The 41,810-nt window shown below is 42.8% G+C and carries 41 protein-coding genes, 1 tRNA gene and 4 pseudogenes; 16 read left to right on the top strand and 30 right to left on the bottom strand.

All coding sequences use genetic code 11. The annotated features are described in order from the left end of the window. Positions 1–122: 122 nt before the first annotated feature. The 6 genes from fecE to BM329_RS09760 all read right to left on the bottom strand — a co-directional run bounded on the left by fecE (position 123) and on the right by BM329_RS09760 (position 7,934). Positions 123–893 (bottom strand): Fe(3+) dicitrate ABC transporter ATP-binding protein FecE, encoded by a 771-nt coding sequence (fecE, locus tag BM329_RS09785; RefSeq protein ID WP_092552334.1) that lies wholly within the window; start codon positions 891–893, stop codon positions 123–125. Beyond that, positions 894–1,850 carry a Fe(3+) dicitrate ABC transporter permease subunit FecD gene (gene fecD, locus BM329_RS09780; protein WP_092552331.1) on the bottom strand — a complete coding sequence of 319 codons (957 nt, stop codon included), beginning with the start codon at positions 1,848–1,850 and terminating at the stop codon, positions 894–896. Then, positions 1,847–2,857 (bottom strand): iron-dicitrate ABC transporter permease FecC, encoded by a 1,011-nt coding sequence (gene fecC, locus BM329_RS09775; RefSeq protein WP_092552328.1) that lies wholly within the window; start codon positions 2,855–2,857, stop codon positions 1,847–1,849. Before fecC ends, fecD begins: the two co-directional genes overlap by 4 nt. Positions 2,858–2,863: 6 nt before the next feature. Then, positions 2,864–3,757 (bottom strand): Fe(3+) dicitrate ABC transporter substrate-binding protein FecB, encoded by an 894-nt coding sequence (locus BM329_RS09770; RefSeq protein WP_092552336.1) that lies wholly within the window; start codon positions 3,755–3,757, stop codon positions 2,864–2,866. 125 nt (positions 3,758–3,882) lie between these two features. Then, the gene (fecA, locus tag BM329_RS09765) at positions 3,883–6,210 is read right to left on the bottom strand and encodes a TonB-dependent Fe(3+) dicitrate receptor FecA (RefSeq protein ID WP_092552325.1); all 2,328 of its coding nucleotides are present in this window, start codon (positions 6,208–6,210) and stop codon (positions 3,883–3,885) included. Between the two features lie 449 nt (positions 6,211–6,659). Further along, positions 6,660–7,934 (bottom strand): bifunctional O-acetylhomoserine aminocarboxypropyltransferase/cysteine synthase, encoded by a 1,275-nt coding sequence (locus BM329_RS09760; RefSeq protein WP_092552322.1) that lies wholly within the window; start codon positions 7,932–7,934, stop codon positions 6,660–6,662. A 711-nt stretch (positions 7,935–8,645) separates the two neighbouring features. Between BM329_RS09760 and BM329_RS09755 the strand changes: the two are divergent. Both BM329_RS09755 and BM329_RS09750 read left to right on the top strand, forming a co-directional pair. Continuing rightward, positions 8,646–8,885 (top strand): annotated as a pseudogene (locus BM329_RS09755) (aspartate racemase/maleate isomerase family protein); the annotation flags it as partial. 91 nt (positions 8,886–8,976) lie between these two features. After that, the gene (locus BM329_RS09750) at positions 8,977–9,447 is read left to right on the top strand and encodes a MarR family winged helix-turn-helix transcriptional regulator (RefSeq protein WP_092552319.1); all 471 of its coding nucleotides are present in this window, start codon (positions 8,977–8,979) and stop codon (positions 9,445–9,447) included. Between the two features lie 182 nt (positions 9,448–9,629). On the opposite strand, the gene BM329_RS09745 is transcribed toward BM329_RS09750, so the two are convergent. The 3 genes from BM329_RS09745 to BM329_RS09735 are packed head-to-tail and all read right to left on the bottom strand — an operon-like array spanning position 9,630 to position 12,921. Beyond that, on the bottom strand, positions 9,630–10,766 hold the full coding sequence (locus tag BM329_RS09745; protein ID WP_092552316.1) for a DUF4056 domain-containing protein: 1,137 nt from the start codon (positions 10,764–10,766) through the stop codon (positions 9,630–9,632). Beyond that, positions 10,763–11,914 carry a BamA/TamA family outer membrane protein gene (locus BM329_RS09740; protein ID WP_092552313.1) on the bottom strand — a complete coding sequence of 384 codons (1,152 nt, stop codon included), beginning with the start codon at positions 11,912–11,914 and terminating at the stop codon, positions 10,763–10,765. Before BM329_RS09740 ends, BM329_RS09745 begins: the two co-directional genes overlap by 4 nt. Next, a complete protein-coding gene (locus tag BM329_RS09735; protein ID WP_092552310.1) occupies positions 11,914–12,921 on the bottom strand; it encodes a hypothetical protein in 1,008 nt (335 codons plus the stop codon). The genes BM329_RS09740 and BM329_RS09735 overlap by 1 nt, the downstream gene beginning before the upstream one ends. A 342-nt stretch (positions 12,922–13,263) precedes the next feature. On the opposite strand from BM329_RS09735, the gene BM329_RS09730 reads away from it, so the two are divergent. Next, complete coding sequence (locus tag BM329_RS09730) at positions 13,264–13,827, top strand: YqgE/AlgH family protein (protein WP_092552306.1); 564 nt, start codon at positions 13,264–13,266, stop codon at positions 13,825–13,827. After that, the gene (gene ruvX, locus BM329_RS09725) at positions 13,827–14,249 is read left to right on the top strand and encodes a Holliday junction resolvase RuvX (protein WP_092552304.1); all 423 of its coding nucleotides are present in this window, start codon (positions 13,827–13,829) and stop codon (positions 14,247–14,249) included. The genes BM329_RS09730 and ruvX overlap by 1 nt, the downstream gene beginning before the upstream one ends. A gap of 104 nt (positions 14,250–14,353) precedes the next feature. On the opposite strand, the gene BM329_RS09720 is transcribed toward ruvX, so the two are convergent. Then, positions 14,354–15,355 carry a type IV pilus twitching motility protein PilT gene (locus BM329_RS09720; RefSeq protein WP_092552301.1) on the bottom strand — a complete coding sequence of 334 codons (1,002 nt, stop codon included), beginning with the start codon at positions 15,353–15,355 and terminating at the stop codon, positions 14,354–14,356. Between the two features lie 22 nt (positions 15,356–15,377). Here BM329_RS09720 and BM329_RS09715 point away from each other — a divergent pair, with 22 nt between their 5' ends. Genes BM329_RS09715 through hemW form a run of 5 tightly spaced genes read left to right on the top strand, consistent with a single transcriptional unit; the run spans position 15,378 to position 19,329 of the window. Continuing rightward, complete coding sequence (locus BM329_RS09715) at positions 15,378–16,073, top strand: YggS family pyridoxal phosphate-dependent enzyme (protein ID WP_092552298.1); 696 nt, start codon at positions 15,378–15,380, stop codon at positions 16,071–16,073. Positions 16,074–16,126: 53 nt separating this feature from the next. After that, positions 16,127–16,948: a pyrroline-5-carboxylate reductase gene (gene proC / locus BM329_RS09710; protein WP_092552295.1), complete on the top strand. Its 822-nt coding sequence runs from the start codon at positions 16,127–16,129 to the stop codon at positions 16,946–16,948. 32 nt (positions 16,949–16,980) lie between these two features. After that, positions 16,981–17,580 carry a YggT family protein gene (locus BM329_RS09705; protein ID WP_092552292.1) on the top strand — a complete coding sequence of 200 codons (600 nt, stop codon included), beginning with the start codon at positions 16,981–16,983 and terminating at the stop codon, positions 17,578–17,580. Between the two features lie 38 nt (positions 17,581–17,618). Further along, positions 17,619–18,206: an RdgB/HAM1 family non-canonical purine NTP pyrophosphatase gene (gene rdgB, locus BM329_RS09700; protein ID WP_092552289.1), complete on the top strand. Its 588-nt coding sequence runs from the start codon at positions 17,619–17,621 to the stop codon at positions 18,204–18,206. After that, entirely contained in the window at positions 18,199–19,329 is a 1,131-nt protein-coding gene (hemW, locus tag BM329_RS09695; protein ID WP_092552286.1) for a radical SAM family heme chaperone HemW, read from the top strand. The genes rdgB and hemW overlap by 8 nt, the downstream gene beginning before the upstream one ends. Before the next feature lie 96 nt (positions 19,330–19,425). Here hemW and BM329_RS09690 read toward each other — a convergent pair whose 3' ends face one another. Beyond that, positions 19,426–19,977, bottom strand: a complete 552-nt coding sequence (locus BM329_RS09690) for a LeuD/DmdB family oxidoreductase small subunit (RefSeq protein ID WP_092552283.1) — start codon at positions 19,975–19,977, stop codon at positions 19,426–19,428. After that, positions 19,974–21,272 (bottom strand): 3-isopropylmalate dehydratase large subunit, encoded by a 1,299-nt coding sequence (locus BM329_RS09685; RefSeq protein WP_092552280.1) that lies wholly within the window; start codon positions 21,270–21,272, stop codon positions 19,974–19,976. The genes BM329_RS09690 and BM329_RS09685 overlap by 4 nt, the downstream gene beginning before the upstream one ends. Before the next feature lie 253 nt (positions 21,273–21,525). Here BM329_RS09685 and BM329_RS09680 point away from each other — a divergent pair, with 253 nt between their 5' ends. Next, positions 21,526–22,443: a LysR family transcriptional regulator gene (locus BM329_RS09680; RefSeq protein ID WP_092552277.1), complete on the top strand. Its 918-nt coding sequence runs from the start codon at positions 21,526–21,528 to the stop codon at positions 22,441–22,443. Positions 22,444–22,486: 43 nt separating this feature from the next. Here BM329_RS09680 and BM329_RS09675 read toward each other — a convergent pair whose 3' ends face one another. From BM329_RS09675 to trmB, 7 genes are all read right to left on the bottom strand, one after another. Further along, complete coding sequence (locus tag BM329_RS09675; RefSeq protein ID WP_092552273.1) at positions 22,487–23,266, bottom strand: L-threonylcarbamoyladenylate synthase; 780 nt, start codon at positions 23,264–23,266, stop codon at positions 22,487–22,489. Positions 23,267–23,306: 40 nt separating this feature from the next. Then, positions 23,307–23,549: a YbhB/YbcL family Raf kinase inhibitor-like protein gene (locus BM329_RS09670; protein ID WP_092552270.1), complete on the bottom strand. Its 243-nt coding sequence runs from the start codon at positions 23,547–23,549 to the stop codon at positions 23,307–23,309. Between the two features lie 199 nt (positions 23,550–23,748). Beyond that, positions 23,749–24,693: a siderophore ABC transporter substrate-binding protein gene (locus BM329_RS09665; protein ID WP_092552267.1), complete on the bottom strand. Its 945-nt coding sequence runs from the start codon at positions 24,691–24,693 to the stop codon at positions 23,749–23,751. A gap of 123 nt (positions 24,694–24,816) precedes the next feature. Continuing rightward, a complete protein-coding gene (locus tag BM329_RS09660; protein WP_245759051.1) occupies positions 24,817–25,683 on the bottom strand; it encodes a DUF2884 family protein in 867 nt (288 codons plus the stop codon). Further along, complete coding sequence (gene glsB / locus BM329_RS09655) at positions 25,634–26,560, bottom strand: glutaminase B (RefSeq protein WP_422643792.1); 927 nt, start codon at positions 26,558–26,560, stop codon at positions 25,634–25,636. Before glsB ends, BM329_RS09660 begins: the two co-directional genes overlap by 50 nt. Before the next feature lie 201 nt (positions 26,561–26,761). Then, complete coding sequence (locus BM329_RS09650; RefSeq protein WP_092552258.1) at positions 26,762–27,088, bottom strand: YggL family protein; 327 nt, start codon at positions 27,086–27,088, stop codon at positions 26,762–26,764. Further along, positions 27,088–27,807, bottom strand: coding sequence for a tRNA (guanosine(46)-N7)-methyltransferase TrmB (trmB, locus tag BM329_RS09645; RefSeq protein WP_092552255.1), 720 nt, complete (start codon positions 27,805–27,807; stop codon positions 27,088–27,090). Before trmB ends, BM329_RS09650 begins: the two co-directional genes overlap by 1 nt. 253 nt (positions 27,808–28,060) lie before the next feature. On the opposite strand from trmB, the gene mutY reads away from it, so the two are divergent. From mutY to BM329_RS09625, 4 genes are all read left to right on the top strand, one after another. Continuing rightward, positions 28,061–29,101, top strand: coding sequence for an A/G-specific adenine glycosylase (mutY, locus tag BM329_RS09640; RefSeq protein ID WP_092552253.1), 1,041 nt, complete (start codon positions 28,061–28,063; stop codon positions 29,099–29,101). Between the two features lie 28 nt (positions 29,102–29,129). Then, positions 29,130–29,402, top strand: a complete 273-nt coding sequence (locus BM329_RS09635) for an oxidative damage protection protein (protein WP_092552250.1) — start codon at positions 29,130–29,132, stop codon at positions 29,400–29,402. A gap of 84 nt (positions 29,403–29,486) precedes the next feature. Further along, the gene (gene mltC / locus BM329_RS09630) at positions 29,487–30,560 is read left to right on the top strand and encodes a membrane-bound lytic murein transglycosylase MltC (RefSeq protein ID WP_092552247.1); all 1,074 of its coding nucleotides are present in this window, start codon (positions 29,487–29,489) and stop codon (positions 30,558–30,560) included. 168 nt (positions 30,561–30,728) lie between these two features. Next, positions 30,729–30,804 (top strand) — tRNA-Phe (locus BM329_RS09625). A 218-nt stretch (positions 30,805–31,022) separates the two neighbouring features. On the opposite strand, the gene BM329_RS09620 is transcribed toward BM329_RS09625, so the two are convergent. The 11 genes and pseudogenes from BM329_RS09620 to BM329_RS09570 form a co-directional block, all read right to left on the bottom strand. Continuing rightward, positions 31,023–32,093, bottom strand: a complete 1,071-nt coding sequence (locus BM329_RS09620; RefSeq protein WP_092552243.1) for a tyrosine-type recombinase/integrase — start codon at positions 32,091–32,093, stop codon at positions 31,023–31,025. A 27-nt stretch (positions 32,094–32,120) separates the two neighbouring features. Beyond that, positions 32,121–33,761 (bottom strand): TraI domain-containing protein, encoded by a 1,641-nt coding sequence (locus BM329_RS09615; protein ID WP_041982146.1) that lies wholly within the window; start codon positions 33,759–33,761, stop codon positions 32,121–32,123. Further along, positions 33,748–35,233: pseudogene (locus BM329_RS09610) on the bottom strand (UvrD-helicase domain-containing protein). The gene BM329_RS09615 and the pseudogene BM329_RS09610 overlap by 14 nt, the downstream one beginning before the upstream one ends. Positions 35,234–35,243: 10 nt before the next feature. Continuing rightward, a complete protein-coding gene (locus BM329_RS09605; protein WP_092552240.1) occupies positions 35,244–35,510 on the bottom strand; it encodes a hypothetical protein in 267 nt (88 codons plus the stop codon). 122 nt (positions 35,511–35,632) lie between these two features. Next, positions 35,633–35,830: a TA system toxin CbtA family protein gene (locus tag BM329_RS09600; protein WP_041982139.1), complete on the bottom strand. Its 198-nt coding sequence runs from the start codon at positions 35,828–35,830 to the stop codon at positions 35,633–35,635. Positions 35,831–35,838: 8 nt separating this feature from the next. After that, positions 35,839–36,813: an ArdC family protein gene (locus BM329_RS09595; protein WP_041982138.1), complete on the bottom strand. Its 975-nt coding sequence runs from the start codon at positions 36,811–36,813 to the stop codon at positions 35,839–35,841. Positions 36,814–37,102: 289 nt separating this feature from the next. Next, on the bottom strand, positions 37,103–37,333 hold the full coding sequence (locus tag BM329_RS09590; protein ID WP_041982137.1) for a hypothetical protein: 231 nt from the start codon (positions 37,331–37,333) through the stop codon (positions 37,103–37,105). Positions 37,334–37,340: 7 nt separating this feature from the next. Further along, on the bottom strand, positions 37,341–37,718 hold the full coding sequence (locus BM329_RS09585) for a hypothetical protein (protein ID WP_041982136.1): 378 nt from the start codon (positions 37,716–37,718) through the stop codon (positions 37,341–37,343). A gap of 209 nt (positions 37,719–37,927) precedes the next feature. Continuing rightward, positions 37,928–38,245, bottom strand: a complete 318-nt coding sequence (locus BM329_RS09580; RefSeq protein ID WP_041982135.1) for a hypothetical protein — start codon at positions 38,243–38,245, stop codon at positions 37,928–37,930. Between the two features lie 459 nt (positions 38,246–38,704). After that, positions 38,705–39,304, bottom strand: a complete 600-nt coding sequence (locus BM329_RS09575; RefSeq protein WP_041982134.1) for an SGNH/GDSL hydrolase family protein — start codon at positions 39,302–39,304, stop codon at positions 38,705–38,707. After that, positions 39,301–40,224 (bottom strand): integrase domain-containing protein, encoded by a 924-nt coding sequence (locus BM329_RS09570; RefSeq protein WP_092552237.1) that lies wholly within the window; start codon positions 40,222–40,224, stop codon positions 39,301–39,303. The genes BM329_RS09575 and BM329_RS09570 overlap by 4 nt, the downstream gene beginning before the upstream one ends. Before the next feature lie 1,064 nt (positions 40,225–41,288). Between BM329_RS09570 and BM329_RS09560 the strand changes: the two are divergent. Together BM329_RS09560 and BM329_RS09555 are read left to right on the top strand one after the other, a co-directional pair. Beyond that, positions 41,289–41,417: pseudogene (locus tag BM329_RS09560) on the top strand (IS200/IS605 family transposase); the annotation flags it as partial. Positions 41,418–41,520: 103 nt separating this feature from the next. Continuing rightward, a pseudogene (locus BM329_RS09555) lies at positions 41,521–41,810 on the top strand (IS1-like element transposase); the annotation flags it as partial.

Raw genomic sequence — 41,810 nt, 5'->3', positions numbered from 1 at the left:
TCGTCTCTGCTTATGGAAGCTGCGTCAGTCTCGATACTATCGAGCAACGGCTAACGAAATAAGAAGCATCGCCCGATAGGGCGGTGAGAAGTCACCCATAATCAGATTGCTTCCCCAGAAGATCAACCAACCACCACGCACATTGGCCTGCCCGACACCGGCTCTGGGTGAATTTCAGCTTCTACGCTAAACACGGTTCTGAGTAGTTCTGGTTGTATGACCACTTCCGGCGTTCCCTGTGCCATCACTTTGCCGTCCGCCAGCACCACCAAATGATCACACCAGCGGCTGGCCTGATTAAGATCATGCAGAACTGCCACAACCGTTTTCCCCTGCGTTTTTAGTTCGCCCATAAGTCTCATTAACTCAACCTGATGGTTGATATCAAGATAAGTGGTAGGCTCATCCAATAACACCACAGGTGTATCCTGCGCCAGCATCATCGCCAGAAACGCCCGCTGGCGCTGACCGCCAGAGAGATCGGTTAACCGCCATTGTGCCATATGTTCCATATCGGTTTTTTCCATCGCAACTTCCACTCGCATTTTATCCTCTACAGAGAGACGTCCCCATAGTGACAGCCACGGGCTGCGGCCATAAGAGACCAGCTCCCGAACGGTAATGCCTTCCGGTGTCAGATGATGTTGAGGCAATAAAGCAATGCAGCGTGAGAGTTGGCGGGATGAAAACGTTGTAATAGGTTGATTGTTAAGCAGTATAGTCCCGGGTTTCGTCGCTAACTGCCGAGAAATACACTTCAATAGCGTCGATTTACCACAACCGTTAGGGCCTAAAAGTGCGGTGATTTTTCCAGGCGGCAGGACGAGTGACAGTGCATCCAGAACAGGGCGGTTATTATACCCGATGGTCAGATTATCTATATGTAATTTCATTTAACGCATTCTCACAAGCAGCCATACAAACCACGGTGCGCCAATGATTGCGGTCAGCACACCTGCCGGCAATTCCAGAGGCGGATGAATTGTTCGTGCCAGTAAATCCGCGACGACCAGCAGCAACGCACCTGTCAGCGCGGAAACGGGCAGTAGCCAGTGGTGACGTCCGCCCGTGATTTTTCGCACCATATGAGGAACCACCAGACTAATAAAACTGATAGGGCCACATACGGCGACGCCGGTCGCCGCGAGTGCTACCGCCAGTATCAGCCCCCAAAGCTGCACGCGCGGAACCGCAATGCCGAGCGTTCCGGCTCGCGCATCGCCTAGCGCCAGCAGATCGAGGTCGCGACAAAAACACAGGCTCAGCGGAATTAAGACAGCCAGCAGTGGTACTGCCACCGCAACAAAAGTCCACCCCCGCCCCCATAAACTGCCCGTCAGCCACAACAGAGCGTTGTTTACATCCTGCGGACGGGAAAGCATCAGGTAATCGGTTATACTTGCCCAGCAGGCGGAAAGGGCTACACCCGTCAACGCAAAACGCATGGGAAACGAGGTATTCACCAACGCACGTAGCAGCACCAGCGCGGCCATACCGCCGGCAGATGCCAGCAACGGTAGCCAGATAACCGACAGCGAAGGCAGCAGAAGCAGCGCGCCGACCGTCGCCAGACTGGCGGCGTGGTTTACACCGAGAATATCCGGCGAAGCCAGTGGATTGCGTACGATGCCCTGCACCAGTACGCCAGAAACAGCGAGCGCCGAGCCAACAAACAGCGCCAGCAAAAGCCGTGGCAGGCGATACAACATCAGTAAGTAATCGTGTTCACTGCCACTGCGCCAGTCCGTCAGGAGCGCGTGCCACGGCAGTGGGGTAGCCCCCATCCTGAGCGACAATAGGGAACAGAACGCCAGCACCAGGGTGATACAGATTAGAAACACGATTTTCATCCGCGTTTCCTCACCAGCCAGACAAAGCAGGGTGCACCGAGCAGTGCCAGCACTGCGCCCGCAGGCAGCTCACCGGGGAAGGCCAGAGCACGGGCGAGTATATCGGCCAGTAGCATCAGCGTCGCGCCCAACAGCATACTCATAGGCAGTACGTTGCGCTGGTTGTAGCCAATCCAGAACCGTGCCAGATGCGGTATCAACAGACCAATAAATGCGATGGGACCAGCAACGCTGACGCAGGCACCCACCAGCAAAAGCACCAGCGCATTAATCCCCAGTCGCAGACGCGGCAGGTTTACGCCAAGTGTGTGGGCGGTGCTGTCGCTGACGTTAAGCAGATTAAGCTGGTTGGCCAGCAGCAGTACGATGGGCGTTGTCAGCACGACTATCGGGAAAAGTTGCCAGAACTCCTGCCAGCGTGCATGTGAGACACCGCCTGCCAGCCAGTAAAGAGTGCCATACGCATGATCTTCTGCCAGCAGCAGCGTGATGCGGGTCAGCGCCATGCAGAGCGCTGAAAGCGCGATACCGGCGAGGATCAGCTTGTTGCGATCCTGTTCTTGCCGGAAACCGCCACCCGCCGCCATCACCAGCAGCCAGCTTACGCCACCACCACAGGCGGCAATAAATGCGATGGAAAAACCCTCGATCAGTGATGGGCTGAGTGCACTGGTCAGCGACATAGCCAGCGCTGCACCGCTATTGATGCCAAGCAAAGAAGGCGAGGACAACGGGTTATGGGTGAGGGTTTGCAGCAACGCCCCCGAGAGTGCCAGACTTGCACCAATGGCAAGGGCGAGCAGGGTTCTCGGCAGACGCAAGTTTTGCACCAGTGCTTCGGGCAATGCTTCGGGCAATGTTGGCCTGTGCCCCGGCACCAGCGCGTGCAGCGCATCAAACGCAGAAATAGGAAGGGCTGAGTAGCAAAACAGACTCAGCCAGAAAATAGCAATAAGCGCCGCAGCAGGGATCCCCCACAACAGCGCCGGGTGTTGAATACGCTTCATTTCGTATCAGTAATGCATCTGATGGTGAAAGATCTTTACTGTATCGCTGGCAATGCGCTCTGCCGCGAAAATCCCACGCATCCGCGCCCAGGCATTGCTGTTGACCACCGCGACTTGCTGTTTTTGCGCGGCCGTAAGAATTTGCCACAGCGTGTCCTGCTGCCAGCGTTTCACAATGCTCTCCTGACGATAATGTGCCACCAGTAGCCATGACGGGTTGATCGACAACAGTTGCTCAAGGTTTATTGACGGCATCGATGTCTGACCGGCGGGCGTGGGAACCTTCAGTCCGAGCGCTGTCAGCACTTCGCCGGTATATGTTCCGCTGGTGTGCAGATTGAATTGTTGTTCACGTGACGTGCCGAATGCCACACTTGTACCTTCAGGCAGCAGGCTCGCCCACTTTGCCATCCGCTCGCTGTGCAGTTTGAGTCGCGTCTGCATTTCCGCGATTTTTCCTACTACTTCGCCAATAATTGCTGCCGATTGCAGGTTTTCTTTGTATGTTTCATTGCGTGATTTGAGCAACAGAACCGGGGCAATTTCCTGCAATGTGGTATAGATACCTGCATGACGGCTGCTGTCGGCGATAATCAGATCAGGTTTCAGGGCGCTGATGGCTTCAAGGCTAGGCTGCGCGCGCGTTCCGACCGATTGCCAGGATTTCAAATGGGCGCGCACATCCGCCAGAATGCGATTCGGATCGTTGTCGTCAGCGATCCCCACCGGACTGAGGTCCACCGCCGCCAACGCATCGGCGAACGACAGTTCCAGCACCACGATGCGTTGCGGTGTTTTATTGAGTGTAAAAGTGCCATGCTCATCCTGAACAGTAGCAGCAAGGGACTGGCTTGCGAACACAAACAGACTTGCGAAAAAAATGCGAATAAAAGGCAAAATATTCACTCCACAATGTTTTCAATACACAATGTTTTCAAATACACAAGGTTTTCGATACACACAGATCCTGTAGACCAGATGACATTGCGCTTACCCGGCGCTGCAAAAGCGCCGGGCATTAACAATTAAAACTTCACGGAACCCTGCATATACAGCGTGCGGGGCTGTCCGGCATAGATACCTTTGTTGTTGTCGTCATAAGAGCGGGTATAGTACTCACGGTCGAAGATGTTCTTCACACCGAACGCCAGATTCAGATTGGCCATTTCCGGTCCGAAGTCATACGATACGCGCGCACCCCACAGCATATAGTCAGGAATACGGCCAGTGCTGCCATCGGCGCTCTCTGTAACGGTATTGGCGTTATCCGCAAACTGGCTGGATTGGAAATCACTGTTCAGGTTGAACGTCCAGTTGCCCGGTTTGTAGTCCACCCCAAAAGTACCTTTGTGTTTTGGTGAGAACGGTACCTGATTTCCGTAGGTGTCGCCACTTTCGCGGATCTCTGCATTTACATACGCATAGCTTGCATAGGCGGAGAGGTTTTTCAGCGTTGGCATCAGATCGCCAAGATCGTACCGCATCTGGGTTTCCAGCCCGGTGTGACGGGTTTTACCACGTGCGGTCACCGTGTCGTTGGTCTGGTTGGAGCTGTACTGATTATTGAAGTTAATCAGGAACAGCCCCATTTCCGCAGTCAGAGCGCCGTCGTCGTATCGGGTGCCGACTTCCCAGGTTCGCGCTTTTTCTGGTTCCACACTGCCGCTTTTCACAGCCTTGCCAATTTGGCTGTACTGGACGGTGCCAAAGGAGCCTTCTGTGTTGGCATAAATATTCCAGTTGCCAGTCACGTGATAGAGCACATTCAGCGCGGGGAGCGGCGCGTTATATCTCACTTCATTATGCTTATGCTTCAGGTTGTTGTTCTGGTATGAATCGATATGTTCGAAACGCATACCGGGTGTGATAGTCCAGTTGCCGATATCGATTTTATCATCAATATACCAGGCGTGAGCCTCGGTAACTGAACGCGTATCGCGGTCGTACGGGCTGGACGTTGAGGGCAACTGACCACTGGTTGTTGCAGTGTAGTAACGCATTTCATGAGTTGATTCATTAACATAGCGATAACCTATTCCCACTTCATGCGCGGATGAGCCCATCATAAAGCTCTGGCTGTAGCGAGGCTCAATACCACGCACCCAGTAGTAGCGTGGGGAAAGGGTGATGCGTTTTCCCTGCTCCAGATAGCCGCTGCGCAACGTGCGGGTGTAGAAGCCCTGAATATTGAATTTGTGCTGATTGCCCGGCTGATATTGATAGCCGAGGCTTGCAAGCTGACGACGGCCCCAGAAGCGGTCATACGGGCGGGTGGATTGCCAGCGATCGGCATCGTAATTCGCACGTGACAGACCGCCAGGCATATCGGCTTCGCCATCATAGTATTGAAGCAGACTATTAAAAGTATGCACGTCGTTGGGCGCATATTTGCTTTTCAGCATAACATCATCAATGCGGGTGGCGCTGTGCTCGCGCCAGTCGCTGCCACGGGATCCAGAGTAAAGCAACGCTGAGCCAAAACCGTTATCCATCGTACCGCCCACCATCAGGTTGTGCGTCTCCTTCGGATTGTCTTGTGAAGAAACCTGACTCAACTGGCCTTCGACGCCGGCTTCAATGCCAAATCCCTGCGGGATAGCGCGGGTGACAAAGTTAACCACCCCTCCCACACTTTGCGGCCCGTAACGCACCGCGCCGCCACCGCGCACCACGTCTACTGCGTTCATGTTGCCCAGAGATAAGGGGGCAAGCGAGAGCTGCGGCTGACCATAAGGCGCAAATGGAACCGGAATACCATCCATTAATACAGTTGAGCGGCTGGCAAGGCGTGGATTGAGTCCACGAATACCGAAGCTCATCGCCAGATCGTGACTGCCAGTACCATTGTTTTCCGGCGCGCTGACACCCGGAATACGATTTAACACGTCACGCATGGTAGTGGCACCCGTTTTGGAGAAATCTTCACGGTTGATCACATCACGTGCGCCGGCATGTTCGTACACATCGTTTTCACGTGCGTTACCCAGCCAGTCGCCCACCACGACGAGCGTATCCGCTTGGGAGATCGGAGCTGTTTCCAGCGTCCAGCTATTATTACCAAGCGACTTGAGCTGTAATTTGCTACCAGCGAGCAGCGCCTTCAGGCCCGTTTCCACGTCGTAGTCGCCGTACAGCCCGTTGCTCTGTTTACCGCGCGTCAGGCTGGCATCCACCGACAACGTGATCCCGCTGCGCGCTGCATACTGATTGAGTGCTTTGTCCAGATCGCCGGCTGCGATGTCATACTGTGCAGCGAATGCAGACAGGGAGCTTAGGCCAACCAGCGGTAGCAGGCTCAGGCGAATAGCCGTAATCAAAGGTGTTGTTTTATGAAAAACGCATAAAGGGGTCATACCATCTCCATCATCATTTTTTGTATCCATATATGAAGTCGAATGAGCAGGGTGTAGTGGCAGTATGCTCAGACATGGCTAAATGTATTATAAGTTAATTATCACGCAGCCATATTAATATGAGAATGGTTATCATTACAATAAAATAAAAATGAAAGAGAGTCGTTATGGATATATATACCCAATGGATTTCAAGATGCAGCACGACGGCAAGGGAATGACCCCCCAGGAGCATAGATAACTATGTGACAGGGGTGAGTGAGCGCAGCCAACAAAGCTGCAACTTGAAAGACGACGGGTATACACAATGGATTTCAAGTTGCATCGCGACGGCAAGAGAGCAAATCCCCGGGAGCATAGATAACTATGTGACCGGGGTAAGTGAGTGCGGCCAACAAAGCCGAGACTTGAAATTTATTGGGTAAGTTGTTAATTAAGTTATTATAACTCTATTTTGCTGCATCCAATGCCTGTGCAAGATCAGCAATAATATCATCGCTGTGCTCAAGCCCAATGGATAGGCGGATTAAATCCTGTGATACACCAGCATCTGCCATTTCTTTATCGCTTAGCTGACTGTGGGTGGTTGATGCTGGGTGACATGCCAGAGATTTAGCATCACCGATATTGACCAGTCGTACAATTAATTGCAGGGCATCAATAAAGCGTATACCTGATTCTTTTCCTCCCTTGATACCAAAGGACAAAATAGAAGCTGGCTTTCCGCCCATATAACGAACAGCCAAACTATGTTCTGGGTGTGTAGATAACCCTGCATATTTAACCCATGATACCTGAGGGTGTTGTTCTAAATATTGGGCAGTTTTCAAGGCATTTTCTGTATGTCGCTCCATGCGAAGTGCCAGTGTTTCGAGACCCTGCAAGATCAAGAAAGCATTAAAAGGAGACAATGCTGCACCCATGCTACGCAGTGGTCCAACACGGCAACGGGCAATAAAGGCCGCTGCACCAAAGTGTTCGGTGTAGTTTATTCCGTGATATGAAGCATCCGGCGTGTTTAAAATCGTAAAGCGATCTTTATGTTCCGCCCAAGGGAATTTACCTGAATCAACAATCATCCCGCCAATAGAAGTACCATGACCGCCGATATATTTAGTCAGGGAGTGGATGATAATATCTGCGCCATGTTCAAACGGACGGCATAGGTAAGGCGTTGCAACGGTGTTATCGACAATAAGAGGAAGACCGTGGCGATGGGCGACTTCCGCCATTGCTTGAATATCAACAATATTTCCACTGGGGTTTGTGATTGATTCGCAAAATACTGCCTTGGTTTTTTCATCGATCATCGCTTCAATGGCTTCAATATCGTCATGCTCTACAAAACGAGTTTCAATCCCGATACTCGGGAAAGTATGCGCCATTAAGTTATGTGTTCCCCCATATAACTTTGCTATGGAGACAATATTATCTCCCATAGTGGCGATAGTCTGGATTGCGTAGGTAACTGCCGCCATGCCAGAAGCAACGGCAAGTGCACCAATGCCTCCTTCCAGAGCAGCGACACGTTTTTCCAATACTTCATTGGTTGGATTTGTTATGCGAGTGTAAATGTTACCCTCAACTTTTAAACCAAAGAGATCAGCACCATGCTGGGAATCATCGAAAGCGTAGGAAGTTGTTTGGTAAATCGGGACAGCAACTGATTTAGTTTTAGGATCAGGTGAATAACCGGCATGGATAGATAAGGTTTCTAATTTCATTGTCATTTCCTTTAGTTAAGTGATATTTACTCTCGAGACTGACAATCAAAAATACTGGTGCACTTGTTTCGATTGATCTGGAATTCCTTTATTGAATTGAAGAGTGAATCAATTTATTTCGATATTGTTACTATTAATTGATTATTTTATCTATAAAAGATAAATATCATTATTATGTCCTATTTTATTGTTAACTTACTAAATCAGAACAAAATTTGCACCTAATTTACAAAATAACAATATAACAGAGCAATATCAAAAATAAATATTAATATATATCAATTTGATATCAGATTGAAACAAAAGTTAATTTTATTTTGCATGTACTATACACAATGGATTTCAAGTTGCAGCCAACAAAGAGCAAAGCTGCGACTTGAAAGATGACGGGTATATGCTGGTTATGACGGTTCATCAGGAAAATATGGTGGTGATAACCTCAGTATTAATGGTTTTAATGTCGGCATAGGTTATCAGTTTTAAACTGAAAGCCCGATATACTGAAATCTATATTTATTAATTTTTTATTTATATTTTATCCATAATATAATCATTTATCTGTTCTGAGTGAACATTAAAAAATTCACTGGTTTTGGGTTATGAATTCTCTTTTTGGATAATTTATTATTTCCTCTCAAATCTTCATCACATATCTGCACAGAATGGCAGCAGGTGGTTTGAAAAATTATGCAAAGCTGCCATTGAAGTACCGGGACCAGAGATCCTCTTGTCTCGCTGGAGATTACCAAGCGATTGAACAGCAATGTGAATCTTATTGTGGCTTCTGCTTGCGTACAAATGCCTTCTTTAGCTTCAGTATCCCTGATAGAAGACCGTGTGGGATTGCCGGTTATTTCCTCATCTGTTGCGACAACCTACATGATATTGAAACAGCTTGGGCTGGATACATACGTTCCGGGATTTGGCTCACTGTTATCAGGAAAATATTGATTAGATAACCGTTGTGGCGTGTTTTTCGCGGATTAACCTTTTAGAATCGGAAGACAAAAACCTTCCTAAGATAAAAAGGGTTGTTCAACTTATGCCAGATTCAAAAGTGTTTGTTGACAATTACTTGCCGGCCTTGCTTGGTCAGGCATGGATGTTGGTTTCGTCTGAATTTCATGACATTGTTGAAGCGCAGGGGCTGTCTGTGCTGGAGTGGCGAGTATTATCAACGCTGGCGGGGAGTGGACCGATCAGCATTAGTTTTTTGGCACAAAAAACGGTCAGTAAACAGCCGACAATCACCCGCGTTTTACAGCGTCTGGAATCACAGGGATATATTGCACGTTTTTCCAATGGTGGAGGTGATCGCCGTATTACATTAGTACGCTTGACTGAAACGGGGCAAAAAGTAGTAGAGGAATTACTCACTGAGGCTGAATTTCATGAAAAAAGTGTGCTGGAGCCATTGGGTAATCGCAAAAGTCAGTTATTGAAAGAAGTTCTGCAAGAACTGATCAAGCGGCATACACCGATACGCCGGATATTGGGAAGATTGGATAAGTAATTATATCAATAATAGGATTAGAATTTAGGAATATACACAATGGATTTCAAGTTGCATCGCGACGGCAAGAGAGCAAATCCCCGGGAGCATAGATAAACTATGTGACCGGGGTGAGCGAGCACAGCCAACAAAGAGGCAGTTTGAAAGACGAAGTGTATACATCTTTCAATTAGGTGTATTACTTATTTAATCAATAAATTCTGCTGATTGTCTTCATATCGGGCATTTTCTGCCAGCATTTTGAAATCTTTCACTGTCCAATATTGCATTGGAACAGATAAATTTCTCATCTTATTGGTTGGTAATAAGCGGAACTCAGCCAGCTTATCCAATGAAAAATGCTGATAACACTCAGGGAGGGATAAACGCAAAGCAAAGTCTTCTTGACCTGATGGCATTAATGGATAGCGATTGTCTTGGGTATCATAATTCCGTTGCAGTACTAAAAACTTCTCGGGGATACGTTGATAACTGTTCCACCATAAGCCATCCACACTATCAAACATCTCTTTTGTGCCTGACTTAGAATAATCCCCTAGCTCACGTAAAGCTATTGGCAAGATCTTCGCCATTGCAGCCGAAAACTGAGACACAGAAGAGGCATGACCTTCCAAAATCAGCGTGAGTGCCAACCGTGCGCCCAGCAAATTTGAATAGAGATCTTCCGGGGAAAAAGCAGAAACCCCTTCTGGAAACCCGGGAACGGATTGATAGCCGTACCATTGTGCAATTTCATGCCAGACTGCAAGCTGAAAAGCCAGCTTAGTGGCTAAATAGGCGCTCAAAGTATAATGTTTCGCAGGATCTTCCGGCAGAGTAAACGCAAAAAAGTGAATTTTGCGTGCGGCAAGTTCATTATTCAGGCTTAATTCCCACTCTTCGCCGAGACGGGCATAAATTTGGCTGAATAAATAGAGCGTATAATCCGCAGTATCCCTCACATGGGAAATATCAATAAATCCGCCCTGATGAGTATAAAGCAACCCGATTTCTTCATTGCTTATCCCCAACAACGCCGCGCTTGCGCCAAACACACTGTCATTGTAGTGATGTTTACCCAATTTCCCGGCTTCAATAATGTTATCAATACCATAGAAAGGGATCGGGATATTCCATAGCTGGACTTTGAGGTTATAACCGAAAACACAGCAGGCCCTTAAACCTTCTGGAGGTTTAATCGGAGGCAGCGCAGGCCAATTTTCCAGCGATTGTTCATGGGTGTCACTGGTCAGAACAGGTCTTACGGGGTTAACAGATTCTGGTTTACTTTGGCATGCTATCAACAGAAAACTAAGGCACAGTGTGACTAATAATCTCAAAACGCTTCCCCGATCTGAAAGTAAAACCCTGTGCTGCCGTTACCAACTCCAAAATCTAATCTGACATTCATACGTGGCTTAAACTCAAAACGATAGCCAACACCAACAGAAGGGAACCAATGCTTTGTTCCCAATTTTGCAGGTGAATCACCCAGTGTGCCTGTACCTATCCAACCGACTATACCATGACGCCAATCAAGTTTGTGCCTTAGCTCCAGTTGTGTCGTGAAGATATTGTTGTCACGATAGCGACCTTCATAGTACCCGCGCATCCGCTGACTATTCCCGAGTAACGATAATTGATTCCACGGAACATCACCGACACTGAAACGGGCATAGTTATCAAAGGCCAGTACAGTCTTATCGGATAATGGGTGGTAGGTTGAAAACTGGAACTGCGTGGTTTGGAAACGGTGGTCTCCCCCGAATTCCGGGGAAAAATAAGTATAAACGATCTCAAATACCTGACCGTGTTGTGCATTGGGCAAGAAATCCCGCGTATCGTAACTGAAGTGGGCACTGACACCGGAACTGACAACTGAACGCCCGCCGACGGATTGTTCAAAATACCGTTTTGCACCGGCATCCGGATCACTGGCGTTGACGGATGAGAAATTCCAGCCTGACCCCATATAAATGGCATCAGCGACGCGATAGAGCAGGCGGGGACGGATATCAAATACCTGAGAGTTGTATTTCTCTTTATTCCCTTTATCCCTACCCGCGTCATAGCCGTTGCCCCAATAGTAGGTCGGGGTGTCATTTACTGTACCGGAAACAAAGAACCGCCATTGGTCATTGGCAAGAAAATTGTAATGGGTAAAGTTCAGGCCAAACGCCCCGGTAGAAGAGCCGAACCCACTAAGTCCCAGAGAAGAAGTCTGGCTGATATGATCTGAGCTATCAGGACGATATAAACCCACCACGGCAACCCCAATTCCTATACCCATTTCAGGGGTGTAGAAAGGACCGGGCAATACACCCCAATCAATTTTCTTGCGGGCGTCAAAAGAGTTACTGCCGCCTAATTCATTTAACCAGCCATCAATTTTTTGCCGTTCTGGCAGGATATCAGCGTGCGCGGCTGAAACAGTAAAAATAAAGAAGCTGGAAATCACCAGCCTTTTGAAAGTTGCAAAACCAAACATTAAAAACGAAACTCACCGGAAATAAAGAAGGTATTTCGGTTTCCAAAGCCAACTTCGGAGATTACGTTGAAATTACGGGTAACTTCGAAACGTGCGCCAACGGTATTGTTCCATTTATGGGCAAGGTGTTGTTTGACATCGAATTTGATGTCTGTATCAGGACTTATAGACTTTAAAATATTAAATGCGCCATTTAAATCAGATGGTAGGCTGAGTTTACTTACATCACCTTTAAAGCGTTGAGTAATATCTTGATACATAGCGCCTACCCACACCTGAACTTTGGTATTACCTTGACCTGCAATTAATGGGTTAAATACAAATTCGTAACCAAGACGAGGTGTCAGAACAAAAGCACTAATATTACCATCTAAAATATCCAGATTAGTGCGGGTATAATTAGCATCTAATGTGGCAAAAAATTGATTATAGCCAGCCGCAAGGGTTGCTCCACCACCAAAAGTTTTTCCTTTGAAATTCAGTTCGAAAGGAATATTTTGCATATAATGCGTATCTGTTAAAAAGGCAATATTATCTATATTTGTGTTGGACTTACCTTTGGTTTTTCCATAGACACCATAAACATTCAGGAAGGGAAATACCCATGAATCAATCTTAAGCATATGGGTTTCACTTTTTTGGCGAGTCTTGCCAGCATTAACAGTGAGTGCTTTTTCTAAAAGTTCCTTTAACTGTGGGTCAGTGTTAGTGAATTGAAACTTAATGCTATCTACGACAATATCCTGCCGCATATTCATATAACTATAACTAGCACCAAACGGCTCAGGCAGATCGTAGCCTTTCTCCCGTGCTTTATCGCCCCAAATTGGCAGAATACGCGATTCAGATTTGGCAGAACGGGATAAGCTACCGTCATTGTTGGTTTGCGGTACGCCTGATTCTGTCATGGTCAATGAGAAAAGCGGGCGATCACTATCTGCATAGCTGTATAAAGCTGTAAAACATAAGGTGGCAGCTAACAATTTGCTGGTGTTAGTTAAGTTCATAAATTAACTCGCTTCCTATTGACAAATAAATTGTCTACCAAATCAACAATAAGGGGATAAAAGGCGGCGTAGATTAGCATAGCTGTTTTTGGCAATCATTAACGAATTATGCTCGGAGGCAATTTTTTGCACAATTTGGAGTTTTCGTTTGTTTTATTACCAAATAAAATGAGTTTCCTCTCTCTTATATGTTAATAAATCTAATCATTTTTAGCTGTAATTATTAATGAGTTTTTAATCCATTGAAAACCAAGCGTACTCCTTGTATAAAGGGCTACGCTTTTCCCACATACTGCTGGGCTAACTTACTTTTACATTGCCAAAATAATTATCAGAAAACACATGAACCTACAGCACCATTTCCTTATTGCCATGCCTTCGCTCTCTGATCCTTATTTCAATCGTTCTGTAGTTTATATCTGCGAACATGATCAAAACGGGGCAATGGGATTAGTTATTAACAGACCAATCGCCCAAGTTTCTATCGAAAGTATCTTACAGAAGTTAGATATTTCCCCTGAAGACAGAGACGATACTATCAATCTCAATAAACCTGTAATGGCAGGTGGGCCGTTGTCTGAAGAACACGGTTTCATTCTGCATACACCGCAATCAGGTTTTAGTTCCAGTATTCAAATCTCTGATCAAACCATGATCACGACATCCAAAGATATGCTGGAAGCACTGGGGACGCCGCGCCAACCGAAAGATATTTTGATGACCCTCGGCTATGCAAGTTGGGAAACAGGGCAATTGGAAAAAGAGATTATGGAAAATAGCTGGCTGACTGTCAGCTCAGAACCCTCTATCATTTTCAATACACCTATTGCCGATCGCTGGCATGAAGCTGCGGCTTTACTGGGGATCAATATTTATAATCTCGCTTCACAAGCAGGACATGCCTGATGAAAAACCGCACTATCATTGCCTTCGATTTTGGTACTCGCAGTATTGGTGCCGCCATTGGGCAAGAAGTTACAGGTACAGCCAGAGCACTATCTGCTTTTAAAGCCAACGAAGGCTCCCCAAATTGGCAACTGATTGATAAACTGCTCAAAGAGTGGCTGCCCGATCTGGTTATTGTTGGTCTGCCACTCAATATGGATGGCACTGAGCAACCTGTCACTGCACAAGCCCGTAAATTTGCCAATCGCCTGCATGGGCGTTTTGGTGTTCAGGTTGAACTTCATGATGAACGGTTGACTACTATCGAAGCTCGTTCCCACCTATTTGATCATGGTGGCTACAAGGCACTCAATAAAGGTAAAGTCGATGCTGCTTCTGCTGTCATCATTCTGGAAAGCTGGTTTGAGCAACAGTATTCCTGACAAACTCCTGTAGAAACAACATCGATAACGATACTATTTTCATGTTTGTAATGGCCATATTCATTATGAAAAATAGCTGTTACTGCAAAAACAATTGTTAACCCCTATTCTGCCAGTAATCCCGATGTCTTACGCTGTTGTCGGCTTTGTTCGTAAGTTTGCATACCACAGGCGGCGCCAGTCTGCATTAATGTTGCTATCTGATGGTTTTTACCTTCCCTGATCAAATGGCTGATGGCCTGATTAACGACTAAAATTTCATGGATAGCCACCCTGCCGCCGTCTTTGGCTGGGATCAGCTGTTGAGAAACAACCGCTTTTAAACTTCCCGCCAATTGGCTGCAAATCCAGCCTTTTTCTTCCGCGGGAAAGACATCAACTAGGCGATCTATCGCCTGAATCGCACCACGGGTATGTAATGTTGATAAAACTAAATGCCCCGTTTCAGCCGCCGTCAGAGCCAACCGGATTGTCTCTTTATCACGTAACTCCCCCAGTAAAATCACATCAGGATCTTGCCGTAATGCACCTTTCAGGGCTGTTTGGTAATCCGGCACATCTTTACCAATCTGCCGCTGCTGTATCAGGCAATTCCGGCTTTGATGCACGAATTCTATTGGGTCTTCCAGGGTAATGATATGTTTACTTCCGCGGCTATTAAAAGCATCAATCATGGCTGACAAAGTCGTAGATTTCCCGCTTCCTGTCGCACCTGTCACTAATATCAGCCCACTCACTTCCTGCAAGATAAGATGTTGGATGATATCAGGTGCATATAATTGCTCCAGAGTCGGGCATTTATCTGTAATCAATCTCAACACCAATGACAAATGAGACTGCTGATAGAACAAATTTCCCCTGAGCCGTTGTTCATCCGGCATTACCAGAACAAAATCGACATGACCATGCTCTTGTAATTGCTGTTTTTGCACATCCGATAATATTTCTTTGCTCCATTCCTCAAGAGCATCCAATTGAATTTCATCCAATTGTATCTGTGGATATAACCCACCATTGATGCGCAAAACCGGAACTTGCCCCACACAAAGATGCAGATCGGAAGCATTATGCTTTACACTAAGAGCCACCAATTTTTCCATATTCATTTTTTTATCTCCTGAGTCACTTATGAACAATATTGAACAAAATCTTCACGATGTCAGGAACCGCATTGCCCTTACTGCGCAAAAATGCGGGCGTATTCCAGAAGAAATTACGTTGCTTGCAGTCAGTAAAACCAAACCTGTGGATGCCATCGCAAAAGCGATAGCCGCTGGTCAGCGGGAATTTGGGGAAAATTATGTACAGGAAGGCGTTGAGAAAATTCAACACCTTGACAACCATAACGATTTGGTTTGGCACTTTATTGGCCCATTGCAGTCCAATAAAAGTCGTCTGGTCGCAGAAAATTTCGATTGGTGTCATACCATCGATAGATTGAAAATCGCTGAGCGATTAAATGAACAGCGCCCTGAAAATATGGCACCGCTCAATGTACTGATCCAGATTAATATCAGTGGTGAAGACAGTAAATCAGGCATTCTGTTAGAAGAGTTAATAGACTTGGCAGCAAAGATTAATTCTCTGCCTAATCTGGTATTACGTGGCTTGATGGCAATCCCTGCACCGGAAAACGATTTTGAGCACCAACTCGCTGTTTTTCGCCAAATGGAACAAGCATTCATCAAACTGAAAGGGCTGTATTCACCAGTCGATACACTTTCAATGGGTATGACAGATGATATGGAGGCCGCCATTACCTGTGGTTCTACACTGGTTCGGATTGGAACGGCAATATTTGGCGCCCGTCAATACCGTTCTTAATTTAGGCCGGAATTGATACCTCAAATTAACTGATTAATATGCGAGATTGTTCAATGGAAAACCGTAAAATTACCTTTATCGGTGCAGGAAATATGGCTCATGCCATTATTGCTGGGTTAGTCAGAAAAGGTTATCCCGCCCAACTCATCACGGTCTGCTCCCCAAGTACAGCTCGTCGTGATGTGCTGGCAGAAAAATATGGTATTCACAGTCAAAGCGACAACATTCGTTACGCGCAGGAAGCTGATGTCGTTGTGCTGGCCGTTAAACCACAAATGATGGCCGAAGTGTGTGAATCTCTGCGTCCACAAGTCGATTTCAGTCCAAAGTTGGTTCTTTCTATTGCTGCCGGTATTCCGGTTAGCCGTTTTTACGCACTTTTGCAGGATAATCTCAATATCATCCGCATCATGCCAAATACACCTTCACTTGTCGGACAAGGGATCAGCGGACTATTTGCACCTGAACATGTTGCTCAGCCTGATCGTGAATTTGCAGCATCATTGATGAGCAGTGTTGGTAAAATCTGCTGGGTAGACGATGAAAACGGCATCAATGCTATTACCGCTGTCGCAGGCAGCGCTCCGGCCTACTTTTTCCTGTTCATGGAATCTATGCAACAAGAAGCTGAACGTCTCGGATTTAACAGTGAAATTGCCAGAGAGCTTGTCCTGCAAGCCGCGATAGGTTCAGCTAAACTTGCTGAAACGCAAAAAGATCTTCCTTTTGCTGTCTTGCGTGAGCAGGTAACATCTAAAGGCGGTACAACGGCTGAAGCACTGCGCATTTTTTACGAAGGCAACCTGCCTGAAATCGTATCCCGTGCCATGCAGGGAGCAATCCGCCGGGCGCAGGAAATGGAAAAGTTATTTTAATTTAATTGTGTTAATTCAATCAGGGCTGCTACATGCAATTCTTAAACTTCATCTTTTTTACAGTTCTAGATTTATATATTTCTGTTCTTCTCCTGCGGGTCTGGATGCAGTGGGCACGTTGTGATTTCTATAACCCATTTGCACAATTTATCGTTAAAGTCACCCAACCTGTGGTGAGGCCATTACGTAAGTTCATTCCTGCTATTGGCCCCATTGATACGGCATCCGTATTGCTGGCCTTTTTACTCATTATCTTCAAGATAATGGCCCCTACGTGGCTGATGACAGGGCAATTCTTACCTTCGATGATATTTGTCATTCCAATGAATCTGGCAATATCGCCATCATTTATTCTTCCTTTCAGTCTGCTTGAACTGCTGACCACAATCGGCAAATTAGTGTTCTGGCTGGTCATTGCCCGTGCATTATTAAGTTGGATCAGTCAGGGAAAAAACCCTGTTGATTACGTTTTGATTCAATTGACCGAGCCGTTAATGGCACCGATCCGCCGGATTATCCCGACTATGGGTGGCCTTGATTTCTCCGCTATGATTGTCATGTTAATCCTTTATGCACTGAATGCCCTGCGCTATGACGTGCTGGGATGGTTAGTTTCAATGTTCGGTTCATGAGCTACATAATTATTTGAATACATAGGTTAATTAGATAAATGGCAAAGCAAAAAGTTGTTCTCGCCACGGGAAATGCAGGCAAAGTACGTGAACTGGCTGATTTTGGCTTAGATATTGTGGCTCAAACTGAGTTGGGCGTTGATTCAGCCGACGAAACTGGTCTCACATTCATTGAAAATGCCATCATTAAGGCTCGCCATGCCGCGGCAATCACTGGCTTACCGGCTATTGCGGATGATTCAGGATTATCGGTTGATGCGTTAGGTGGTGCTCCGGGCATTTATTCCGCCCGCTATGCAGGTAGTGAAGCATCCGATCAAGACAATCTGGAAAAACTACTGGAAGCGATGCGTGATGTTCCTGACGAACAACGTCAGGCACAATTCAACTGTGTTCTGGTCTTTTTACGCAATGCTGAAGATCCGACTCCTCTGGTATTTCATGGTCGTTGGTCAGGTATGATCACCCATGAACCCGCCGGAGGAGGCGGTTTTGGTTATGACCCTATTTTTTATGCGCCAGAGTTTGGCTGTACAGCAGCACAACTGAGCCGTGAACAGAAAAATATGGTTTCGCACCGCGGTCAAGCATTAGATATGTTGTTGGAAGCTATACGTAATGCTTAAGTTGCCGCCTCTGAGTCTGTATATTCATATTCCTTGGTGCGTGCAAAAATGCCCTTACTGTGATTTCAACTCACATGCCTTAAAGGGAGATGTACCACATCAGGAGTATGTCGATCATCTATTGGCAGATTTGCGTGCTGATTTGCCGATGATTGGTGATCGCGAGGTATCAACGATTTTTATTGGTGGAGGAACTCCAAGCCTGCTCAGTGCTGAAGGGATGCAGCGATTGCTTGACGGAGTGAGAGATTCACTCCGGCTTTCTCCACAGGCAGAGATTACAATGGAAGCCAATCCCGGAACGGTTGAAGCCGACCGTTTCAGTGCCTATCAACAAGCTGGCATTAATCGCATTTCCATCGGGGTACAAAGTTTCGGTTCAGATAAATTGATCCGTTTGGGGCGGATCCACGGCCCGGAAGAAGCCAAACGGGCAGCAAAATTGGCTGACGGACTCGGGTTACGCAGTTTCAATCTGGATTTGATGCACGGGCTACCCAACCAAATACTCAACGAAGCGTTGAATGATTTGCATCAGACGATTGAACTCTCTCCGCCACACTTATCCTGGTATCAATTGACGATTGAACCCAATACCAGTTTTGGCTCCCGTCCGCCGGTTTTACCGGATGATGACGCATTATGGAATATTTTTTCCCGGGGTCATCAATTACTGACGGCAGCAGGTTACCAGCAATATGAAACCTCAGCGTATGCCAAACCGGGCTATCAATGTCAGCATAACCTTAATTACTGGCGTTTTGGCGATTATCTGGGTATTGGTTGCGGCGCACATGGAAAGATATCGTTTGAGGATGGTCGTATTCTCCGCACGGTGAAAACCAAGCCCCCACGCGGTTATATGCAGGGGCGTTATTTGGATCAAAAAAATCAGGTTGATCATGAAGATCGGCCATTTGAATTTTTTATGAACCGTTTTCGGTTGCTGGAACCCATGCCCCGTCAGGATTTCAGTGATTTTACTGGGTTGCCAGAAAGTGCCATTCGCCCACAACTTGATGAAGCACTGGCTAAAGGTTATATCACCGAAAACGATACACACTGGCAAATTACTAAACACGGAAAGCTATTTCTCAATTCCTTGCTGGAACTATTTCTTTAAAAACAAACTGCACCCGGAAATTCACAGGTGCAGTTTATAACGAACATTTATAATCAACGTTTATAACCAACATTTATAACCAATAGCATTAAAGAATTATTTAATCCTTCCCGTTTCCCGTGCGTAAGAAAATAGCCCACCAGCAGTAACAATGTTAGCAAGTTCGCCAATCGGGTCAGTTTGATATTGCTCACCCTGTTTCAGTAATGTTACGGTTTGGTTTTCAACATCAATCTCAATGCAATCACCGGTGACTAATTTGTCACACAAGCGCTCCTGAGCAGCAATGGGCAATAATTCTCCGGTTGATACACAATTGCGGAAAAATATACGTGCATAAGATTGAGCAAGCACCACTTTCACTCCTGAAGCACCCAATGCTGCAACCGCATGCTCACGCGAAGAACCACAACCAAAGTTCTGCCCTGCCACAATAATCGGATATTTCGCTTTGCCTTTGTTTTCATCAATGAAAGGCAGTGAGCCTTCCGGCAATCCACACATCGCCAGTGAAGCCAATTGTGCGTATCCCTCAGGCGTTGAAGGGTTTATCTTGAGATATTCGGCAGAAAGAATCTGGTCAGTATCAATATTATCGGTCAATACATAAACCTCACCCCGAATGATATTTTCCTTTAACTCACTCATAAGAACTCCTCAGGATTGGTGATCTGGCCAGTAATCGCTGCCGCAGCAACCGAATACGGGGAAGCAAGATAGATATTGGCGCGCTTATGCCCCATTCTGCCGACGAAATTGCGGTTAGTTGTCGATATCACTGATATCGGGTCATTGACTCGTCCAAACGTATCCGATGGGCCACCAATACAGGCTGCACACCCTGATTCAGAGGAAAGTTTCACGCCAGCATCACTTAAAATCTGGTAGACAGAAATCCCCTCAATTTGCGTCGTTATCGTTTTATGGAAAACCTCTTTTGTTGCAGGAACGGCATAAGTTGGGATCTTAACTTTATGCCCTTTTATCACACGCGCCGCCGCGACGAAATCTTCCAGCTTGCCGCCAGTGCAAGAGCCAATATACGCCTGAGAAATGGCAACATTGGCAACTTGTTCGACAGAAACGACATTATCTGGCGAATGAGGTTTAGCAATTTTCGGCTGCATATCAGTCACATCTATGTTCAATACACGGCTGTACTGCGCATCTTCATCAGGATAAATAACCTCAAACGGGATATGGTTGCGTTCCTCCAAATAATCCAAAGTCGCCTGATTGGGAACCATAATGCCATTTTTCGCCCCGCACTCAACGACCATATTACAAATCGTCATGCGCTCTTCTACGGATAACTCATCAATTACATTACCGCTAAATTCGATAGCCTGATAAGTCGCCCCATCGACGGTTAATTCTGATAACACTGACAGGATCATATCCTTAGCCAGAACATGGGCGGGTTTGGTTCCGGTAAAATTAACCCGAATCGTTGTCGGTACCTTAAGCGGGATTTCACCGGTGCCTAACGCATAAGCGGCATCCGTAATGCCCAGACCAATAGCAAATGTACCAAAAGCGCCCGCCGTAACAGTATGAGAATCTGTTCCCAACAGCACTTCACCAGGACGAGTATGTCCGCCCTCTGCAAGCCCTATATGGCAAACACCTTTATAGTTTGGGGTTCCGACATCGTAAAAGTATTTTATATTCTGTTCAGCAGCAAATTCACGCATTACTCGAATATTTTGATTAGCTTGCGGATCTGCCGAATAAACAAAATGGTCAGGGATCAGGATAAAGCGTTCGGGATCCCATATTTTTGCATCTTGCCCAAACTCTTTTTTAAATACGCTGGCTACACCCGGAGTGCAGGGATCGTGAGACATTAGAATATCCACTTTCGCCCAAACCACTTCACCCGGGGTGACGTATTTACGCCCACTTGCTCGTGCAAGAATTTTTTGTGTCATAGTTTGGCTCATCTCACATTACCCCTGAAGATTAAAACAGACCAGTTAGATTGTTATCCTAGCAAGATTACGGCTCTTTAACGTAGGGAAATACGATGATTAGTTCACTGTTTCTATTATGGGACAGTCGTTCGTAAAATGGAAAACTCCCACTCTTTGAACCTGATACCTATCTCACCGCACAAACAAGGAATATTGGCTTCTCCCTACAGGATATGTGGTATGTTATACCGCGGTTCTCCCGAGTAAATCATCAGGTTAATTCATGAATAATATTGATAATCTCACCTCTATGGTGGTCTTTGCCCGCGTAGTAGAAACGCTGAGTTTTACCGAAGCCGCAAAATCGTTAAGGCTGTCGAAGTCTTCGGTCAGTCGCGAAATTGCACAGTTAGAAATCAGATTGGGAACCCAGCTACTTAACCGTACTACACGTAAAATCCAGGTGACTGAGGTTGGGATGAGTTATTACCAATACTGTCACCGAATTCTTACTGAAGCTCAAAATGCTGAGTATTTTATACGTAATTTTCATGAAGAACCGATGGGAAGTTTACGCCTGATTGCGCCAGTATCCTTTGGCAGTCAATGTATTGTTCCCGCCCTGAATCACTTTATTGCCGGAAATATTCATATCAGCGTTGATCTGGAACTGACAGACAGAACAATTAATATGAGTGAAGATCAATGCGATATCGCAATTATTATAGGGCGTGAAGCTCCTCATCATCCACTTGTTATGCCTCTGATTGATATTACCTGGGGGCTTTACGCCACACCTGATTATCTGCGTCAATTTTCAAAAATAGATAAACCAGAAGATCTTCCCCGTTATGATTACCTGCTATTTCGAGGCCCTGCCCATACTATCTCACTGCCGTTTCATAAAGAGAGGCATAAGCTGGATATTGAAGTTCGCAGCCGGTTTCGCATCAATAATAGCGTCGCATTAATGAGTTCTGCATTAGCGGGAGCCGGCATTGCTTACCTGCCAGATTATGTAACTAATGAAGCTGTTGCGGAAGGAAAATTGGTAAGACTGCTCCCTAAATGGAAAATGGATATCTATCAAGCCTGGATGTTATTTAAATCAGAAAGCACACTCTCTGCACGCGTACAGCACTTTGCCAGCTCTTTGCAAAATAAGCTGAAACAAAATCTGGTAAACGGAAAAAAGGCATAATCCGTGCGGGTACAGTTGCACCCGCAAAAGACCTGCTTATCGGTCAATAATAATTACCGTGGCGGTAATCCCAAGTCGTGAAGATATCAGACATTATCGCCATGATCCTATTCAAATACAGCCCCTTACGGATAAACACCGGGCATGGCGTAATATCACGCTGGTTATTTTGCTGCGGCACTAACTTACCGTTTTCATCTACCATTGAAACCATAACGCCTTGTTCATAGCGAGTTTGCTCAGTTTCATTGGGTTGGATAGATTTAACATAGTCATTGGCAGCAATAATCAAATCAGCCTGACTTTCAATTCTCTCACCAATACATTCCACCAATCCACGATTGCCTTTGCCTGACGGATTAGCCGAGCTGGCAAAAGAAAACTTGCCATGTTTTTCCCAAAGCTCTTTTGCCAGTATTTCGCCGGGTTTACCAAACTTAATCACGAAACAACTTGTACCACGATGATCCATCATCAATTCTTTGGAACCATCATCAGGAATGCGGGCTAACGCTTCCTCTTTCCAGGGCAGGATACAGCCCAGCAAGACATCTTCATCCCAAGTTTTTTGATAAAGCGCTTCAATTTCCGGATTAAGCTGAGCCAGCTCTTTCAACTGCTCCAGCGATCCACACAAAACAACACCGGGCTTATTACGATTCCGCTGCTTGGCTTCAAATTTACGTTCAAGACCTCGTGCATCTGATGTCATAATGATATAGCCAACTTTAGTCGGGCAAACGATCATTCCACCGTCACTAGTGAGGATCTCTACCGCTTCCGGCTGTACCCCATAGTTCCATTGAATTTTTTTGTTGCTCATATTGATACCCTTTACTGGAAACGGAAGAATTATTAATCAGTTAACGCTGGTAGTAACTGGTGATGATAGCGGTTGCCAAGGTATTGGCCTGAATTATAAAACGCGCAACCGCGTTTGTCGTTTCAGCATCAATTCCCAGTTTTTCCACCGATAAGGCAGCTGGCACGTCTGTCCAGACCCGTTCAGGTGAACGATTATCTCCATTGCCACCAAATTCATTAAATTCATGCTCTTTCAGTAAGAAGTCATTATTCTTAAATTCAGTTGAACTGATAATCATCATTATGTTCCCCCATTAAGTGCCTTTTGAAATATCCTAACGCAGTTTTTCTATGCTGCAAGATCAGGTTATCGTTTTGCCTGATTGTTTCAATTTGGGAACAATAAGTGAGTTACTGAATATTTTTGTGGATCTACCCCAAAACCTGAATATTCAGGTTTTGGGATAACTTAGGAAGGAAAATGAATATTAATCTGCAAAATTATAACGCATCAGCAATTGCATTAACTTGTCGTGTCATACTGTCCAAACCACCACCAGACAAATACCAAAGATCAGATTGCAGATAAACTATTTTGTTATTTTTATACGCATTGGTTGATTTGACTTGATCATTTTCGAACTGAGCTTTTGTCAGCTTTCCGGCACCAATCGCTTCACTACGATCAATAATAAAAATCACATCAGGGTTTGCCTGTGCAATCATATCCGCAGTTACAGCTCGACTTTTACTTTTATCTGATTTGGTGGGTAATTCTGCACGTGAAGCCTGAACCACATTATAAACAATGGCTTGATTATTGGGATATAACTCACCAGCATTGTGCAACAATACCAGTACCTTACTGTTTGCTGCCTGTGCTTTTTCCTGCGCAGATGCGATGGTTTTCTCTAAATCAGCAATCTGTGTTTTAACAATATCCTGCTTATTAAATAACTCGCCTAATAACTTAAGATTACTATTAACAGATGGCAGGTAATTTTTATTGTCAGTGCCTAAATTAACCGTTGGTGCTATTTGTGATAAACGATCATAGAAAGAACCTTGACGCCCTGTTATCACCATCAGATCCGGTTTTATTTCTGCTAACTTTTCCAAATCCGGCTCTTTCATTCCACCTGCATTATTCATATTTTCAGACAGATTACCACGTACATATTCAGGCAAACTACCCATAGGTAACGCAATAACTCGCTCGGATAAACCTAGTTTTGCCATCGAATCATAAGTACCGAAATCAAACAGAACAACCCGATGTGGATCTTTTTTAACCTTAGTTTCGCCAGAAAGATGTTTTACTGTGACATAATCACCAGACTTCACCGTTACTATATTTGGTGTAAATAATGTGGATGATTGACTAAATGCAGAGTAGCTGGCGACAGAAAATAGTGATGCGATAACAATTGGTAGGATTTTTTTCATTGTTACACCTGAATTAAGCATATTGGTAAGAAGTAACCCGCATTCTAGGTGGCAACATTAATATGTCAACTAAATAAGAATCAATTTCATATTGATTCTTATTTATAAGATATGCATTGTGATTTACTTAATCAAATTCATAAGAGCTATATACTGTTGTTCTAAGCCGTTGGCTTTACTACAAACGTCTTCTTTCAGGCGCTTCAACTCTTTTTCCTGCTTTTTCCATTCAGCATCAAAACCATTTTGCACTCCCTCCAAACCTCCAAGAAGAGATATTAACATCTGTTTGCCGCCACCATTTTGATCGCTCTTTTTACTGCTCATTTCGTTAATGCTATCCTGCAAGATACCACCGAGACTCTGTTCGACGAGTTTCTTGCCTTCAGATTCTACCTGCTTGACTGCCTGAGAGTTGAATGTAAAACCATTAGCACGAGTTTCAATCACTCTATCTATTTGCTTATAGAGACCAGATTCCAATTGGGACAAACGGTTACGCACATTACTCTCTTTCCCCATCGTATCAACAATCACTTTATCCAGTGATTGACGTGCACTTGCCAAATGGCTTAAGGCTTCCTGCTTAACCCACGGTAAATCTTTACGGATCGTCTGTTGATACTTAACGGCTTTACTGCGTTGTTCTGCATTCAATGACAACGCCTTTCCATCACGAGTTATGGAGCCATCAGGCAAGATTTTCAGGTTTCCATCGACTCCAACAACTTGGACAGATTTTGGCGTGACAATAATGTCATCATTAAATGTCACCTGACAGTCAGAACTTGCCTGTGCTTGAGCTACGATCATCTGAGTTGCAAATAATTGAGTTGCAAATAATATTGTAGCAATCGTGATTCTGCGTGACATACGTTCTCCTGAATTTCCTTTGCTTGATGACTTTCTCTCTGCACGGATACCATCAGCACGGACGAGATTAAAAAATAGAGCGACCAATACGCCCAGCCAGTTTTTCCAGTGCTGCACAACCCGCCAATGAGTTACCGGATTTATCCAGTTCAGGAGACCACACCGCAACGGTGAATTCACCCGGAACAACACAGACAATTCCCCCGCCAACACCTGATTTCCCCGGCATACCTATTCTGAAAGCAAATTCTCCAGAACCATCATACATACCACAAGTCAACATCAACGCATTAATCTGCCTTGTTTGTCGAAGGCTCAGAATTTGCTGATCGGAACCAATCATACGCCCTTGGCTGGCTAAATAAATAAAACACTGAGCCAGTTCAACACAATTCATTTTCAAGGAGCAGTAATGAAAATAGGTTTGCAGAACCGTCAAGACATCATTTTCAAAATTGCCGAATGATTTCATCAGGTAGGCAATCGCTGCATTGCGGCTTGAATGATCCATCTCTGAACGGACAACGATATCATCATAAGAAATATCTTTTTGCCCTGTGAGGCTGCGAACAAATTCCAGCATTCTATGCTTAGGTGCGCTCAAGCGTGATTGCAGCATGTCACAGATTATCAGTGCTCCCGCATTGATAAAAGGATTCCGGGGTATTCCCTTTTCCAGTTCTAATTGAACCAATGAATTAAAAGGCTGCCCGGAAGGCTCCGTACCAACTCTTTGCCAAATATCATGCTCTTTATAACGAGTCATCGCCAGTGTCAGGCTTAACACCTTAGAAATGGACTGTATAGAAAAGCGCTTTTCTGCATTTCCCGCTTGGAAAACGTGTCCATCGACTGTACAAATGGCCATTGCCAGATTATTTACCGAAACTTCCGCCAGAGCGGGAATATAATCTGCCACTTTCCCCTGGCCAATCAAAGGGCGTACTTCATCTAAGATATCTGCCAATAACGAATTAGAGAACCTTACCTTCACCACTTCTTCTCCAGATAGACAGGGGCTCCTTTGGAACCCCTGCATACAGCACTATTTCTGTATATTTTTCTGTATATTTTTCTGTATATTTTTCTGTATATTTTTCTGTATATTTACCCTTCATGTTTTCAAGTTAACGCTTGTTAGCAACAACTTGAATCCATTAGATATCAAAACGCTACATGTTTATATAACAGCAAATCAATCCCACCACACATCAAACAGTTCTGATATAACAACATCTTCCATGTTGCGATCTTTCAGCCATTTTTCAACTAACTGGCGGTGTTCTTCGGTACATTTACCAATTTTTTGCAGGCAGATCAGACCTTCCCACTGCAAGTAACCACTGGCATCCAAAGCCAAGCCATTTGGCTCTATCAACTCTTCAATTAAGGCATCAACCGTGCTGTCAACAACATCAACGGATGTATTGGCCGGAAAACCCCACTTTATGGAAAATCCTAACTCTTGAAATTCATCAATACGCATTTTTTTACGCAGACGGCGACTACGATTTTTAGCCATTATTCTACCCTCTCAAAAATTAGATCCCATACGCCATGCCCTAAACGCTGACCGCGCATTTCGAATTTCGTGACTGGACGTGAATCAGGACGTGGTACATAATCATCGTTTTCTGATAAATTGCTATATCCTTTGGCTTCGCTCATCACTTCCAGCATATGTTCAGCATATGGCTGCCAGTCAGTTGCCATATGGAAGGCACCACCGGTTTTCAGCTTATTTCTGATTAGTTGAGCAAATTCAGGCTGTACAATCCGACGCTTGTTATGGCGGACTTTATGCCACGGATCAGGGAAGAAAAGCTGAACCATATCCAAACTTTGATTTGGGATCATATTATTCAGCACTTCAATAGCATCATGGCACATAACACGTAGATTACTCAGGTTTTCCTCTTCTGCGGAAGCCAGACAAGCACCTACTCCCGGCACATGAACCTCGATCCCAAAAAAGTTTTTTTCTGGGTTCTGACTCGCCATCGTAACCAATGATGCCCCCATGCCGAAGCCAATCTCCAATACCACTGGGGCCTCACGACCAAAAATAGCTTCCATATCGGACAGTTCTGGCTGATAATCCAAACCCATTTTCGGCCACATATTATCAAGTGCTTGCTGCTGACGGCTCGTTAACCGTCCCTGCCGACGAACAAAACTGCGGACACGGCGCAAGACCCTGCCATCTTCATCATATTCCGGTGAAATTACGTTATTTATCATGGTGCTTTCTATCAGTTTTAAAGGCATTTGCTCAGGCGACTGGAGCTTAATATACCGCAGGGTTGCCCAAAGAGAGCGCAATTATGCAAAGATGGCTGAGTTTATCAAGTTCAATGCCCATAAGCACAACTTTAATACTAAATAGCAACTAAATTGCGTAGCGCTTCGAAATAAAGTTCGGGTTTACACTGGAGTTACACTATGTTGCAATCCTGCTCACAAAACAATATCTGATATAAAGACAATTATTCTAATGATGGAAGCTGAGCAATTTTCACAGAGAGTACTTGAATGGTATTACCGTTATGGTCGTAAAACTCTGCCGTGGCAACTGGAAAAAACTTCCTATCACGTCTGGCTTTCAGAAGTGATGTTGCAACAAACACAAGTCGCGACCGTTATTCCCTATTTCCAGAAATTTATTTCATGTTTTCCTGATGTTGCGTCTTTGGCTGCTGCACCACTGGATGAAATTCTCCATTTGTGGACAGGCTTGGGATATTACGCGCGCGCCCGTAATTTACATAAAGCAGCGCAACAGATAGTGACGTTACACAATGGCAAATTCCCGACGACATTCGATGATGTTGTTGCCCTGCCGGGAGTCGGCCGTTCAACCGCTGGTGCTATTCTCTCGCTATCTCAAGGCAAACATTTTCCGATTCTTGATGGTAACGTGAAGCGTGTTCTGGCCCGCTGCTGTGCCGTTGACGGCTGGCCGGGAAAAAAAGAAGTTGAGAACCAACTGTGGGATATCAGTACTCGCGTAACTCCCGCGCAAAACGTCGAATATTTTAATCAGGCAATGATGGATTTGGGCGCAATGGTCTGTACCCGCAGTAAACCAAAGTGCGAAATTTGCCCGCTCAATACAGGCTGTATTGCTTATGCCAATCATAACTGGGCAGATTATCCGGGCAAAAAACCGAAACAAAGCATTCCTGAAAAAACAGCCTACTTTTTATTAATGCAGCATGGTGATACGGTCTGGCTGGAGCAGCGGCCACTTTCTGGCATTTGGGGGGGCCTGTTTGCCTTCCCACAATTTACTGATCAAGCTTCACTGGAAAAATGGCTGCAAGATGCGGGCATTTCTCACAATAAACCTGAACAATTGACAGCATTTCGCCACACATTCAGTCATTTTCATTTAGATATTGTTCCCATTAAAATCGATATTTTATCTTTTGATTCCTGCATGGATGAAAGCAAGGGACTTTGGTATAACTTACGCCAGCCAGCAACTGTAGGATTGGCAGCTCCCGTTGAATACCTTTTGCAACAATTGGGTTAATTTGCCCATTTTATTTTGAGGATTAATTATGAGCAGAACTATTTTTTGTACTTTTTTGCAGCAAGAAGCCGAAGGCCAGGATTTTCAGCTCTATCCGGGGGAGCTGGGCAAGCGCATTTTCAATGAAATTTCTAAAGAAGCATGGCAACAATGGATGAGCAAACAAACCATGCTGATTAATGAAAAAAAATTAAATACTATGAACCCAAACGACCGCAAATTGCTTGAGCAAGAGATGGTGAAATTCCTGTTTGAAGGGCATGACATCCAAATTGATGGTTACACACCACCAGAACAATAATTTACCACTCAACTGGCATAAATAAGAGCCATTTTGCATGGCTCTAACTACTGATGGCATATCAATATCCAACGGCTCTTTAAGATGAAAAAACTGCTGCCTCTGATTCTTCTTACTCCGCTCCTGATTTCCTGTTCTAGCAAAAAAGGCATTGAATACAAAGAAGAATATGTAAAAGATACAAATGGTTTCGATATTTTAGTGGGGCAATTCGCTCACAATATTGAAAATATTTGGGGTTTACGAGAAGTATTAATTGCAGGTCCGAAAGATTACGTGAAATACACAGATCAATATCAAACCCGCAGCCATATCAATTTTGATGCGGGAAGTATTACGATTGAAACAATATCACCAGTCGAACCGACTGAACGGTTACACAAAGCGATTGTTGGCACTTTATTGATGGGAGATGATCCCGGCTCAATCAATCTTTATTCTGATTCCAACGATATTCAGATTAGCAAAGAACCATTTCTTTATGGACAAGTTCTGGATAATAGTGGTGAGTCCATTCGCTGGGAGTGGCGCGCACGTCATTTTGCTGATTACCTGATTCAGAATAAATTACAAAAACGTCAATCAGGATTGCATGTCATTTGGTCGGTCACCATTCAATTGGTTCCCAATCATTTGGACAAACGTGCCCATAAATACCTCCCTATTGTTCGAAAAGCATCCATAAAATACGGAATTGATGAATCGCTGATCCTTGCCATCATGCAGACTGAATCCAGCTTCAACCCTTATGCCGTCAGCCACTCTGATGCGTTGGGTCTTATGCAAGTTATGCAACACACTGCCGGAAAAGATGTTTTCAGAATGCAAGGAAAATCAGGCCATCCCAGCCGCAGTTACCTTTTCGATCCTGAAAACAACATTGATGCTGGCACGGCTTATCTCTCGATATTACAAAATACTTATTTAGGCGATATCGAGAATATCACTTCACGTCGGTATGCCGTCATCACAGCCTATAATGGCGGTGCTGGCAGCGTATTGCGTGTATTCTCGAATGACAAAAAGAAGGCAGCTCAGAAGATCAATTCAATGGAACCTGGTGATGTTTATGAAACATTGACAAATAAACACTCTTCCGCTGAGTCACGCCGTTATCTGATAAAAGTGAACAAAGCACAGAAAAATTATCGTCGATAATTTATAGTAAATTCATTGATAACAAAGAACCGATGGAGAGTATAGAAGCAATCCTCTCTCCATTTTGTTTAGATTTATAGCGTATTGGGCAATTTAAAAGCATACAGATAAAATTATGCAAAAAATGTTTGACGGATTGGGCTGAATACGGTTTAATGCGCCCCGTTAGCCCGGATAGCTCAGTCGGTAGAGCAGGGGATTGAAAATCCCCGTGTCCTTGGTTCGATTCCGAGTCCGGGCACCAAATTTTCCTAGCACGAACGTTGAACCTGAGATAGTCAACGGTCGGTTAAAAATCGGGAATCCGAAAACTCATCATGCCATTGTTAGTTACACGCATGGTTGAATGTAGGGTTAGGGTATCTCAAGACAGGGCACTTTTGCACAAATGCCCTGTTCTAAATTCTATTTTTATACACAGAGTTAATGGTTTCGTCAACTCTATGTAAATTATTTATATATTTATGACTGCCGCATCACAGAAACCAAACGGTCATGCTCTCCGCCTAATCCCATGCTTAAATAATCAGATAACTCGTTCTCTAGCATATTAAGTGTGCTATGGATATCTTGATCTATGTATTCCATTGTCGAAGACAGGCTACGATGCCCCAAAACATTTTTTGTCAGTTGCATATTACGCTCAGGGCTACGCATTAATGTAGTTGCCAACGTATGGCGAAAACGATGAGGGCTAACAGGAAAACCACATTCTCTTGAAAAGCGCCGAAAAAATGATTTTATTGGTTGAAGTTCAATAGGCTTTTCTCTATCTACATCTCTATCTGATAGACGGTGTACATTAAATAATACATCATTAGACATAGCCCCTCTTAATATCATTTCATCCACTAATTGCTTCAATAGTGGCTTTAACTTACCTAATACGGCTGCTTGATATTCACAATGATTTTTGCTGCTCTCACTGCATAACATGATTGCATTTTCTTCAAAATCAATGTCACAAATGCGAACATGAGCCAATTGATTTAAACGCATCCCTGTTAATCGAAACGTTTCTATTACAACAAGCCAGAATCGTGTCGGATATAACGCACAACAGCGGTAAGTAGCTTGCTGTGCCGACGATTCTTTCTCTAACTGTGTAAATCTCTCAAAAACACGATACATAGTACGAGTCTGTGCTTCAGTATAGATTTTCTTTCTTTTCTTACCTGGTTCAATCTGACTCTCAAAAAACGGATTCTCAATCTCTTTTAATAAACTTTTTTTGATCCAAAAACTATATAACACCTGCATATGACGCGCTTTTGTATTCCAAGTTCGTTCCGCTACAGCTTTAATATTCAATTCATGACGACGCCAACGCAAAATTTGTCTGTGTGTTACTTCTTCTGGTGTTATATCTGTTATATTTTCTATTTCTTTTAAATAGCGAAGAAACAATTTCAATACTTTTTCATAGGTTTTTTCTGTATCTGGTCGCAAAACTTTTGCATAAAAATATTCATGCAATAACTCATACCAAACAGGATAGTCTTTTTCTAGGTTAAAAAATGTTCGTTTTTTCATAAAGGATACTCCTATATTTCCTCTATCTCACCCTGATGTAAAATCTACGAAAGTGCTGTCTGAAGGTACAGATGTTCCAAATATCAAACTTGCTTTTACTAAATAACCGCTAGCTCGTATAAATTTATTCTTTTTTTGTGTTTCTTCTGTAATTTTTATAATAGGGATTGGATATATTTTACACACATAATGATACTTTCTTTTACCTCCCTTTTTTTCAATACGATGCACATTCAATGATTCGAACGCCGATAATAATGTATGATGGTCAACATCTAAACTAGGATGTTCTCGCAAGAATAGGAAAAAAATCGCTGGAGTTTGTAAGAATAAAAATCCTGCAACGCTGTGTATCTTTGCATCTGCTGTATTAAATTTAATCTCACTGTCCTTTAATCCTTTTTTAAGCCATTCCCAAAATTTCGTTTTTAATGACTGATCTTCATTTTGCTTTTGGCTATTCAACTTTACAGTTTCGCTAATAATTACATCTTTCTTTACAATTTCAACTGAATTATTTTCATAAAGTGAATTATATCCCAGTTTATTTTCACCATAGGTTATTTTAACTGCATGTTGTTGGTCTGATATATCATTTAATGAACAAAGTTCAATATTTTCATCTTGATGAACCATATCTGTTTCTATGCCTAAAAGCGACATAGCGGTTTGTAGATCATCGTCAATAACCTCTTTCATAGATTCTGACAATATTTCTTGTTTCGATGATTCCAGAGTAGATATTTCTGATGAAAAAACATTCGGCTCTAAAATAATGGAAGTTGTGTTTTCTTCTTGAATATCAGTTGATATGCTCAACCCATTTTTTTCAATCGTTTTTTGCAGGTCAATATCCACATATATAGAAGGTTGTATAGTTGGAGCACTTTCAACAATAGATGAACTACCTGCTTCATTTGAAGGTACATCCATTTTCGGTAATTCTGGTAACTTACTAATCGCTTCATCAATCAATAAACTGATGTCATTTTGCCGCCCCATAGTACAATTCACCAACGCATGTAATGCCGCAGGTGTTTCACTTAACCAACAAATCGATTTCTCCGGTAATAGGGTATAGCTCATAAGTGCCCCTAAAACGCAGCGTAAATCAGCTATAGCCACATTATCCGATTTAAAACGAAAGCGGTAAGCCCTCTCAGGTATTGTTACTCCAGGAATCCAACTACGCTGATCAGCATATTCCCCTTCAAAGTGCCCCATTAGAGGAACCCAATGCAGCATAGCAGAGTAAAATACGACCGCGTTCCAAGCGCTACTTTGGTTAGCTTGGTCTTCTGGTAATCCTCCTATTGGTAACATCCTCTTCTTTGCTAATCTGACTGAATACACCATAGTAAGTAGCGTTAAATCAAGCAATCCACCTGATTGGGAGAATTCACCTTGAGAGAACGCAGGTAAATTTTGCATCCTTCCTGCACAATTCCGTAAAGGCGATAAAAAAAGCTCTTCATATTGAGACTTAGGTAATGAAACATTTTCCCAGAGTTGTTGCAGGTAAACTTTACGGTAGGGTATGTCTAATAAATCACATGATAACTGAGGTAAAAAATAACCATCTGGTGCGACAGGAGTAGATTTCTCTTTCTTGTTTCCCCCCGAAACACTCAGCTTATTCCTATAAAGCAATTTTTTAAGCATCTTCATGCAAACCGTCCTCTAAAGAATGTACCTCCAAATCCTTTTTTTCTTCTTTATCCTTTTTCCTTTGATTTATTAAGACGTTTTCAATAATTTCATTAATAACCAGTTTCCTACGTGCGCGAGTCGCAGCAACATAAAGCAAATTGATTTCATCCCGTCGATCCAACTCTGTTAACTTAGGATCAAATAAATCTGGAAAATCATTATTCAATACCACAACTAACCATTCCAATCCCTTTGCTCTGTGTGCCGTTGATACTGTTAAATTTGCTTTATTTTCATCTGTTACAGCAAATGTACGCATTTTTTCTAAATTTTGCGGAAAAGGAAAATACCTATCTAATAAACGGATAGATTGCATCATTTCAATATCTTCCGTTGCCTTAGCTATCCGACAATATTCATCGTAATTTTTATAGTCATGTAACAATCGGGAATTTTGTATATTCTGAGACATATCAACAGAAAACCAATATAGATCCTCCAATTCTTCAGTACGATAACTTTCTATACCCCCGACCCAATATACTGGTTTTTGGTTCTGCGCCGCTGCTAGTGCAATATCAATTACACCAGCTACAGTGCGGCTTAATACCGCCTTATGAGGTTCGTTTAATTCTTGTGACGATAAAACCTCATCCTCCCCCCCCCAATCCAATAACTTGATAAGTTTCTCCATCTAAAGCAAGTAACGCATTCGCAATTTCAGCAACGTGAGGGCCAAAACGAAAGCTATGTGTCAACCATAGACGCTCAGCTTCAGATAATTGTGGCGCATCTAGCGCATTATCAGCCCCCCGAAAACGGTAAATTTGCTGATGCCGATCACCAACTAAAATAACATTAGTTTTTTGATTAAAAACAATTGCATGTGTTACAGGGTTTGCATCTTGGGCTTCATCGAACAAAATTGTTTGATAATGACGAGATAAATCTGGTTCAGATAATTGATATAATTTCAAATACGTGTCATGTGTAATTGGAAATGAATGCCCCATATCTTTCATTAAATTCCAGATATAATTTACTCCTTGGATTACTCTAATTGGATCAACTCCTTGGATTACTTCTTGATCTGGGCAATGAAAAAGTTTTATCTCTGAATCAGAACTGGATAAAAATCGGTTTAATGTGCTTTGGACTCTCTGAGTAAATGACCAGTGTCGGGTATTTAGTGCCCTAGCAATATCAGTAATACGTAATTGATTAACCAAACGATTACGGTAATGACGCCCCTCTGTAGACCAGGCTAATTGATGAGACGTTTTGCACTCAACATTAAATGGAAATTTACGTTCTGCTTCTTCTCTGACTGCTCTGTTAAAAGCTAAATAAAGCATTGATACATCTGGATTAGCTAACGCATAATTTACTAATGTTGATGTTTTCCCTGTTCCTGCGAAAGCATTTACTACCAATTTAGAGCCATTCCATTTTATAACAGCCTGTTGTTCACCAGTTGGCATAAACATAATAATAACTCATTTAAAAAACAGGAATTGTATTTTTGGCAAACTCTTCATTAACAAAATAAATTTTACCATCAGGACAACGATAACCGTTTAAAACATATAATTTGTCACTGAAACTAGAACTTGAATTCATATTAAGTAAATATAAATCACAATGAGTTTTAACTCTCATCACATAGGTTGCATATAGTTCTTTTGCTTCATTAAATTTATGATTTTTATAAAAATCAACGCAACCAGAAACAAATAAAAAACCAATAATAAAAAAATATTTTTTCATCTTCTGACTCCTAAACAAATCGGTGCAATAATCTTAATAATGAAAAATACGGGGACTTATGTATAGAGAAAACTCTTTTTCCAAATAAAATAAAAAACGCCTCCGAAGAGGCGCTTTTATAGTTAATAGGAAATTGAAATTTCAGATGGTTTTATTGGTATTCCTATTTGGTTAATAGCTTCTACAGGTGATATACCTTCCTCAATGAAATTTTTTATCTTTTCATCATCACACAAGATTGTATCACTCAATGTCATACCTGAATGTTGCATTAATAGCATATGTGACAATAGCTTAAAGCGAACGATATCATATCTCATATATACCCCTACGCTGCTTTAGCTGTGTTGTGGGCTATACGAAAACTTAACAGATATTCATTTGCTTCTCGGGCTTGTTTGCAAGCCCGAAACAAAGCTTTTTTATCCGCTTTTAAAATTGACAACCAATGCTCAATGTAACTTTCATGGTTAACCTCACCGAATACTTCAAGATGTGCACAAAGAAAAGCGCTCCCCATTTCAGCTACCAATTCTTCGAAACTATATACAGGATCTCCGAATTTTCGGTTCTTGAGTGTGATTCCTTCACGGTTCAATCTATTTGCATGTCCGGTGCTATGCACCATTTCATGTAATAACGTAGACCAATAATCAGCCTCCGTAAAAAATTGACCAGACAAAGGCATCACAATACGATCACTAGCTGGTGAGTAAAAAGCTCTATTCTGTGCAACTGAAGCTAAGTTCACACCAGTTGCATCTAACATTGTGTGCACTTCATGACTAATTTTAGGTGATAACATATCTTCAGGTATTCGTTCGCCTTCTTGTAATAAATGTTCAGGTAACCCATCACATTGGATAACATTAAATAAAGGGTTAGCTTTCAACATCACTCTCTGTTCCATCAAAGGCTTCCCTTTATCGTCAAACAATAGATTATCTTCTTTATCTCTTGCCTGAACTTCAAAGGGCTTAAATATTACAGCTAAAGTAGACTTCTCTCCTTTACGAACCTGACCACCTAATTGTTGAGCCTGGCGGTATGTTAGCCAACGGTTAACATTACACCCTATTTCCTCCGCAGCTATCCATAACAATAAGATATTTACACCATTGTAATGGTTTCCTGTTAAAGCGTTCGCAGGTAACATTCCTCCATATTGTTTAACCGCAGAACGCCAAGGTTTTTTCCACGGAACAGTGCCTGTTTCCAATGCACTGATAATCTTATCAGTCACTTGTTGGTAAATATCCTTTTCTACTTCAGATCTTTTCTGCATTTTGGTTTGTTTCTTCATAGAGAATACTCCTAATAAAAAGGTGTACTCCCCCCAAACGGTGAAAGTACACCGTCTGGTGAAAAACAAGTAACGTTAGGCTGTTAAACCTGCTAATTCGCGTAAATCAGATAGGTTCAATGTTTTTATTAATCCAATTAAAAAGAGCATTGAATTCATGAAAATCTCCTATCTTGGATTTTTTTATCATAAGTTAAAAAGTAAATATCAAGTCCCACTTCTTAATCCTTATAAGTAAAAGCAAGGACTTTCCCGCAAGGAAAATACCTTGCGGGTGAAAAAAGTAAGGCTAAACTCTTAAGGTAGCTCGTTCGCGTAGTCGTTCAAATCCAAAGATAATGCTATCCCATCCTTCAGTTAAACCTATATCCCACGTTACATAGTAATTGACGCTTACTCCTGCCGTTACTGACTGACTAAGAGTAAATTCTACTTTTTCTCGGCTGCCATTATTCACGCCATAGCGTTCATCAGCTAATTTAAGTATTACCGCTAGTTTTTGTTGTTCTGAACTGGTCATAATCAAATTACCACCATGCCCAGAAATATAGATTTTGATTTTCAAAATCAAAGCTACTGAGTATCCCTTTAACCCAGTTTTTTATCGTCTCAACGTCAAACCAATAATACTTATCGTATTCCGTTGAACCAAAGAAAAACCCCTCTCGGGTAGGAAATAACTCTCGACAATTATCAGGTGTCAAATTATCCAGAACTAATGCTAACTCCATCAGAACATCTTTAGAGATCAATATAGTCGTACAATTATCAATAGGTTGAACTTTAGTCTCAATCCAATCAAAAAGAGAATTAACTTTACGAAAATATCCTACCTCAGTTTTTTCATTCACATCATTCTGAATATCGTTTTTGTCGTCAGCTAAAAAGTGAATATCAAGTCCCATTTTCTAATCTCCATAATTAAAAGCAGGGACTTTCCCACAGGGAAAATACCCTGCGGGTTAGTTAATAAAATTAACTATTATTGATTGGTTTCTGTCTGCACAGGGAGTTCATCCCATGACACATAATAGTTATCACATAAATAATAAGCTTCGGCCTGAATTATTCCATGATGCCCACAGTCCGCGCAATTTTCATAAAATCCTTCTTTCTATAAGCATTTATACTTCTCTTTCAATGAAATAAGTTCAGCTTCCTGTGTGATAGAACGTGCCCAAGTAATCAAATCACCATGTAACTCACCGCCTAACACTTTTTTATTATAACGGTCATAAACCATTACCGTTCTAGGAAAGAAATCAAGTGGCCCTACATCATGTCCAAGATCAGAATCATAGTAATCAGCATCTTCATCTCGAAAAGACCAATTATCTTCCCGATATATGACTTTGAGTTTATTAAAAGCTTCAGTTAATGTGGATGATTTGCAAACAGTCAAAGTTCCTTCAGTTTTATAAGTACCATACATCGGATCATCCTCAGGATATTCAAGCATACCAGTTACTAAAACGGTAAACTGACTATGAAAAATGTCCCAACGTAATGAAACGCCTGGTTCATAAGATGAAGGTAAAAAACTTGATTATTCATAAGACTTCTCCATTTAAAAAAGAGAAATCTTCCCTCGGGGAAAATTTCCCCATTGGGTGAGATAAAATAGTGAAGAGCTTCTTAATCACCTAAGTGATCCCTGTTTTCAAAGAATAAACAGGATTACCCAGCGTGTTTGCTGTCTGCCTTTTCAGGTATGGCAGATAATATAATCACCCGAAGGCGTTCCTCTCAGACTATTGAAACATTAATTACGTAGTCACTCGAAAGCGCTTCTCTCAGACTACTGAAGCATTATTAGGCTGCATAAAGCAACGTTAAGAACAATCTTATTTTGTACCTAGCATTACTATCTGTCAACCATTAATAAATAAAACTATATAAATAATTTCAAATGCTCTACAACCAAATTAGCGCCATATTTAGTTATATGAATACCATCGCTAGTTCTAATTTTTTTACCATCTAGAATATCTGAATACCTTTCACCCAACACAGCATCTTTTGTTATATCAAAATAAATAACACCTAATTGATTTAATGTACTCCTAACAATATATCGTGTATTACTCAACAAAATATCATGTTCTTTATTTTTTAAAAATGGTGGGGAGATCCAGATAATTCTCGCATTTTTATTTTTATTTCTAATTCTACCAATAAGTTCAAAAATAGAACGAGAATAGTTAACTGAGGTTATTTCCCTATTGAAATCGTTCGTACCAATACTTACAATCACCAAATCGTATTTGTCAAAATTCACACTTTCAACAGCAGAAAACCAATCGTATTTACTTCTATTTAAAAGTCCTGACCCTACCTTATAAACAACATCTGCATCTTTACTGATTATAGATTTATATGCCTCACCATAAATATACGTTAGTGAATCGCCTAACAATAAAGCTTTACAAAATCCACTTGATGAAAAAAACAATAATAAAAAAATAAATTTTATTAAATTCCTAATTTTCATTCATCAACCCCATCTATATTTTTATAATATACCTGATTAATATATCTCCCTCTTCCGTCACCATGACCTAAATCCATAGACACTTGAGCCAATACTTCTTTATTAGAAAAACCTGCTTCTTGATAATGTTTACTTAATTCTTTAGCAACATGGTAACGAACACTATGAGGTGCTTTTTTTCCTGTTAATCCAACTGAACGAACTATATTTCTATAGCGATCAACTGCCTGATGAATACTCGGCTTATCAATTAATTTTCCCTCTCTCTCTTTCATTATATTTTCAGCGTAATGAATAGCGGATTTAAGCTGTTCGCGATCTAAAATTGTTGTATCTCTTGGACGACCCCCTTTTGTACCAAAAACAATTCTGACAGAATGATGCTCATTATTTAAAGAATTTTTCCAAGTCTGTACCGATTTACATGCCTGAACAGCTTCTTTCGTTCTTAATCCTAAAACATATGCCAATTGTAATGTAGCAGCTACACCCTTATCTATTTTTTCTATTTCTCTAAATGCCTGCTTAAATTCATCTGGTGTTAGTGCAACTTTCGTTCCTATACGGCTTGCCCCTGATATTCCAAGTGAGCGATTATTTAAACGCTCATTATCTGGATCGGCTAATTTGTGTTTTCCTGCTTGAGAAAGTATTCCTCGTAAAGCAGACATTTCATTCTGAAGAGTCCTGTTACTAATATTTTCAGCTTTACGTTGCGTAATATAACCTTCAAAGTATTTAACTTTTAAGCTATCCAATTGACGCAGTTTAATTCCTGAATAGTTCAAATAATTCAGAAACTGTTTAGCTATCCGTGTACGATCTGCAACCGTAGCAAAGCTACCACCCGCTTTACGTGCACACGTAATAAAATCTTTCTTAAATGATTCTACCTTTGATCTTGATGTTTTTTGAATCATAAAAACCCCAATAGAGTTAACATTATGAATAATAAAGATTATTCATAATACCACTGCATCCAGATTATTAGTTTTCCGTCATTACAGACGTTCCCTGCGTGTCGGTTAAGTTTGTCATCCTGACAGTCAGATATTGTGTAGCAGGGCGAGGCCATGTTGAGTTATTACAGGAGCGCGCTCTGTGCTCTGCACTGCGCTTTAATGCTCCCCGTTCAAGCCTAAAATTAGGTTGAACGCCTCAATATCTTGACTATTTTTCCCCCATTTATCAAAAAGTTAGTTTTATTAATTAAAACTAGAAGTTGAAGTTGTCCTACAAGCGTCCGTTAGTAAACGGGCGCGCAGGACGCTTTGTTAATCGTTAAAACATTCCTTCGACAACATTCCGAAATACGTCAAAATGCTGTCTTCATTTGGTAAAACCGTTTAAAAAAATGTTCTAACGTCAGTTGTAATGCGATCTGGAAGTTTTACGCCTAACGGCGTCACTTGGTAATCGCTACGCTTTTACACAAGTGACGCCGTTCATCTTTCTGCTCTCAATGCCGCTATTCGAAGATGCCGAAGATGCCAAATGTTCCAAATGGCATACCGTCATATCGAAGCTGGCAAAGGTCGCACAAAGCTAAAGCTCTCGACGTGATAAAAAGCGCACTGATAAAGACGTTTGATGTTTTCATCAAACTGAAGGTTGGTAAATTCATTAATATCAAGCAATTAAATGAATTTAGCGGAAGGCTTCTTAATCGCTTTAGCGATCCCCGTTTTCAAAGAATAAACGGGTTTACCCAGCGTATTTACTGTCTGCCTTTTCAGGTACGGCAGATGATGTAGTCACCCGAAAGCGTTCCTCTCAGACTATTGGAACATTGATATTGCAATCACCCAAAGGCGTTCCTCTCAGATTGCCGGAACATTAATTGGCTACCATAAGGTAACATTACAGCGGTAAAAATCTTACACTGGCAATCTATTTTCGTCAATGATTCAAAACCAGCCTAGAGAAATACGCCGCAAGCGGCGGGGAATTAGACCCGGAGAGATTAAAGGGCGTTATTTGAAGGGGCCAACACTTTTGAGGTTGGGGCTATTTTTGTGCAACCGTAGGACAGTTAACAGAAGAAATAATAAAGAATTATTTAGAGTATTATTTTGAACCGAATCCGAATGATAATTTCAGAATGGATAATTGACGCGTATCCGGACTTCCAGGCCGTTAATCACTAACCCACCTACTTCGGTCGTGACATCAATTTATTGAATCATGTATAATCTGTCTATTTGGAAAACATTCAAATGGCAAAAATTGATGTAACTTGCCCCTCTTGTTCCGCAGTGAAAGGGATCCATCGCAATGGGCGCTCGCGTTCTGGTCACCAACGTTATCTTTGCCAATCCTGCCGTCACTCCTGGCAACTGGAGTTCACTTATGCCGCTTGTCGTCTCGGTACCCATAAGCAAATCGTCGATATGGCTATGAATGGAATGGGATGTCGGGCAACAGCACGAGTGATGGGGATCGGCCTGAATACCGTACTTCGGCATTTAAAAAACTCAAACCCAAATCGGTAACAGAAGCGATAAAA

The organism is Xenorhabdus koppenhoeferi (genome assembly GCF_900116635.1).
GTDB lineage: Bacteria > Pseudomonadota > Gammaproteobacteria > Enterobacterales > Enterobacteriaceae > Xenorhabdus > Xenorhabdus koppenhoeferi.
Note: the sequence above shows the minus strand (reverse complement) of the source record. Positions and strands in the feature narration are given on the sequence as shown.

Coding starts and splice junctions, on each gene's coding strand:
- fecE (WP_092552334.1), bottom strand. CDS start 893: ATGAAATTACATATAGATAATCTGACCATCGGGTATAATAACCGCCCT.
- fecD (WP_092552331.1), bottom strand. CDS start 1,850: ATGAAAATCGTGTTTCTAATCTGTATCACCCTGGTGCTGGCGTTCTGT.
- fecC (WP_092552328.1), bottom strand. CDS start 2,857: ATGAAGCGTATTCAACACCCGGCGCTGTTGTGGGGGATCCCTGCTGCG.
- fecA (WP_092552325.1), bottom strand. CDS start 6,210: ATGACCCCTTTATGCGTTTTTCATAAAACAACACCTTTGATTACGGCT.
- BM329_RS09760 (WP_092552322.1), bottom strand. CDS start 7,934: ATGAAATTAGAAACCTTATCTATCCATGCCGGTTATTCACCTGATCCT.
- BM329_RS09750 (WP_092552319.1), top strand. CDS start 8,977: ATGCCAGATTCAAAAGTGTTTGTTGACAATTACTTGCCGGCCTTGCTT.
- BM329_RS09740 (WP_092552313.1), bottom strand. CDS start 11,914: ATGTTTGGTTTTGCAACTTTCAAAAGGCTGGTGATTTCCAGCTTCTTT.
- BM329_RS09735 (WP_092552310.1), bottom strand. CDS start 12,921: ATGAACTTAACTAACACCAGCAAATTGTTAGCTGCCACCTTATGTTTT.
- BM329_RS09730 (WP_092552306.1), top strand. CDS start 13,264: ATGAACCTACAGCACCATTTCCTTATTGCCATGCCTTCGCTCTCTGAT.
- ruvX (WP_092552304.1), top strand. CDS start 13,827: ATGAAAAACCGCACTATCATTGCCTTCGATTTTGGTACTCGCAGTATT.
- BM329_RS09720 (WP_092552301.1), bottom strand. CDS start 15,355: ATGAATATGGAAAAATTGGTGGCTCTTAGTGTAAAGCATAATGCTTCC.
- BM329_RS09715 (WP_092552298.1), top strand. CDS start 15,378: ATGAACAATATTGAACAAAATCTTCACGATGTCAGGAACCGCATTGCC.
- proC (WP_092552295.1), top strand. CDS start 16,127: ATGGAAAACCGTAAAATTACCTTTATCGGTGCAGGAAATATGGCTCAT.
- BM329_RS09705 (WP_092552292.1), top strand. CDS start 16,981: ATGCAATTCTTAAACTTCATCTTTTTTACAGTTCTAGATTTATATATT.
- rdgB (WP_092552289.1), top strand. CDS start 17,619: ATGGCAAAGCAAAAAGTTGTTCTCGCCACGGGAAATGCAGGCAAAGTA.
- hemW (WP_092552286.1), top strand. CDS start 18,199: ATGCTTAAGTTGCCGCCTCTGAGTCTGTATATTCATATTCCTTGGTGC.
- BM329_RS09690 (WP_092552283.1), bottom strand. CDS start 19,977: ATGAGTGAGTTAAAGGAAAATATCATTCGGGGTGAGGTTTATGTATTG.
- BM329_RS09685 (WP_092552280.1), bottom strand. CDS start 21,272: ATGAGCCAAACTATGACACAAAAAATTCTTGCACGAGCAAGTGGGCGT.
- BM329_RS09680 (WP_092552277.1), top strand. CDS start 21,526: ATGAATAATATTGATAATCTCACCTCTATGGTGGTCTTTGCCCGCGTA.
- BM329_RS09675 (WP_092552273.1), bottom strand. CDS start 23,266: ATGAGCAACAAAAAAATTCAATGGAACTATGGGGTACAGCCGGAAGCG.
- BM329_RS09670 (WP_092552270.1), bottom strand. CDS start 23,549: ATGATGATTATCAGTTCAACTGAATTTAAGAATAATGACTTCTTACTG.
- BM329_RS09665 (WP_092552267.1), bottom strand. CDS start 24,693: ATGAAAAAAATCCTACCAATTGTTATCGCATCACTATTTTCTGTCGCC.
- BM329_RS09650 (WP_092552258.1), bottom strand. CDS start 27,088: ATGGCTAAAAATCGTAGTCGCCGTCTGCGTAAAAAAATGCGTATTGAT.
- trmB (WP_092552255.1), bottom strand. CDS start 27,807: ATGATAAATAACGTAATTTCACCGGAATATGATGAAGATGGCAGGGTC.
- mutY (WP_092552253.1), top strand. CDS start 28,061: ATGATGGAAGCTGAGCAATTTTCACAGAGAGTACTTGAATGGTATTAC.
- BM329_RS09635 (WP_092552250.1), top strand. CDS start 29,130: ATGAGCAGAACTATTTTTTGTACTTTTTTGCAGCAAGAAGCCGAAGGC.
- mltC (WP_092552247.1), top strand. CDS start 29,487: ATGAAAAAACTGCTGCCTCTGATTCTTCTTACTCCGCTCCTGATTTCC.
- BM329_RS09620 (WP_092552243.1), bottom strand. CDS start 32,093: ATGAAAAAACGAACATTTTTTAACCTAGAAAAAGACTATCCTGTTTGG.
- BM329_RS09615 (WP_041982146.1), bottom strand. CDS start 33,761: ATGAAGATGCTTAAAAAATTGCTTTATAGGAATAAGCTGAGTGTTTCG.
- BM329_RS09605 (WP_092552240.1), bottom strand. CDS start 35,510: ATGAAAAAATATTTTTTTATTATTGGTTTTTTATTTGTTTCTGGTTGC.
- BM329_RS09600 (WP_041982139.1), bottom strand. CDS start 35,830: ATGAGATATGATATCGTTCGCTTTAAGCTATTGTCACATATGCTATTA.
- BM329_RS09595 (WP_041982138.1), bottom strand. CDS start 36,813: ATGAAGAAACAAACCAAAATGCAGAAAAGATCTGAAGTAGAAAAGGAT.
- BM329_RS09590 (WP_041982137.1), bottom strand. CDS start 37,333: ATGACCAGTTCAGAACAACAAAAACTAGCGGTAATACTTAAATTAGCT.
- BM329_RS09585 (WP_041982136.1), bottom strand. CDS start 37,718: ATGGGACTTGATATTCACTTTTTAGCTGACGACAAAAACGATATTCAG.
- BM329_RS09580 (WP_041982135.1), bottom strand. CDS start 38,245: ATGTATGGTACTTATAAAACTGAAGGAACTTTGACTGTTTGCAAATCA.
- BM329_RS09575 (WP_041982134.1), bottom strand. CDS start 39,304: ATGAAAATTAGGAATTTAATAAAATTTATTTTTTTATTATTGTTTTTT.
- BM329_RS09570 (WP_092552237.1), bottom strand. CDS start 40,224: ATGATTCAAAAAACATCAAGATCAAAGGTAGAATCATTTAAGAAAGAT.